Source organism: Candidatus Alcyoniella australis (assembly GCA_030765605.1).
Taxonomy (GTDB): domain Bacteria; phylum Lernaellota; class Lernaellaia; order JAVCCG01; family Alcyoniellaceae; genus Alcyoniella; species Alcyoniella australis.
The window spans coordinates 1-48232 of sequence record JAVCCG010000064.1; the positions used below are offsets into that span (position 1 = coordinate 1).

Below are 48232 nucleotides of genomic sequence, written 5' to 3' on the forward strand. Positions count from 1 at the left end.
AGAGGATGTCAAACCCAGGTAAGGTTCTTCGCGTTGCGTCGAATTAAACCACATGCTCCACCGCTTGTGCGGGCCCCCGTCAATTCCTTTGAGTTTTAGCCTTGCGGCCGTACTCCCCAGGCGAACCACTTAACGCGTTAGCTACGACACTAACCCTGTCAAACAGGGCTAACGTCTAGTGGTTATCGTTTACAGCGTGGACTACCAGGGTATCTAATCCTGTTTGCTCCCCACGCTTTCGCGTCTCAGCGTCAGTATTGGTCCAGAGAGTCGCCTTCGCCACCGGTGTTCCTCCCAATATCTACGAATTTCACCTCTACACTGGGAATTCCACTCTCCTCTCCCATACTCAAGAAAGGCAGTTTCAAATGCACTTCCCGGGTTAAGCCCAGGGCTTTCACATCTGACTTACCAAACCGCCTGCACGCCCTTTACGCCCAGTAAATCCGAACAACGCTTGCACCCTCCGTATTACCGCGGCTGCTGGCACGGAGTTGGCCGGTGCTTCCTATTGGAGGTACCGTCAACAGATGAGGGTATTGACCTCGTCTGCTTTCTTCCCTCCCGACAGAGCTTTACGACCCGAAGGCCTTCCTCGCTCACGCGGCGTTGCTGCGTCAGGGTTTCCCCCATTGCGCAATATTCCCTACTGCTGCCTCCCGTAGGAGTCTGGGCCGTGTTCCAGTCCCAGTGTGGCTGATCATCCTCTCAGACCAGCTAACCATCTCGGCCTTGGTGGGCCATTACCCCGCCAACTAGCTAATGGTCCGCGGACTCGTCCCCAAGTGATAGCTTCCAAGGAGAGGCCACCTTTTACCTCAATGCCCAAAGGCATCGTGGTCTTATCCGGTATTAGCCACCGTTTCCAGTAGTTATCCCGATCACAGGGGTAGATTATCCACGTGTTACTCACCCGTGCGCCACTTTACTAACCCCCCGAAGGGAGTGTTCTCGTGCGACTTGCATGTATGAGGCACGCCGCCAGCGTTCGTTCTGAGCCAGGATCAAACTCTCAAGTTTAATCTGATAAACGGTATTAGCTACCGTTAAGCTCCATGTTTACATGGTTGGGCACCACACGTTTGCGCGCTCCTATTCAGTTTTCAAAGACCAAGGCGTATTGTCCCTACGAGGCGAGTTTCGCTCCGCCCGTAAAAGATCGTGTAACGACCATCCGTAGGGACCTTCTATATTACGAATCTCGCAGCATTTGTCAAGCGCGAAATCCTTAACAGCGTTTTTTCTACCAAAGAACTAGATCCAAACGAGGCGCAATTATACGTATCGAAATTTTGGTGTCAAGTTAAAAAAGGGAAACCCCTCATTTTTCTCAAAACCGCCCTTTTTATAGGGGCTTTGTCACTGCTTGTGACGCACCGCGTCATGGTCCGGGCAAGAAAAAAGGGGGAGCAAAACACTCCCCCTGGTAAATCCGTATCACGTTAAAACGTTTAGGGCAGAACGATCGCGCGGATCATGAAGCAGCCCGGGTAGCCGATGGCGGTCGTCGGATCGAACGGCACGCTGCCGTCGACCGAGACGAAGCCCGGCGTACTCGAGGCGGTGTCCATGCCGATCGACTGGAAGCCAACGGTCTCCTGGATGCCGACGGCAAAGGGGCCGGCCACTGCCAGCGGCGCGGTCAGCACGAACTCGTCCCAGGCGTCCCAGACGGTCGGGGTGATCGGCTGGCTGTAGATCGGCGTTCCGGCAGTCGGACCGGCGGCCACTGTCGCGTCGTAGACCACCAGCGTGCAGGCGTACGGTGCGGGCGGCAGGGTCCCGCCCTCGAAGCCGGCGCTGTTGAACATCATCTTGACGCGCAGCAGGTTGGTGCCCGCATCGATGGCCGGATCAAAAGCGTTGACGAAGAAACCACACGGATCGGGGCCGCAGCCCAGCTGGGCGTCCTGTGTGCCGTCGTCGTAGAACAGCTCTCGCTCTGTTTCGTCATCGTCGTCATCATCGTCGTCGATGTCGTCGTCATCGTCGTCGTCGTCAACCAGATCGTCGTCATCGTCGTCGACCAGGTCGTCGTCGTCGTCGTCATCATCGTCGCCGCTGGAGCAGGCAACGATCGCCATCGAACTGAACGCAAACACGACGAGCAGGACGATGAACCAACGCAGTCCCATATTCCACCTTGTCATCACAATCCTCCCCTCTCCAATTGCAACTCGTTGTTGAGCGCCGGAGATTCTATTTATTTTTTACATTTGGTAGCATGAAAGGCCGCTGTTCCGCAAGCGCTATGTGCGCCTCACTCTGCCTTGGCAACCAGCGCAACCTTGCAGAATTTTCGCTTGCCGACCTGCAGCAGATACTCGCCGCCGAGCTCCAAGGTGGCGTCGATATCGCTGATCTTGGCCTGGTCGACGCGCACGCCTCCGCCCTTAATCAGTCGCTTGGCCTCGGAGTTGCTCGCGGTCAATCCCGCGTCGCACAACACTTTAATCAGCCGCACCGCGCCCTGGGCCTGGTCGTAGGTGAGCTGTCGAAGTTCGATCTCGTCGGGCAGTTTGCCCTGGGAGAACACGCGCTGGAACTCCTCGCGGGCCGCGATCCCCTGCTGTTGGCCGTGATAGCGCGCTGTCAGCTCGACGGCCAGCCGTTTTTTGGCCTCCATCGGGTTGAGCTCGCCTGATTTCATCTGCGCCTTGAGCAACGCTAGATCCTCGGCCGACACGTCGCTGAGCAGCTCGTAGTAGCGCAGCATCAGCTCGTCGGAGATGCGCATCAGCTTGCCGAAGATCTCGGTCGGCGCCTCGTTGATGCCGATGTAGTTGCCCAGGCTCTTGCTCATCTTCTCCACGCCGTCCGTGCCCTCGAGCAGCGGCATCATCATCACGACCTGCGGCCGCTGGCCGTAGTCGCGCTGGATCTCGCGTCCCAGCAGCAGGTTGAAGCGCTGGTCGGTTCCGCCCAGCTCGACGTCGGCCCGCAGCGCCACGGAGTCGTAGGCCTGGATCAACGGATAGAGGAACTCGTGGACCGCGATCGGCCGGCCCTCGCGAAAGCGCTTTTTGTAGTCGTCGCGTTCGAGCATCCGCGCCACGGTATAGCGGCCGGCCAGCCGGATCAGATCCTGGCTGGTCATCGGGTCCATCCAGCGCGAATTGAACTCGACCGTGGTACGCTTTGGATCGAGCACCTTGAACACCTGCTCGGTGTATGTCTCTGCGTTGCGCTCGATCTCCTCGCGCGAAAGCGCCGGGCGGGTGACGTTGCGACCGGTGGGGTCGCCGATCATCGCGGTGAAGTCGCCGATCAGAAACACCACCTTGTGCCCCAGCTGCTGGAACTGTCGTATCTTGTGCAGCAGCACGGTATGTCCCAGGTGCAGGTCCGGCGCCGTGGGATCGAAGCCTGTCTTAATTGTCAGCGGACGATCCTCGCTGATCGCGCGATTCAGGAGCTGCTCGAGCTCGTCGCGCTCGATCACCTCCGCTACCCCGCGCAATAAAATTTCCAGTTGTTCTTCCGTGGATCGCATTGTCTATATCCGTCCCAAAGGAAAAAAAGGGAGCGCCCTCTAGCCCTGACTATTCATGAAGCTTCTACTACAGCGAACAATCTACTCGCAACAACTGTGTCTTCCTCGCCGATCCGTCCTCGACGTACCACAGCGGATACGCCTGCGGAGTCTCGACTCGGCTTCCTTGTTCTTGCGGCATCTTGTTCGCCTCGCAGACGAACCCTCACGAATAGTCCGGGCTTGTTGGACGCTCCCGTCGTGTTCAGCTCCGGGCGCGCCTCAGCGCGCGTATTCCACGGAGCGGGTCTCCCTGATCACCGTGACCTTGATCTGACCCGGATAGGTCATCTCCTCCTCGATGCGGCGTGCGATGTCGCGCGACATCACCACCGTATCGTCGTCGGACACGTCCTTGTCGCAGACGATGATGCGGATTTCGCGTCCGGCCTGGATCGCGTAGATCTTGTCAACGCCGTCGAACTTCTTGGCAATGCGCTCCAGGTCGGCCAGTCGCTTGACGTAGGTCTCGAGCATCTCGCGGCGTGCTCCGGGGCGCGCGCCTGACAGCGCGTCCGCCGCCTGAACGAGCACGGCCAGGACCGTATCGGGCTTGATGTCCTCGTGGTGCGCCTCAATGGCGTGCACGATCTTGGGACTCTCGCCGTACTTGCGAGCCAGGTCGCAGCCCAACTGGGCGTGCGTGCCCTCGACCTCGTGATCCACGGCCTTGCCGATGTCGTGCAGCAGTCCGGCGCGTTTGGCCTGCTTGACGTTCTGCCCCAACTCCGCAGCCATAATCCCTGCAAGAAACGCCACCTCCAGGCTGTGCTGCAGCACGTTCTGCGCATAGCTGGTGCGGAATTTCAACTTGCCCAGAAGCTTGATCAGCTCGGGATGGATCCCGTGCACGCCCAGATCGAACGTCGCCTGCTCCCCGGCCTGCTGGACCTCTTTCTCGACCTCCAGACCGGCCTTGGACACGATCTCCTCGATCCGGCCCGGATGAATCCGGCCGTCGGAGATCAGCCGTTCCAGTGAGATGCGCGCGATCTCGCGGCGGATCGGATTATGCGCCGAGAGGATCACCGCCTCGGGAGTGTCGTCGACGATGAAGTCCACGCCCGTGGCCGCCTCCAGCGCGCGGATGTTGCGCCCCTCGCGGCCGATGATCCGGCCCTTCATATCGTCGTTGGGCAGGGCGACGACCGAGACCGTGCGCTCGGCCACATAGTCGCCGGCGTAGCGCTGGATCGCCAGGGCGATGATGTTCTTGGCCTTCTTCTCGGCCGTCTCCATCGCCTCGTCCTCGATCTGCTTGATGCGCTTGGCCGCCTCGTGCTTGGCCTCGGACTCGATGTCCGCGACCACCTTGCGCTTGGCCTCCTCACGGGACATGCCCGCCAACTTCTCGAGCTTGACGTTGCACTGCTCGACCAGTTCGCCGAACTTCTTTTCCTGGGCTTGGGCCGACTTCTCGCGCACGACAACTGATCGCTCGCGCTGGTTGGTGTCTATCTCTTTTTGGTCTAGCAAACCGACTTTCTTCTCTAGGTTCTCCTCCTTCTGCATTAAGCGCTTTTCAAGAACGCCCAGATCTTGGCGACGGTCGCGGGTATCCCGCTCGAAATCCGCCTTGGCCGCGATCTGTTGTTCTTTTATCCTGAGTTCCGCTTCCTTTTCCAAGTTCTGGGAGTTCTGGCGCGCCTCCTCGACCATCTTGTTGTAGAAGGTCTCGGCATCCTGCTTCTTGCTTCGCGTGTAGTTGCGATAAAGCAGGTAGCCGACGATAGCGCCCGCCAGAACACCCAGCACTCCCGCACTTACGGCGATGAGAATAGTACTAAGTGGTGACACGGTTGGCTCCTTAGCCTCTATGGAAACGAGCAGTGCTCGCCTCCTATTATCGTCAACAGAAGATGCTCGCCCAGGTGGGGTACGGGCGATCAGAGGCCGGGTATAGCCTGAAGGGGCGTCAGTCTGAGCAGGTCAGTGGTAGAAGGTCTTCCTCGCATCCACTCATAAGCCGTGAGCGTTGACTTTGCAATCGCATTTGAAGCACAGCTTTAATCTCGATTCCCCCTGCCGCAACTATCAACCGTTGATTATCGGAGCTTTTCGGCTCACCTGATAACAACGGTACTAATTATACCCATACTCCCTTGATCTTCCGGACCTCATATCGGGCTTGCTCCTCCCGACCGGTTCCCGGATCATCTATTGTCAACCCGGCTGCGCCGGGATTCATAGGGCCATCAACGCTCGTTCAGACTTTGCTATCGATGAAACCTATTAGTTCATCGCACTTTTTTTCGATCTTGTCGAACAGCGTCTTCTGATGGCCCACGCTTTTAAAATAATCGTCCGCAATGTTCAACGCGGCCATGATAGCGACGTTCAGCGAAGCGCTCTGTGAGCCGTTCTTCTGAACTTCGTCCATTTTTTCGACCACGTATTGCGCGACTTCGCGCACGTACTCGTCGTTCCCCTCTGAGTTAACCTTCAGACGTTTACCGAGAATGCTGAGTTCTATCAAGTCCGCCATCGGGTTCCTAGGGTTGAATTTCCCTTGGAACCTAGCCCGGTTGGGCAAGATTTGTCAAGTAGATTATTAGGGATTGGCCCGAGGCTACTCTGCGAACAGCGCCTCGACGAACTGTTGCGGATCGAACGCCCGCAGGTCGTACATCTGCTCGCCGATGCCGATGTATCGAATCGGTATCTGCAATTCATTGGAAATACCGACGATCACCCCGCCCTTGGCCGTGCCGTCGAGCTTGGTCAGGACCAGGCCGCTGAGATCGAGCATCTCGTTGAACATTTTGGCCTGGTTGATCGCGTTCTGGCCGGTATTGGCGTCGAGCACCAGCCAGACCTCGTGGGGCGCCCCGGGCAGCGCCTTGTCCACTACGCGCCGAATTTTCTTGAGCTCTTCCATCAGGTTCGTTTTGGTATGCAGCCTACCGGCGGTATCGACAATCACTACGTCGGCGTTGCGCGCCTGAGCCGCGGCCACCGCGTCAAAGGCCACTGCCCCCGGATCAGCTCCGTGGGCCTGCTTGATCAGATCGCAGTTCGCGCGCTGGGCCCAGATCTCGAGCTGTTCGATGGCCGCGGCGCGGAACGTATCGGCCGCCGCCAGCAGCACATGCTTGCCCTGCCCTGTAAGCTGGGCCGCGATCTTGCCGATGGTGGTGGTCTTGCCCACGCCGTTGACGCCCACGATCATCAACACCAGTGGATGTTGGCTGTCCCAGGCAACCGGCTGCACGCTAAACGAGACGATGCGCGCGATCTCGTCCTTGAGCGCCTGACGTAGCGCGTCAACGTCGGCCAACTCGCCGCTGTCCACCTGCGCCTGCACGTGCTCGAGCAGCCGATAGGCCGTCTGTACGCCGATATCGGCCGTTATCAGCACCTCCTCGAGCTCGTCGAACAGCTCGGCGTCGATCTTGCCGCGCCGCAGCAGGCGATCGATGCGGCCGACCAGGCCACCGCGCGTCTTGGACAGCCCGCTCTTGAGCCTGGTGAACAGACCCTCGCGAGTGAGCATCGGCTCTGGTTCGGGCTCGGGCTCGGGCTCGGTCTCCCACTCGGCCTCAGGCTCGAACTCGGGCTCGGGCAGAACATCGTCAGCCGCTTGCTCGAACTCATCGGCCTCTTCCAGCGATTCCGATACCTGAGCGCTTGGTTTTTTCGCTTTGCCCTTGGCGCGATCGGGTTTTACCTGCGCGAGCTTTTCCGGCTTGGCCTTGCCGCGGTGCATCAGCTTGAGCACCAGCGCCATGAGCACGATCATCACCACCAGCGCGCCGGGCACGATCAGCTGCGCCCACCACGGGGCCTCCATCGGCGCGGCCGCCGGCGCAGGGATCGGCGTCTGCTCGACCAGCACCTGCTCGGCGACTTCCTGCTGCGGGCTTACGGCCAACGCGGGCAGCTCTATGCTCGGATCAAGCATCTTGCCAAACGCGGCAGAGCCGTAACGGCTGAAGAACAGCAGGTCGGTGGCGTGCTCAATTCCGAGGGCCACCTCGGCTGTGGATTGCCCCAGCGGCAGAGCATCCATCGCGGCCGCATCCGGCGGCGTTGGCTGCTCCAGGGCAACCGCGGACTCGCCGTGTTCGACAATATTTTGTGCTTGCGCTTGCTGCTGGGCCGCCGCCTGATCCGTGGCGCTCATCTGGTTCCCCTGTGGCCGTTTCGGGCGCACATTTCTAACCGCAGCCAGGCGGCCTGTCAACTAGCCCGTGGGTGTTACTCGGATTGAGATGAAGCGGCTGTTAGAGCCTTTTTCACACGGGCGATCAGGTCGTTGATCTCGAAGGGCTTGCTGATGTAGTCGCTGGCCCCGCAGGCATAGCCGAACTCGACATCCTCGGGCAGGTTGCGATGGGAGATGAAAATCACCGGGATGTGTTGAAACTCGCTGACGCCTTTAACAATTTTGCACAGCTCGAAGCCGTCGATCCAGCTCATCATAATATCGAGCAGGATCAGGTCGGGCTTGTTGACCTTGAGCACCGATACCAACTTGAGGCCGTTGGCCACGGTGAACACGTCCAAGCCGTGCTTGGCCAGCTCGCGCTGCAGCAGATCGCGCACAGTGCGGTCGTCGTCCACGACCATGATCTTGGGCCGTGCGGCGCTGGGTTGTTCGGTTTTATGCTCGGTATCGGTCATGGCTATTAAATCACACCCCGTGGATGGTAACGAGATATACATCAAGCCCCAGTGCCTGACAACCCGTATCGCGCCCTCATCCAAGCCTGTCGAATTGGGTGCGACTGATGATCTCGTCCTGGATCGCCTTGCCCAGATCGACGAACAGCGCGGAATAGCCCGAAACGCGCACAACCAGGTCGATATACTTCTCCGGGTGGGCCTGGGCGTCGAGCAAAGTGGCGTTGTCCACCACGTTGAACTGGGCCTCCATTCCGCCCTGGGAGAAGTAACCGCGAATCAGCGCGCCGAACTTCAGACGCCGCTCGGGCGTGGAGAGCATCGCGGGCAGCAGCTTGATATTCAGCGCGCAGCCGTTGCCGATCAGCGTCTGGTCGAACTTGGCCAACGAGTTCATCACGCCGGTGGGCCCGTTGCTCTCCGAGCCGTTGGTGGGCGAGAGACTGTTGGAGATCGGCGTGCCCGCAAGACGGCCGTTGGCCGTGGCCCCGAGCATCGCGCCCTCGAGCACGTGCATGCCGTAAGAGAAGAACCCCGGCCGAAAATGACCGCCGCGCGAACCCTCGCGCGCGGAGACCTCGCGGCAGAAGTTCTCTACAATCTGTTTGGCGATCAGGTCCGCGCCGTCCTCGTCGCGGCCGTAGCGCGGCACGCGGTGTTGCAGATACTGCCGCATCACCTCGTTGTCGCGGAAGTTGTTGCGCAGCGCCCGCAGCAACTGGGGCATGGTGAACTTGCGCTGCTCGAACACCGCGTACTTGATCGCGGCCAGCGAGTCCGCGACCGTGCCCAGTCCGCGGGCCGAGATCGAGCTGAAGTTGTAGCGCGCACCACCCTGGGTCAGATCGCGGGCGTTTTCCAGGCAGCCCTCGATGCTCAGCGAGACAAAGGGGCTGTGCAGGGTCTGTGCATAGGCCTGGTCCTTGAGGTTCGTGGCCCGGGCCACCACGTCGATCATGAACCGCACCTGGCTTTGGAAAGCCTCGAACAGCTGCTCGTAACTCTCGAACCGCGCCGGGTCGCCGGTATCGGGCCCTAGTCGGCGGCCGAGGATAAACAGCCGACCGCGGTTGAGCGTCATCTCCAGCGCGCCGACCAGCGAGATATCGTTGCCCGAGGTGCAGCCAAAGGTATCGCCCTCGCCCGTGGGCTCGACGCAGCCGATCACCGCGTAGTCGCGCGCCGCGGCCGCGCTGTAGCCGTCGCGGGTCAGCGCCTCGACCACCACCTCGTCGTTGAACACCGCCGGGCCGGAGGTCACGCTGAACAGCTCCGCGGTCTTGTCCAACCAGCTCTGCGGCGATTTGGAATCAATGCGGATCGAGAAGCTGTTGCCCAGGGCCCGCACGTCGGCCACCGCGTCGAGGAACACCTCGGAGAGCTCGTTGGTCGCGTCATTGCCATCGGGCCCCAGCCCGCCGACCGTGACCGCGTTGGAATCGGCCCCCAGTTCGCTGCCCGTATTCTTGCCGCCAAAGGGGATCGTCAGCAGGTTCGACGAGAGTTTGATCAACAACTCCTCGACGATGTCCAGGGCCCCACGGCGCGTCAGCGCGCCGCGTTGGATATCGCGTTGATAGTACGGATAGAGGTACTGATCCGAACGCCCGACAGCGAAAATCCCGACCATGCCGTGGGCCACGATCGCGCCGACCTGGGTCAGCCACAACGACTGCACGGCCTCGGCAAAATCGCGCGGCGGATCATAGGGCACGCGCTCACAGCGCTGCGCGATCGCAAGCAATTCGGCCTTACGCTGCGGATCGCCCTGCCCCTTTGCCTGCTCGCGGGCCAGGACTGCGAAGCGTCCGGCAAAGTTCTTGATCGCATCGCAGCAAATCAGCGCGGCCTCGCAAAAGGCCACACCGTCCGTATCGTTGTCCGCCCTGCACTGTTCCAGCCGCTGCTGTGCACGTCGAGCCACTTCGCGGAACCCGATCGGCAGCAGATTGCGATGGCCCACAACCATGTGCCCCTGCACGTCGAACACGTTCATCACCATGCCCGGATTGTTGTAGCTCAGCTCCTCCACTGCCTTGGGCGCCTGGCTAAGCTTGAACTGCGGCGAGCGCACCATCTGGAACAGCGTGTGCATATCCAGACTGCGGTAGCGCCGGTAGATGCTCAGCGGGTCCAGGCGCACTCCGAAGTGCAAACCGTTTTCCTTCCACAGCCGACGCTTGAGCGCGCGCAGGCTGCGCTTGCGCCAGTACGGCAGGATCTGGTCGAACAGCTCGCTGCGGTCCTGCGGATCGATGCGGTAGGGCTGCCGTTCGCGCGCCAGCAACGAGTCCAGGTCCATCTCGAGCACCGCGTTGATGTCGCCGCGCTCCACCGGGATCGGCGTGCCCACGATCTTGCTGGTGCGGTTGCCCACGATCCCCTCGCAATCGAGGATCTCGATGCTCATCTTCTCCAGGCAATTTTGCAGGGCCAGCGCCGCGCGCAACGAAGGATGGCGGCCCACGGTGGCCCGATACGACTCGGTGACATAACGCGCGCGCTCGATGCAGATCTCGTAAGGCGCGTGCAGCACCAGATTTTTATAGCACGCGTTTCGTTCTGAGATGCCAGGAGGAAAATCAATCATCCATTCACTCCGATACCCTTACCAACACGGCCTTTTTTGCCCGGTCCATCTTACACTCGTCATTATCGAATTCAATCGACGCAGCCCACACGGTTTAAGTTGACACCACATTCTCCGGATGTTAACCTTTTTTATGAATGAGGGCTCATTCAATGGGTCCCACTCCCCGCTTACTAACCACTTGACTTCGGCAGGCCGAGGCTCTGTGCCGCCGATGGTGAGGAGACGCCCTATGAGTCACTACAAAGTTGACGAACGCGATGTGAAATTCGTCCTGTTCGAGCAGCTCGGTATCGACAAGCTGTGCGATCTGCCGGCATTTGCCGAGCACGACCCGGACATGCTGAAAATGGTTCTCGATGAGGCATTGAAGCTGGCGACCAACGAGGTCGCGGTGATCAACGAGGACAGCGATAAGATCGGCGCCAAGATCGAGGACGGCCAGGTTACCTCACCCCCGGGCACTAAGCAGGCCTTCAAAACTTTCGCCGAAAACGGCTGGGTCGCGCTGGACTGCGATCCGGAATTCGGCGGCCAGGGCATGCCCTACGCGCTGAAGATGGCGACAATGGAGTTCTTCTGCGGCTCGTGCATGGCGTTCACGATGTACGCCGACCTGACCCACGGCGCGGCGCATCTGATCGAGGCCTTCGGCACCGACGAGCTCAAGCAAACCTACGTCGAGAAGATGTACACCGGCCAGTGGGCGGGCACGATGTGCCTCACCGAGCCTCAGGCCGGATCGGACTTGGCCGCGATCAAGACCACGGCCAAACGCGAGGGCGACCACTTCAAAATCGTCGGCACCAAGAACTTCATCTCCTGCGGCGACCACGACGTCACCGACAACATCGTCCACCTGCTGCTGGCTCACATTGAGGGCGCACCCCAGGGGACCAAGGGCATCAGCCTGTTCGTGGTGCCCAAATACCGCCTCAACGACGACGGCTCGCTGGGCGACTCCAACGACGTGACCACGGTGAGCATCGAGCACAAGATGGGCATCAAGGGCTCCCCGACCTGCGTGCTGAACTTCGGCGACGAGGGCAGCACCGTGGGTTACCTGCTGGGCGAGGAGAACCGTGGCCTGAAGTACATGTTCCAAATGATGAACGAGGCCCGGCTCTACGTCGGACTACAGGCCGCCAGCCAGGCCGGCACCGCCTATTGCAACGCGCTGGAATACGCTCGCGAGCGCATCCAGTTCGTGCACGTCTCGCAGATGAGAAACCCCGAGGCCAAGCCCGTGCCGATCATCGAGCACCCCGACGTGCGCCAGATGCTGATGTTCCAAAAATCGATGAGCGAGGGCCTGCGTGCGCTGCTGTTGACCGTGGCCTACTACATCGACATGTCCCGGCACGCTGCGACCGAGGAAGAGCGCGCCAAGCACAAAGACTTGGTCGACCTGATGATCCCGATCTGCAAGGCCTACAGCTCCGATCAGGCTTTCCGCGTAACCGAGTCCGCGATCCAGACCTACGGCGGCTACGGCTATTGCTCGGAATACCCGGTCGAGCAGTACGCCCGCGACACCAAGATCTGCTCGATCTACGAGGGGACCAACGGCATTCAGGCCCTGGACTTGGTCGGCCGCAAGCTGGCCCTCAAGGGCGGCGCGCTGTTCATGACCTACATGGCGCAGCTGGCCGAGAACATTGACAAGCACAAAGACCATCCACTGCTGTCCGACGCGGTCGCCAGACTCGACGCGGCACGCAACACCCTATCCGAGTGCGTGATGCTCTTTGGCTCCAAGGGCAAGGGCAAATCCGCTATCTACCCGGTGCTGTGCGCCACATCGTTCCTCGAGATGTTCGGCCACCTGATGGTCAGCCACCTGCTGCTGTGGCAGGCATCGATCGCCTTTGAGAAACTCCAGGCGATCTACGCTGACAAGGGCATCGGCGAGGACGCCGGCGAGCGTGCGGCATTCTTGGCCGATCACGACGACGCGCGTTACTACGACGGCAAGGTCAAGAGCGCCCTGTGGTTCTCGACCAACATCCTGCCCCGCGTGGGAGCGATCGCCGAAACGATCAAGAGCGACAACACCTCGGCCCTGGACATCGTGTTCTAAGACCGTTCAACCGCTTCAATGCACAAGCCCCGGCCAATCGGCCGGGGCTTTTTTTGTTATTTAAAAAACGGAGTGAGGGCGAAGGAGGTAAAGATCAAGGCACCTTTGAGGTGCCCGCAAAACTCGCGCAGCACAATCATCATTGCTCAACGACCAGCCCCGCGTCGCGGCGATCATCGTTGGTCAACGACTAGTGTAATACGCGAGGCATGCTCCGGCTCAAAGCCGGCCCTGCTCGCGCCTACCCAATATTGTTGAACAATAATATTACCCACCCACTTTTATCCGATGTGGAGTGGGCAGGCAGCAGGTCTAAAATTTATCGTTGTGAATGATATCGCCCAGGGGCTTGCGCGGTGTGGTGTTGGGCATCTGCGCGGGCACGCCCAGCGGCACCAGCTCGACCACCTGGTATTCATCGGGCACTCCGAGCACTTGCGCGGCCTTGGCGTGATCGATCATGCCGATGTGCACTGTGCCGTACCCCAGGGCCTGGGCCGCCAACGTCAGGTTGGCCATGCCCAACGCCACGTCGAACATGTACCAGTCGCCCAGCTCCGTGACCGCCCCGCCTTTCTTGAACCCGGACAGGTTGCGCCGGCCGATGCCGGCGATTACCAGCGGCGCCTCGAACAGCGCCGGACGCCCCGGATTGCGTTCGCCCACCGCCTCGGCCAGGGCCGCCTTGACCTCGGGGTCGCTGATCACGATGTACTCGGCGCACTGGGTGTTGGCCCAGGACGGAGCCCAACGCGCCGCGTCGAGAATCTCGTTGAGGTGTTCTGCGGTTACGGGGTCTGATTTATAGCTGCGCACGCTGCGACGCGAGTGAATTGCCTCGAAAAGATCCATCTGTTCAATCCTCCCCAATCAGCTTGAGACGGTCGGCGACCGCGGCCAAGGTTTCGGACGACGAGCCTTGTACGAACAGGTCGGCCAGCGAGTCGGTCAGCGCGGTGCGCGTGGTGTTGAACTCGACGATCGCCGCTCCGGCACGCTTGGCGATAAACGGGATGTGCGACGCCGGGGCGACCGTGGCGCTGGTGCCGATGACCATGATGCAATCGCAGTTCTGCGCCTCGTGCTGGCTGAGCATGCTGGCCTCGACCGGAATCGGCTCGCCGAAGAACACCACGTCGGGCTTGAGCACCGCACCGCAACTGCACATCGGCAGCTCGTCGGATTCAAGGCTCTCCTCGTAATCCTCGCGGCCGTAGGTTTTCTGGCAGTTCAGGCAGATCAGCCTGCTGCCGTTTCCGTGGAACTCGATTACCTTTTTATTGCCCGCGTCCTGGTGCAGGTTGTCGATGTTCTGGGTGATCACCGCCTTGAGCATGCCCATCTGCTCCAGCCGGGCCAACGCGAGGTGCCCCGGATTGGGCCGCGCGCGCTCGACGATCAGGTGTAGTTCCTTGATCATTTGGTAGACCTTGGCCGGGTTGTTGGAAAAGGCCTCGATGGTGGCGTACTCCATCGGGTTGAAGCGATCCCAAAGTCCTCCGGGACTGCGGAAATCGGGGATGCCCGAGTCCGTGCTGATCCCGGCACCGGTGAGGGCGATCACGTGATGCGATCCCGATAAGAGCCTCGCCGCCCGCTTTACGGATTCGACGTCCATTATCAGCTAAGCTCCTTGATTCGAGCCCGGGCTCGATCCAGCATGTCTTCGCGCTCGCCGGTGACTTCTCCGATGCTTACGTAGCGCCGCCAGCATTCGAGGGCATCGCGGTTGCGGCTCATCTGTTCGTAGACCAACGCCAGGTTGAAGTGGGCGCTGGCGTAGTCGTAGTCGATGTTCACAGCCTTCTGGTAGGCTTCCGCCGATTCCTCGTAGCGCTGCAGGCGGCCCATGGCGATGCCCATGTAGTTGTAGGCCTTGGAATGCTCCGGCTCGATCTCGATCGCTGTTTCCAAAATATCGACCGCGTCCTTGTAGCGCTCGCTGCGGATCAGATTGCGCGCCATGGATAGGTGGTCCTCGAACAACCTCGCCCTACCCTGCGGCGTATCGTCCAACGGCGCGGGGGTCATCTCGAACTCGATCCGCGGATCCATCCGGCTGCCGCGCGGCTTGGCGCGCAGCGGCTGCGTGGGCTGCTGCTCGGGCGTACGCTGGGCCGCCATGTAGACCATGGTCACGGCAATGATCGCACCGATGCCGATCATGCTCGCCGACGTCGGACCGAAAAGGCCGAACACGAGGTAGCCCGCCAGCGTCAGCACGCAAATCGCCACCAGCGACGTTATGTAGAGCGCTATCCGCACCCTGCCTCCGCCGGTTTTCAGATTAAGACCACATAAATGATTTTCTTAACACATTTGCCACGGCCGTGAAAGCGCGCCGCCCGTTGATAGGCGGCCTACTGTCCGCCGAAAGCCGGGAAGTTGTTCAGCGGCGAGGGTTGCTGCACCTCACCCTCGAGCTGCTCGATCAGCGCCTTAACCATCACGTTGTCCGGATCGATGGTCCGCGCCTTGCTCAACCATCCAAGCGCCGCCGCGCGATCGCCGGACTTATTCTCCAGGCCGGCCAGCCCGATCAGCAGCTTTACGCTTTGCGGCTCGCGCTCCAGCGCTCCTTGCAACAGCTCCCGCGCCCGGTCGCTCTGCTCGAGCTCGATCAGCGAGACGGCAGCCTGGTTGAGCAAATCAGCGTCGTCCGGATCGCGCGCCAGCGCCTCGCTGCACAGCTCCCAGGCGCGCTGATGTTCTCCCTTGCGGGCATAGAGCGCGGCGAGCTGCCTGCTCAGCGCCGGATGAACCGGCCAGAGTTCCAGCGCGCGCTGCAGGTCGTCTTGGGCGCCCTGCTCGTCGCCCTGGGAGATGCGAACCCGCGAGCGCAGGCTCAGCGCCTGGGGCAGGTTCGGCCGCAGCTCCAGACAGCGATCAAGATGCTCCAACGCGCCGCCCGCGCTGTTGCGTACTTTCAGCGCGAGCAGGGCCTGGACGAAATCGAGCTTGGCCAGTTGCGGACAGTCCTCGATCGCACGCTGAGCGGCCCGCTCCGAGTTTTCGAACTGACCGCGGGCCAACTGCGCGCTGCTGAGATTGAGCAGCGCGTCGCAGAGCACCGGCGTGGCGGACTCGCCCTGCCCTGCGGCCTCAATCGCCCGCTGAAACTGGGCCGCGGCCTCTCGATGTTGCCCGCGCCGCATCTGTTCCAATCCCAGCTCGTTGAGCGCAACAGCGTCATCTCCGCAACACTGGTAGGCGCTGGGCGCGTCGGCCCAGATGCGCGACTGATGGAACGCCTGGGCACAGAACGCGGCCAGCAACAGACAGCCGATTGTGGCCCCGGCCCTGCGCGGCAACCACGAGATCAGAGCCGCAAGCACAATCGTTGCTCCGCCCGTTGCGAGGTACAGCGCGGGGTAGTCGATGGGCCAGCCGCGACCGGGCCAGGCGTAGACAACACTCAGATTTGACACCGGCAGCATGGCCGCCGCAAACCACAGCGCTCCCAGGGCCAACCCCGGAACCTTCTTGCCTGCGCGGCGCAGGCCGATCGCCAGAACCACCAACAGTGCCAGACTCAGCCAAAGACGATAATCGGCAAATGGATTCGCGTGCCAGGCCAAGCCCGCGTAGCTGCACAGCCACACTGGAACCAAAGCCTTGGCCGCAATAACGACCATCCCCGCGGGCCATGCCGCCAGCCGCGCCGTAAGTCCGGGGTCAGCCAAATCAGCGGGCCAGACCCCGGTCGCAGATCGCAGTACCCAGTACGGAACCTGTGAGAGCAGCAGAATTGCCGCCGCGCTATACAGCCGTTGCCTGTTTCCCATGCCGCTGTGCGCCACGAGCGCCAAGAGCAGCAGCGGTGCGGCCAGCGCCGCGCTGTGGGCCAACGCTGCCAGGGCTGCCAAGCCTGCCGCTGCGATCAGCCAACCTGTCGATCGAGGGCGGCGCGGTGCGTTGATAAAACGCAGAGCGCAGTGCAGGGCCCAGATCGTCAACGCGCCGGCAAGCAGCGCCGGTCGGCCCGGCGCCCAAGCCACACTGTGTGCGAGCAACGGATGGACGCCAAACAGCGCCGCGGCCCAGAACGCTAGTTCGGAGCGCGGAAAACGCAGGCGCAACAACGAGTAAAGGCCGAAGACCGTTGCGAGATGCAACAGCAGATTAACCAGATGACGGCCCCAGGTCCGCTGGCCGAACAGTAGGTTGTCCAGCAGCACGCTCGAGCCGGAAAGCGGTTGATAGCGGCCATGCGAATACACATCGTCGGCCTCGGCCGCGTAGTCGCCGAGCCAGACCTGCCCAAGCTCGGAGACCGACAAATAGCGGTAGTCCTCGGAGTACAGCGGCTGCTCGATCCCGACCTGGCCGTGCCCCAGGCTCGAGACGTAGGGCGCAACGGCCAACAAGGCCAGTATCAACAACGTCAACCGGACTCGCTTCATCGCATTAAAGCCGCCTGTATTAATGATCTATCCCTCGAGCGAGGGCTGAAGATAGCCCAAGCCCGGGCGATCGGTCAAACGATTGACACACCGCGGCATGTCTGATAAATCGCATCTATCACAACCAAGGAGAACGTAATGAAACGTGTAAGTTTCCTTACATCGACGATAGTGCTCTGCGCTCTGGCGATCTGCTCGCCGGCCGCGGCAGCCACAGTGACGGCGCAACTGGACATGGACCTGTCCAAGGGCGATCTAAGCCTGAGCCAGATCGTGTTCGACACCCCGACCAGCCTGGCCCCGAGCACGGCCTACGATTTCGAGCTGACGGTCAATTTCTGGAGCGACAATCAGTACGAGTGGCTCTACTCCACGAGCCTGACGCTGCCCGCGGGCTACACTGTGAACAGCGCGCAGGATCCGTCCTACGTCAACGAGCAGGGCTGGTGGAACAACACGATCACCGGGACCAAAATCGACTGGGTCTTCGACCACTATGAGCATCCCGGTGCGGGCGACGTGCACCGCGGCTACTCGGTCACCTACTCCTTTAACGCCACCACCGACGGATCGGCCACCAACGACTTCGACTGCGTGCTCACCGGCGATGAAGAGGGCGTGCTCTCGCGCGCGGTCTACATCGGTGCGCCGGTGGTCGACTCCATCGCCCCGGCGACCTACAGCGTGGTCGAGCTCGACCAGCAGATCGTGGTGACCTTCTCCACGGCGATGGACACCGGGACCGTGGCCTACACCTGCACACCCGATCCTGGCAACTGGACCGAGGTCTGGAGCGAATCGGACACCGTGCTGACCCTGACCCACGACGACTTCGAGCTGGCGCGCAACTACCTGTTCCGCGTCACTGCGGGCGATTCCACGACCGGGCTGCCGATCTCGCCGATGCAGGTGACCTATTACACCCACGGCGACGCGGTGAACTCGCCGTTCACCAAGACCCCGCCGACCTTCGACGGGCTGCTGCTCGCCGACGAGTGGGCCGACGCCGAGGTGATCGACATCTCGGCCACGGGTTCGGGCAACATCTTCCTCTACATCATGAACGACCTGGAATACATCTACATCGGCCTGGACATCCCCGGCGACACCCAGCTGGACTACAACCAGTTCACCGGCGCCACGGACCAGTACGGCATCTACTTTGACGAGAACAACGACGACGCGTTCCCGGCCACCGAAGCCGACCCGGTCAAAGAGGGGCTAGCGTGGCTGATCTACCTGCCGGACGACCCGCCCTACGTGCAGAGCTTCCGGCAGTACTTCGGCGACTACGCCGCCGGAACCCTGGACTACGTCCCCTCGTTCGAGAGCAGCCTGGGGCTGCAGGCGATGCTGGGCACGACCATGGGCCACGTGCAGATCGAGGCCGCGTACAACGCCGAGGAGGGGTTCATCAACCCGGAGCTCCCCGGCACCTTCGGCATGCGGATGTTCTACTTCGAGGCCGGCTCCGAGACCTACATGGGAACCTGGCCGCGCTATTCCAACGGCTATCTGCCGGCGACCTACATGGACATCAACCTGGCCGAGGCCGAGGCGCCCGAGGTGCTGAGCATCGAGCCCGCCTTTGGCTATCCCAACCTGACGACCGAGGTCACGGTCACCGCCGAGGGCATCAGCAACGACGCCACGCTGCACATCGGCGAGACCGAGTGCATCAACGTGCAGGTGCTCTCCAGCTCGTTGCTGACCGCCCTGGTCCCCTCGGGCGTACCGATCGGCCTGCACGACGTAATCATCACCAACCGCGATCAGCAGCAGGGAGTGCTCGCCGACGGCTTTGAGAGCAAAGACCCCAATGCCGACGACGATGACGACGCCGGTGACGACGACGCTGCCGGCGACGATGACGACGACGACGACCAGTGCTGTAAATAGCGCACAACGCCACTTTGAATAATCGACAAGCCCCCGGCATATAATTGCCGGGGGCTTTTTATTGAAGATCGAGGCCAAGCAAAACCCGATGCGCAGCAACACTGCTTTGTTGACGAACCCCGCCCAATCCTCCAGGCTTATGGGCAACCAACGATGCAGATAGCCTGTACCCAATGCGGCGGCCAGGTGCCGATCGAGCCGGACAGCGATTTTCTAAGCTGTCCGTATTGCAATACCAGCCTGTTCGTCGACCTGCGCGGAAGCGTGCACCACCTGGCGATCGAGCCGCTGGTGCCGCCGGACCAAGCGCTCCAGACCCTGATGGATTTCCTGCGCGACCACGAATTACCGCGACCCAAGAGCATCGATTCCAAATTGATCTACCTGCCGTTCTGGCAGATCCAGTGGCCGCACCATCTAGCTTCGATGGTGGCCGGGCACTTGCCGCAGACCGGCCTGCTCGAGCCCGCGCTGCCTCCGGGCACTCAGTTGGGCCTCGATCGCTGCCGGATCGACCCCGGCGATCTCACGCTCCCCGGCGTCCAGTTGGACGCGGCGCTGGAGGCGTTCAGCGAATCGCAGCCGGACTATCAGAACTTCAAGTCCGCGCGCCTAGTGCATGCGCCGTTTCATCTGCTGGCCTTCAGCCTGTCGGGCAACGAGCACCACGCGCTGGTCGACGCGGTGACCGGCGCGATCTACATCGAGGGACTGCCCAGCGCCGCCTCCACCGGCCGAACCGTGCGCTCAATGCTGATGGTCTCCTCGATCATCGTGCTGGCCACGCTGGTGGTGGCCCTGGCGCCGCGCACGATCTTCGGCATCGCGGCCCTGGTTGTGCTCGGTTATCCGCTGACCATGTTGTTCCGTTATGGATTGAGACGATGAGCGAACGCCCCGTCGAGACCCCGGACCGGCCGCATAACGGCGAAGAGGGCGTGTACCACGTCTCGTGCCCCGGTTGCGGCGGCACTCTGGCCAGACCGCAGGGCGCACAGATAATCCAGTGCGACTATTGCAAGGCGCGCTGCCTGGTCCGCTGCGAGAGCATCGTCCCGCGAGTGGCGGTCATGCCGCGGTTAACCCATGCAGACATCCGCGCGGTGGTCACGCCGCTGCTGACCAACTACAACACCCCCGAGGACATGATCGACCGCGCGGTGCCCAAGCAGTCCCGGCTGTTCTTCGTGCCCTACTTCGAGATCGCGGGCAAGAAAGGCTCGGTGCGCCGCTCGATGCGCGATGCGCGCTGGACCGACAAGGACTCGGAAATCACCCTGCGCACCATCGACCTGGTCAGCGACAATTTCTCAGACCGCCAACGCCGCATACGGCGCGGCAGCGTACACGATATGGTGGTCTCGCTCTCCGACTTCTACGACTTCTTGCCCGCCAGCTCGATGCCCGGGTTCGGCGTCGAACATGCACGGGTGGGCGACGTGCGCGGCAAGGCCTCGGACATCGATTGCCAGGTGGTGCCCTTCGATCCTGTCGAACTTGCGAGCAAGGGAATCGTCGTGGGCGTTACTCGCTCGATCAGCAGTTTTCAGCAGGCCTTTGACGCACGCATCAAGGCCAGCTCGGGCAGCGGCGAAGTCCAGGTGGTCGAAAGCCGCTCCGGGGTCGTCTATTACCCGCTATATCGCGTGATCCTCAGCTACGCGGGCCGCGACTATCCGCTGACCATCGACGCGGTCACCGGCGATGTAATATCGGCCCGGCTGCCCGAGTCGGGCAAGGTGCGCGCGCCGATGGCCGTTGGTTTCAGCCTGTGGGTCGGGATGTCGTTCGGGCTTCTGTTGCGCCTGGGGCTCAAGGCTTTTGAGAACCCGCGGCAATTCTTCGAGTACCTGTTCTACGCCGACAGCGGCACGGGCAACGTCTTAATTTTCGGCATCCTCGGCTCGATCCTGATCCTGGCGCTGACGCTGCTCTTCCTCTCGATCGCCTGGGACCACGTGCGCTACGAGGGCGAATACGTAGTGCGCGGATCCAGCGCATCCTTCGAGCGCATCGGTCGACCCGAGAAGACCCTGCTGGACAAGCTGAGCATGGGACTCTCAAAGGCCCTCGACCCTTGGTTCTATCGCGAGCCCTACACCCGGATCGATAAAAAATGACGGACGACGCCGTAGTCAAAGTCGTTACGTTGAGCTGCCCCGACTGCGGCGCGGCGCTGGACGGACTGGGCACGGACGTGCTGTTCGGCTGCTCGACCTGCGGCCGGGCACTCGATCCGTTGCGCCCCGACCAACCAGCAACGCCCATCGTCTACGCCCGAGCACAGGAGCCGGTTCCGCGATTGCCGATCGTCCGCCTGCCGTTCTGGGTGATCGACGTTGAAGCGCGGGCGGTCGATTCCAACGGCAACCCCGTGGTGCTCGACGGCTGGCTGGAGCAAATCTGGGTAAGCGCCTTCTGGACCCGCGCCACGATGCGCTACGGCGACCCGGCCCAACTTCTCACCCAGCGCCAGGCCTTTCTAGAACCCGGCGGGGAGCGCGGCAGGTTGGCCGGGATCGCTCGGCGGCCCGAACATGCATCGGCCATTGCCCGCTACTTCCAGCTCGCCCAGCTGGACAAGCATCAGGATCTGGGTGAAAACGTCGTCGATCCGCTGCTATCCGCGGCGCAGCTTGTCGCGGTCCCCTTTGCCTTGGAGGGTGGATCGATGACCGACCTATTGCTCGGAAACACGGTCTCAACTCGCATCGTACAAGACCTGAGTCAGCTGCAAAGTCCGGTCGACTCGCCCGCTTGACGCTCCCTTGGCGCTGTGACAACATTCGCAGGCGTTTTTCTCCAGTTTTTCTATCGTCCGGGGTACTTTCCATGTCAGACGCTGATCGACCGCAGCTCTCGGTGGTCATTCCGGCCTATAACGAGGCCCGGCGTCTGCCCGACACCCTCAATCAGATCCTGAATTTCCTCGAGGGCCGCGAGGACTCGTGGGAGCTGGTGGTGGTCGACGACGGCAGCTCCGACGACACGCGCTTAGTCGCGGCCAAGATCCTCGAGGGCCGTGAAAACGCGCGGGTGATCAACAACGGCCGCAACCTGGGCAAGGGCTATAGCGTGCGTCACGGCATGGTCCAAAGCAACGGCGCGCTGGTACTGTTCACCGACGCGGACAACTCGACCCCGATCCAGGAACTGGACAAGCTGCGCTCCGCCATCGACCAGGGCAACCAGCTGGCAATCGGCTCGCGCGCACTGGGCCAGAGCAGCGTGCAGGTCCACCAGCCGTGGTACCGCGAGATGATGGGCAAGGTTTTCAATCTGATCGTGCGCCTGCTGGCGGTGCGCGGATTTCGCGACACCCAATGCGGGTTCAAGCTCTTCACGCGCCGCGCCGTGGACCTGCTGGTTCCACGCCAGACGCTGGGCGGCTTCGGCTTCGACGTCGAGCTGATCTTCATCGCACTGCGACACGGACTGCGCGTGGCCGAAGTGCCGGTCACCTGGATCAACTCGCCACAGACCACGGTGCACCCGATCAAGGCGCCGATTAAAATGATCGGCGACCTGCTCAATATCCGCCTGAACTCCCTGCGCGGGCTCTATGACTGAGGCCGCTGCGCTGCGGGCCTTTTACCTGGGCAGGGTCTCCTACGGCCGGGCCTTTGAGCTGCAGAACAAGCTGCGCCAACAGATCATCGCGGGCGGCCCGGAGACGATCCTGCTGCTCGAGCACGACCCGGTAATCACCCTGGGTTACTCCCAGCAGTGCGATGAGAGCCTGCTGCGCACGCCCCAACAACTTACCGAACGCGGCATCGAGCTGGTCCAAAGCGACCGCGGCGGCAAAACGACCTACCACGGCCCGGGCCAGCTGGTGGGCTATCTGCTGCTCGACCTGGGACGTCGCAGGCTCGCGTTGAAAAACCTCGTCGGATTCATCGAGAGCTCGCTGATCGACCTGCTGCTCTCCTACTCGATCCGCTCCGGCATTCGCGAGGGCATGCACGGCGTGTGGATCGGCGACGAGAAGATCGGTTTCATCGGTCTCAACGTCCAACACGGCGTAACGACCCACGGCTTCGCGCTGAACCTCAACAACGAACTGCGGCCCTTTGACTACTTCGCGCCCTGCGGGATCGAGGATGCCAAGGTCACATCGCTCAAACGCATTACGGGCGAGGAGCTGTGCCTGCCCGAGGTCTCGCGCCGCTTTATCGATTACTTCGGCGAGACCAGCGGGATCAGCGCGCAGATCGAGTCGGCCGATGCTTTGGAGCTGCCATGAGTTTCTTGAACTACTTTAAATCGATCGGCTTCGACGCGCGGCTGGCGATCGCGGTCTACGCCAAGCTGATCGTAATCTGCATACTGTGCTCCTACGTTCTGGGATTGCTCTGGAGCTTGATCAAACCGCGCGTCGATCTGAAAACCGCGGGACGGATCGGCATCGGTTTCTGGCTGGCGTTCGAGATCGGCGTCTCGATCCAAAAGGCATCGCCGCTAATTGGCAACATCGTGTTCCACATGGTCATGCCCTACTCCGTGCCGGTGATCGGGCCGCTGCTGGGCCTGGTCTTTCTCGCGCTGTGTCTGTGGATCTCCCGCTCGCTGACTCGCAGCGGCGCGGTATTGGGCAAGCGCATCCGCAGAGTGAAACTCGACCAACCGCCGCACAAGTCCGGGCCGTCGACAAAGCAAAGTAAAAAACCTGCGGCTCGCGGCCGCAAGTCCAAGGGGGCCCGAACTTGAGCCGCTACTTCCTCGGGATCAACGTCAGCCACGACCGCGCAGCGACGCTGGTGCGCGACGGAGAGCCGGTCTGCGCCGTGGCCGAGGAGCGCCTGGACCGCCGCAAGCACTCGATCGAGCCCGACGCCGAGGGCAACTACCTCAACGTGTTGCCGCAAAAGGCGATCAAATATTGCCTCGAGTTCGGCGGTGTCGAGCCCATGGAGCTCGAGGGCGTGTACATCAGCGGCGCAGTCGTTTACCACCCACAACGCGCGGTGCGCAACCCGACGATGGACGACTTCGTCCCGCAGTATCCCGAGCTGTTCTTCGGCGACAACGCCGTGCTGGTCAACCACCACGAGGCGCACGCGGCCGGCGCGTTCTTCGCAAGCCCCTTTGACGAGGCGGCCATAATGGTGGTCGACGGCGGCGGCAACATCATCGGCGAGCGGCCCAAGACCCTGACCACCATGCCCGACGTCGAGCACACCACGTTCTACCACGGCAACGGCAGCGAGCTGCAAATGCTGCACAAGGTCGTCTCCGGCCCCCACGGCATGCACAGCCTGGGCGCGCTGTACAACCTTGTGACCCAATTCATCGGGTTCGGCCAGTTTAACGAGGGCAAGACCATGGGGTTGGCGCCCTACGGCGAGTCGCGGCTCTATAAGCAGTTCAAGGCGGCAATCAAAATCGGAACGGAGCTGGACTACAGCATCGACCCGGTGTTCCAACCCTTTGACCGCAAAGGCAACTTCATCCGCCCCGAATTCATCAAGCTCTTCGGCCAACCGCGTAACCCCCTCAAAGAGGAGCTGCGCGAGAGCGACCGCGATATGGCCTACGCGGTGCAGTGCGTGCTCGAGGAAACGCTGATCGAGCTGGCGCGCAACCTGCAGCGCATGACCGGCAGTAAAAACCTGGTAATCGGCGGCGGGGTCGGCCTGAACTCCGTGGCCAACAAGAAAATCCTGGACAACACCGACTTCGATCAGATCTTCATCATCCCCTGCGCTGCCGACGACGGCTGCGCCGTGGGCAACGCGCTGCTGGCCTGGCACCAGGCCGGCGGCGACAAGCGCTGGACCATGCGCAACGCGGCCCTGGGACGCCCCTACTCCGACTCCGAGGTCGAGCAGGCGATCGAGGAACACTCGACCTGGTACAACGTGGAGCGCCCCGAAGATCCGGCGCTGGCCACGGCGCAGGAGCTGGCCGACGGTCAGATCGTCGGCTGGTTCGAGGGCGGCTCGGAGATCGGACCGCGAGCCCTGGGCCACCGCAGCATCCTGTGCGATCCGCGCCAAGCCGAAATGAAGGACGTGCTCAACGCCCGGGTCAAATACCGCGAGGGGTTCCGGCCCTTTGCCCCGGCGGTCCCGCTGGATCGCGCCGCGCAGTACTTCGATATCCAAGGGGCGTCGCCGTTCATGCTGCTGATCGCCCGCGTCAAGCAGCCCGACCTGATTCCCGCCGTGACCCACGTCGACCAGACCAGCCGCGTGCAGACCACGACCCTCGAGGACAACGGCGAATACCACCGCGTGATCGAGGCTTTCGGCGAGTTGACCGGCGTGCCGGTGATTCTCAACACCAGCTTCAACGTAGCCGGCCAACCGATCGTCGAGACGCCGAGCGACGCCATCGAGTGTTTCCTGGGAACCCAGATCGACACCCTGGTGCTCGAGGGCCGCGTGCTGCGCAAACAACATCCGCCCAGCGCCACGCGCATCGCCGAGCTCAACCGCGATCTGGAGCTCACCCGGCAGCGGCTGATCCAGCGCGAACGCGAGCTGTACATGATCAGCCAAAGCCGCGGCTGGAAGTTGATCCAGAGGCTCAACCGCCTGCGCAAATCCGACAAGCCCAAGGGGATCGACTTTCTCTAGCCGCCGGCACTAGGGCAAATATTGCCGGCCAGCCAAAATTTAGAAATTGCGTTGATGATCGCCGAAGCGGCGTTGTTGGTTAGGCTTGTTGGAAGGCGTCGGTCAGATCGTCGAGGTTCTCGAGCCGCTCGCACTCGCGCTCTTTGGCCACAAGCAGCTCCTCGAAGCGCGCGAGCATCTGCCGAATCTCGTCGTTGTCCGGATCGTCCTGGATCAACTTGCGCGAGGTGATGATCGCCTCGTCGAGCAGCGAGAGCTCCATGTGGATCTGGGCCAAGTGCGCCGCGGCCTTGATCTCGACCTGATTGGCGCGCGCCTCCGCGGCGGTCTCAATGCGGCGCTCGATCTTCTCAAGCTTCAGTCGCGGATCTAAAACCTCGTCTTGGGCCATGCGCTGGGCGATCTGATCCAGATGCCCCTCGACGTGATCCAGGTCGCCCAGGGCCTGGTCCGTGGCTTTGACGTATTCCTGGTGCTCGAAAACGTCCACCTGATCAAGGTCGACCACGGGCAGCTCGGGCTCGCCCGAGGGTTCCGCGACGGACGCGCTTTGCTCGTCGATCTCGACCAACTGCTCCTCGCCCGCGATCCGCTGCCGAAGCGAGATCAGCAATGAGCGCGCCTCGAAGTCGATGGTGTCCCTGGCGCTGACCATCTCGAGCTGGTGCCGGGCATCTTCCAGCTGCTCCTGGGCGATGTAGATCTTGCCCAGCAACTTCTTAACTACCAGGTTGTCCTTGACGATCCGCGCCACCGGCTCGAGCTGCTCGGCCGCCTGCTCAATGTCGCCGCGCTTGTACAGGGCCTTGCCCAGCGCCTCGCGGCAGGCCAGATAGGACGGGAAAATCTCGAGCCCCCGTTGTCCGATGCGGATTGCGTCGTCCACCAGCCCGACCTTGCGGTAGGCCTCGCTGAGCTGGGCGTAGACGCGCCTGTGCTCGTCGAGTTTCAGTTCCTTGTTATACTTGGCGATAGATGTGAAAATCGCCTTGTCCATTGTGCAACTCCCGCCGGGACACTCTCCGAGGTACGAGGCAATATCTTACATACGGCGTGAGCACTCATCAATATCGCTCGCAATAGGTTTGCATTATTATTGCCCAAGGCCAGCACATCATGTAGGGTGACGCAGAGCGTCATAAGGAGAGAATTGATGCAAAGAGATCTGCAAAAAATGTCTGGCGATAAATTCGACCTGCTAATTATCGGCGGCGGCATCTCCGGCTGCGCAGTGGCGCACGACGCCGCGTCGCGCGGACTAAAGGTCGCGCTGGTAGAGAAAACCGACTACGGCTGCGCCACCAGCGCCGCCACCAGCAAGCTGGCCCACGGCGGACTGCGTTACCTGAAGAATTTGGAATTCGGCCTGGTGCGCGAGAGTCTGCGCGAGCGCCGGACCCTGGAATACATCGCACCGCATCTGGTCTACCCCGTTCCGTTCATGATCCCCAACTACCGCGGCACCGGCACTCGGCGATCGATGATCTGGGCGGCGATGCTGCTCTACGACCTGCTCAGCTGGGATAAGGGCAATCTGGAGGACCCGGATCGCCGCAGCCCCGGCCGCGGATTCTTCAACCGCCAAAGCTCGATCGACCTCGAGCCGGGGATGTCCAGCGAGCGGCTCAGCGGGTCTTCGCTCTACTACGACTGCCAGATGTACAGCCCGGACCGCGTAACCCTCGAGTTCCTGCTCAGCGCAGAGCAAAACGGCGCGCAGGCCGCCAACTACGCCAAGGTTGTCGGATTTATCAAACAGGGCAATCGCGTACAAGGCGCGGTGGTCCAGGACTCCCTCAGCGATCAGACCTACGAGATCCGCGCCGAGGTCACTGCCAACACCTGCGGCCCGTGGGCCGACATCGTGCTCGGGCTGGCCACCGACGGCAAGAACAGCCACGGCCTGCTGCGCTCCCAGGGGATCCACATCATCACGCGTTCGATTTCCAACAAATATGCGATGGTGCTGGCGACCAGGTCCGGCCGCCACTTCTTCATTATCCCCTGGCGCGGCCACAGCCTGATCGGCACCACCGACACCAAGTACGAGGACGCTCCGGATGAGTACTCGGTCAGCGAGTCGGCGGTGGCAGAGTTCATCGACGAGATCAACGACGCCTACCCCGGCGGCAAACTGACCCGCGAGGACGTGCTGTGGTCCTACGGCGGCCTGCGCCCGATCGTGGACAAGCAGACCGAGGTCGAGGGGACCTACTCCGCCAGCCGCAAGTACGAGATCTATGACGACGCCAAGGAGAACGGTATCGAGGGACACGTCACGGTGATCGGCGGCAAGTACACCACCAGCCGCAACCTGGCGCGCAGCATGGTCGACATGGTCGGCAACAAACTGGGCCGTGAGCTGCCGCCGTGCCGTACCGACCAGACCCGACTGTTCGGCGGCGATATCCCGACCTGGGCCGGATTCCTGGCCGACCTTAAGCGCGAGCATCCCCACGGACTTTCCGGCGAACAACTCGAGCACCTGGCCCGGCTCCACGGCTCGGCACTGGGCCGCGTGCTGGCGCACGCCGACGCCGACCCCTCGCTGCTCGAGCCGATCGGGCCCGGACGGTTGGACCTCAAATGCGAGGTGGTGCACGCGGTGCGCGAGGAGATGGCTCAAACTTTAGCCGATGTGCTGATGCGCCGCACCGAGATCGGAACTGCCGGTGATCCGGGCGCTCAGGCGCTGGAGACCTGCGCCGAGCTGACCGCAGCGGAACTGGGTTGGGACGAGCAACGCAAGGCCGAGGAGCTGGCAGCGGCGCGCGACGAGTTCAGCCACCAGGGAATCAAACCCGACTGAGTTTCAAAACAAACCGCATAAACAACGGGGCCCCGGAAAACCGGGACCCCGTTTTCTTATCGACGTTTTAACTTGAGATCAGACGCGCTCGACATACTCGCGCTTTTCAGTGTCCACGCGGATCATCGTTCCGACCGCGATGAATGAGGGCACCGTGACCACCAGGCCGGTCTCGAGCTTGGCCGGTTTTGGCGAGTTGGCGGCGGTCGCGCCCTTGAGCGGCGGATCGGTCTCGATCACCTCTAGCTCGACCTTGGCCGGCGGATCGATGCCGATGATCCGCTCGGCGTAGAGCTGGGCCTGGATCATCGCGTCGGGCTTGATGAACAGCACCGCGTCGCCCATCGCCTCCTCGTCCAGCTCGGTCATCTCGTAGGTCGAGGTGTCCATCAACACGTAGCGGTCGCCCTGCTTGTAGAGGTACTGCAGTTCCTTGGTCTCGAGCATCGCCCGCTCCACCGTATCGGTCGAGCGAAAGCGCTCCTCGGTCTGCACACCGGAAATCAGGTTGCGCATTTTAACCTGGACCACGGCGTTGCCCTTGCCCGGCGTGATGTGCGTCATCTGCAGGATGCGATAGGGCTCGCCTTTGTAGTCGATTACGTTCCCGGCCCTGATCCTGGTGGCGGTCATCTTCATTGCGTTGCCTTCTCCTTGAACGAACTATCCCAGCAATGGGAGCTTAAAGGGAGAGGTATCTTACCCGCAGCGGCCCGCGCGCTCAAGCCCGGGTCACTCCTCGGACGCTTGTTGCGGGGTCTGCACCAGGTAGTAGGCGTCTTTGAGCCGGTCGCGGGTGCGGTCGATCAGCTTGGCCCGTCCGAGCTGTTCGATAAAGCGCTTCTCTCCCCAGCGCACCCACTGCTGCTCCTCGGGACTCAGCGGCGGCAGCTCGCCTTGCGGGTTGCGCCACTTCATTACGCACAGACTGTGCGCGAAACCGATCCCCTCGAACACGCGCCGTTGTTTTTCGCGCTGGTAGCCGCGCGCCAATTCGAAGTGCCCCTGGGCGTCAAAGCCGGTAAGCGCGCCCACGCCGATGGCCACGCCCTCGAGAAACGCCTTCTGCCCCGAGAAGAATCCTCCGACGTTGAGGTCGGAGAACAACGCCTGATCGATCGGCATCTCGTAGTGCGCCAGCAGGTTGCCGGTGAAGTAGAAGTAGGAGTATCCGGGCACCAGCATGTCCTCGGACGTGTCCTGGTCGAAGTGCACCTCGGGGATCGCGTTGTACATCAGTAGCGCCATCACGCCGGCCAGAATCATGCCCGAGCGCGAGACCCAGCGCAGCCGGTGGCGGATCAGCAACAACAGCCCCTGGGTCTGGCAGACGATCATCGTGGTGTACAGCGCTGTCCAATAGCGGATCAGGTCCGGGTTCCCGGCCTGGCCGCGGGTAAAGATCAGGAAGCTCAGCGCAAAGCTTATTACCGAGGCCGCGAACGCCAGCTCGCGCCAGTCCAGCGGCTCGGCCAGTTTATGGCGCGGCAACGGCGAGAGCGCTTTGATTGCGTCCGCGACCCGAAACCGATTGAACCAGATCACCAGCGCGCACGATGCGCCGAGCCACAACAGGAACAGCGCGTTGGCCGTTCCCGACGAGGAAAAGCGCGTGACCTCGCCAAGGCTGGCCAGCGTCCATTGCGCTTGCGGATTGTCCTCAACGCCCCAAGGGACCCCTTGGGACATGAAGGTCCGCAGGTAATGGATAAAGTTGTGGCTGGTGTGCGAGGCGTACCACAGATGGAATCCCACTCGCCAGGCCACGATCATCGCCAGGTACGAGATCAGCCTGATCCGTCGCAGGCCCACGGTCCAGAACATCACCGCGAACAGCGGCAAAAACGGCAGCACCGAGAGGTCGATGTACAGCGCGTAGCCCAGACTTAGGCCGAACAGCGCCGCGAACAACGGCTGTCTGAGTCTGCCCGGCCCGCTGGAGACCATGGCAAAAAACGAGAGGTACATCAGGCCGATCAGCAGGTTCAGGTCGTGGTGGTTGCCAAAGGCGAACAGCCCGCGGCGCAGCAGGTAGTCCGGCAGCACCGCGAGCAACACGCCGAAGATCAGCGCTCCGATGCGGCCCCAGGCCAGACGCGCCAGCAGCATCCAGGCCAGCAGGATCAGTACGCCCACGCCCAGCGGCACCAGCTTAAGCGTGACGTATGTCGGGTCGAGAAACGAGAACGGGATGTACGAAAGCAGCCCGGTGTGCAGGGTGCCGCCGGCGTCTTGGGAATGCTGGTAGACGATGAACGGCGCCAGCCGACCGTGGATCAGGTGATGCCCGAGCAGGCCCTGAAACAGCTCCTCCTCGCCGTGCAACAGCAGATCGCTGCGGTAAATCACATCGAGCCGCACCTTGATGAACAGCAGCAACGGAAACAACCAAGTCAGCGCCTCGCGCACCCAGTTCGGCGCACTGCGCAGACGCTCTGCGATCCGTGCCGGCATACTGCCGTCATGCATTTTCATCGTTATTTTGGAACCAAGCCGACGTTACTCTTGCTTATCCGCGGCCGCGTCCTTTTCCTTGTCCGCGCGTTTGATCCGGCTCAGCTTCTCGATCAGATCCGGCACCTGCTCCAGCACGCGGTCCAAAGTTCCCGTGGGATTTTTAAAGCTCATCAGCGAGACCGCGCCGTCGATCACGGTCAGAAATCCCACCGGGTCGACCGAGCCCGCACCGCCGAACCCGGAACCGGATTTGCCCGAGCCCTTGTCGCCGCCGCCGGAGCCGAAGCCGAAACGAATCTTGCACACCGGGATGATCATTATGTCCTCGCCCATGCGCAACGGCTCGCCAAGAATCGTGTCCGACTTGACCATCGAACGCATCTGCTCCATGGCGCTTTCGATTATCTTGTCCATCTCCACATCTCCCTGCGTAGGTAATCGAATCCGGTTGAGATCAGCGAACCGACCGTGCCGATCAGCACAGCCGGCACGAACACCGCAAGTTTGTAGGGCCGCACCACAATTCCCAGTTCCGCGTCGCCCTCGAACACCGCCTCGCCGAAGTCCACACGCAGCCCGTCAAGCTGCGGCAGATACGGCAGCAGCACGCCGCGAACAGCGCAAAGATAGCCGTTGAACTCCGGGTCGTCCAGCCCGACGTCCAGATCGAGCCGGGCCTGTCCAATCCCCACGATTGAGAACAGACGATTGATCCGCGAGAGAATTTGGGGCAGCACGTGTCGCCGCGCAAAACGCAGGTAGGGCCCGGAACGGCTCCAACTTTCGCGGGCCGAGCTGAGCCGTTGCGCCAGTCCCTGTGACGGGCTGGGCTTGGCAGCCTTGGGCGCCCGTTGTTTTTTTGGCGGCCGCTCCTGCGCGGGATAAAGCACACGGCTGATTTTGAGCAACGGCATCAGCCGCGAACGCAAACGCACGCGCAGCAGCAGCTCGTCTTGCGCGTCCAACCGCAACCTGACGATCCACGGCGCGAGCAGCAGCGCCAGCGCGATGCAGATCGCGGTCGCCAAAATTATCAACAGTGTCCAGATTATCGTCCACACAGTGATCGAGAATATGCAGGCGATTTCAGGGGTGTCAAGCTACTGGTCCAGCAGCCGCTGAACCAGGGCGACGAACTCCGGGCCGTTCCAATCGTAGGGGCCGATGAAGCGCCGGGCGATGTTCCCCTGCTTGTCGATCAGGTAGGTCTCGGGAAAGCCCGAGATACGGTAGCTGCCCGTGATTTGGTTGTTCGCATCCTGCGCAAAGAGCGGCGGGCTGCGGAACTGCGAGCTGAACTGGGGCAAAACGCGGCGCAATCCGCTCTCCGAGGAGATCGCCAGCATCACGAAGTTCGCGTCGGCAAAGCGCGCATTGAGCGCGTCGAGCTGCGGCACTTCCATGCGACACGGCGCGCACCAGGTGGCGAAGAAGTTGAGCAGCACCACCTTGCCCCGTTGTTCAAAGAGCGCGAAGCGCCCGCCCTCCATGGTCTGCACTGTGAAATCAGGGGCCAGGTGTCCGGGAATCGGCTTGGGGTTCGAGCTTACCCGACGCTGGGCGTTGAGCTCGGCGATCACCGATCCAGCGCCGCGGCCGGACGCAGAATCGCCGCCGAGCCTAAAAATTATTGTGTACAGGCCGGCGGCGATTAATACGAACAGTCCGACTAGGACCAGATTGATTTTCGTCTCTTTACGCATCCCCCGCAATTACAGACTGATCAGCCCTTGTCGGGCTCCCCGCCTTCGGACTCGGCCGCGGGCTGCGGCGCTTGCTCCTCGGTCTTTTCCTCGGCCTTGGCCTTGGCCTGGGCCGCCTTGTCGACCTTGGCCTTAGCCGCGGTCGACTTGGCCTTGGACTTGCCGCTCGAGCGCTTGCGCTTGGACCCGGACTTGCGCTTGCTGTCGGGCATCTGCTCCTCGACCAGCTCGATGATCGCCATCTCGGCGTTGTCGCCCACGCGCCTGCCGAGCTTGATCACGCGCGTGTAACCGCCAGGGCGGTTGACGAAGCGCGGAGCGATCTCGTCGAACAGCTTGTAGACGACAGCCTTCTCGCGGATCACGCGCATTGCGCGACGGAGATAGTGCAACCGCTTGGCAACCGATTCCTGGTCCTCGGCGTCCCGGAGCACATTGGCTTTCTTGCTCAAGGTGATCATGTTGTCCGCCACGGCGCGCAAGGCCTTGGCCTTGACCGTGGTGGTGCGGATCTTCTCGTGTTTAAACAAGGATGTAACCATGTTGCGGAACATCGCTTCCCGATGGGAGCTGTTACGTCCCAGTATTACACCCGTCTTGCGGTGACGCATCTCGTTCTCCGTTGCCTGAGGATCAGTCCTCGGTCTTTTCCTCTTCCGGGACCAGTGGCTTGAAATTATCGATCTTCATGCCCAGCGACAGCCCCATCTCGACGAGGATTTCCTTGATCTCGTTCAGGCTTTTGCGGCCAAAGTTCTTGGTCTTGAGCATCTCCTGCTCGCTTCTTTGCACCAGCTCGCCGATGTACTTGAGGTTGGCGTTCTTCAAGCAGTTCTGGCTGCGCACGCTCAGCTCGAGTTCGTCCACCGAGCGGTAGAGGTTCTCGTTGAACGGGGTCTCCTCGGACAGCTGATCGTCAAAGGCTTCGTCGTCCTCGGTCTCTTCGAAATTGATGAAGACTTGCAGCTGCTCCTTGAGGATCTTCGAGGCGTAGGCCAACGCATCCTCGGGATGCGTCGAGCCATCGGTCCAGACCTCGATGATCAGGCGGTCGAAGTCGGTGCGCTGCCCGACGCGGGCGTTGGTCACGTTGAAGTTGGCCTTGGTCACCGGCGAGAACGAGGCGTCCAATGCGATGGTGCCGATCGTATCGTCCTCTTCTTTATTGTTCTCGTAGGTAACGTAGCCGCGGCCCGAGCGCACGGTCAGCTCGGCGCTGAGCTTGGCGGCCTTGGTCAGCGTCGCGATGTGCTGCTCGGGGTTGAGCACCACGATCGACTCGTCGACCTTGATGTCCGCGGCGCTGATTGCGCCCTCGCCCTTGTTCTCGAGCTGCAGCACACGCGTGGCCGCGTTGTTGGCCTTAAAGCGGACCTTCTTCAGGTTGAGCACGATGTCGGTCACGTCCTCCTTGATCCCGGGGATCGTGGTGAACTCGTGCTGCACGCCGTTGAAGCGAACCTTGGTAATCGCCATCCCCTGCAGCGTGGACATCAGGACACGACGCAGGGCGTTGCCCAGCGTAATGCCGAATCCGCGCTCGAGTGGCTCGGCGTAGAACTTGCCGTAGTAGTGGCTGAGCGATTCGCGCTCGACCTCGAGCTGCTTGGGCCTAATCAAATCCTTCCAGACACTATACATCTAGCAGCCTCCCGGCTATTTGGAATAGAGCTCGACGATCAGGTGGTCCTGGATCATGCCGCCCAGATCCTCACGGGTGGGGATCGCCTTGATCGTACCGTTGAAATGATCCGTGTCGAGTTCGAGCCATGTCGGTACTCCCGAGCGCACGATCGTCTCGACCGAATCTTTGATCGCCTGAAGCTTTTGGCTCGAGGACTTGATCGCAACCACGTCCCCCTCCCGAACCTGATAGCTGGGGATGTTGACCTTGCGGTCGTTGACGCGGACGTGGCCGTGCAGCACGAGCTGACGGGCTTGCTTGCGACTGGCGGAGAAGCCGAGCCTGAATACGATGTTGTCCAGCCGTCCCTCGAGAAAGCGCAGCAGGTTCTCGCCGGTTACGCCCTTGGCCTTGTCGGCCTTTTCGAAGTACTGACGGAACTGCTTCTCGAGCACGCCGTAGATGCGCTTGGCCTTCTGCTTTTCGCGCAACTGAATGCCGTAGTCCGAATGCTTCATCCGGCGACGCTGTCCGTGCTGTCCGGGAGGATATTCGCGCCGATTGACCGCACACTTGTCAGAGTGGCAACGATCTCCCTTAAGGTAGAGCTTCATCCGCTCCCTGCGACAGAGGCGGCAGACCGATCCTCGATATCTCGCCATGTGCTGCTCCTAAACCCTGCGCCGCTTGGGTGGGCGGCAGCCGTTGTGTGGGATCGGGGTTACGTCCCTGATCAGGTTCACTTTCAAGCCGCAGCCCAGTAGGCTGCGCAAGGCTGCCTCGCGCCCTGCTCCCGGTCCTTTGACCAGGACGGCGACGGTCTGCATCCCCTGATCCTGGGCCTTCTTTGCCGCGTCCTCGGCGGCGAGCTGAGCGGCGAAGGGAGTCGATTTACGCGATCCCTTGAAGCCCACAACGCCGGCCGAAGACCAGGCAACAGTGTTGCCCGACAGGTCGGAGAAAGTGATGATCGTATTGTTGAAGGTGCTGCGGATGTGCGCCACCCCTTGCGGGATGTTCTTGCGCACCTTCTTCTTGGTGGTCCGTTTCTTGGGGGTCTTGGCCATCGATACTCCCGCCTACTTCTTGCGACCGAGAACGCGACGCGGACCCTTGCGCGTACGCGCGTTGGTGTGGGTCCGCTGTCCCCTGACCGGCAGACCGCGCCGATGGCGCAGCCCACGATAGGTCCCGAGGTCCATCATCCGTTTGATGTTCATCGAGATCTGTTTGCGCAGATCGCCCTCGACCTTGAACTTGGCGTCGATGATCGTCGAGATCCGGGCCACGTCCTGGTCGGCGATTCTGTCTGTGCGTAGCGAGGGGTCGATGCCGGCCTCCTCCAGAATCTTGTTGCTACTGGTCGGACCTATACCGTAGATATAGGTCAGCGCCACATCTATCCGCTTATTGCGCGGAAGGTTGACTCCTGCGATTCGTGCCATCGCTCCTCCGCTCGGCTATCCCTGTCGCTGCTTGTGCCTGGGATTCTCGCAAATCACGCGCACCACACCTTTGCGGCGAACGATCTTGCACTTGTCACAGCGTTTTTTAACCGAAGCCTGAACTTTCATTTCGATACTCCCAACCCTGTCGGCGACTGCCGATCGACCCGCTCGCAACGGGTCGCAACGGGTGACTTCACTTTGCCCGATAGGTAATGCGTCCCCTGGTCAAATCGTACGGGGACAGCTCCACCGTAACCCGATCTCCCGGCAAAATCTTGATGAAGTGCATCCTCATCTTGCCCGAGATATGGGCCAATACCTTATGACCGTTGTCGAGGGACACGCGAAACATCGCGTTGGGCAGAGGCTCGAGCACTGTGCCCTCGACTTCTATCGCGTCTTCCTTCGCCATGTAACTCCCTACCCCGTCAATCTACGAGGCTTAATACGTCCGGACCTTGATCTGTGATCGCGAACGTATGTTCAAAGTGCGCCGACAAACTGCCGTCGCGCGTAACCGCCGTCCAACCGTCTCCCAGGACTTCGATCTCCCAGGATCCGATGTTGACCATCGGCTCTACAGCCAGGACCATTCCCGGCCGCAGCCGCACGCCCCGCCCCGGATCGCCGAAATTCGGAATCTGCGGCGGCTCGTGCATTGCCTGGCCGATGCCGTGTCCCACAAAGTCGCGCACTACCGAAAAGCCCGCGGCCTCGACGTGAGACTGGACAGCATGTGAAATATCAAAGAGTCGATTCCCGACCAAGGCCTGCTCGATCCCTTTCCACAACGCCTCGCGCGTGGTTCGGATCAGGCGCAGCGCCTCGGGGCTCACTTCGCCAATCGGAATCGTGATCGCCGAATCGCCGTAGAATCCGTCAATCACCACACCGAAGTCAATGCTCAACAGGTCGCCATCGCGTAAAACACGATCTGCGCTCGGTATTCCGTGCACCACCTCGGAGTTGATCGAGGTGCACACCGAGCGCGGGTAGCCCTGGTAGCCCAGAAAGGCCGGCTTGGCCCCCGCGTCCTCGAGCATTCGCACCGCCTCGTCGTCCAGCTGCTGAGTGCTCATGCCAGGTTCGGCATACTCTCTCATCCGCTTGAGCACCCGACCGACGATCTGATTGGCGACCCGCATCTTCTCGATCTGCTCGCGGGTCTTCAACACGATCGTGGATGGACGCCCCATTACGAGGCCTCTAAATTTTCAAAGCAGCGTCGATCCGACCGGCGATGTCCTCGATGCCGCCCGCGCCCTCGATCGGACGCAGCTTGCTGCGCTCGCCGTAAAAGGCGATCAGCGGGCTGGTCTGTTCGTGGTACACGTTGAGCCTGGAGCGAATCGTCGTTTCCTGATCGTCGTCGCGCTGATACAGCTCGCCCTCACATTTGTCGCAGACACCCTGCTGCTTGGGCGGGCTGAAGGTCGCATGGTACATCGCGCCGCAACCGCGGCACGTCCAGCGGCCCGTAAGTCTGGTCATCAGGTCCTGGTCCGGAACCTCGATCGACACCACGTGGTCCAGGGCGATGCCCTTGTCGGCCAGCATCTGCTCCAGCGCCTCGGCCTGGGCCACTGTGCGCGGGAACCCGTCGAGAATAAAGCCCGGCTTGCAATCATCGGCATCGAGCCGCTCGTTGATCAGCCCGATCACAACCTGATCGGGAACCAGCTTGCCAGCGTCCATGTAGGACTTGGCCTCGCGACCCAGCTCGGTGCCCTCGCGCACCGCGGCGCGTAGCAGGTCTCCGGTGGAAATCTGCGGAATCCCCTGTTTTTTGACAATGAACTCGGCCTGAGTTCCCTTGCCTGCGCCCGGAGGTCCTAGAAGTATCAGTCTCATTGTTTCACCAATCCTATCTGCGGCCCTTGAACTTGCCCTTGCCACCGAGGAACCCGTCGTAGTGCCTGGTGAGCATGTGGCTCTCGATCTGCGAAATGGTGTCCAGGCCCACGCCGACCACGATCAACAGCGCGGTGCCGCCGAAGTAGAACGGCACTTGGAAACGCTGGATCAGAATCGTCGGCAGTACACAGATCGCAGAAACGTAGATCGATCCGCCGAGGGTGATCCTGGTCAGAATACGGTCGATGTAGTCCGCCGTGCGTTTACCCGGCCGGATACCTGGAATATATGCGCCCGACTTCTTGAGATTGTCCGCCACGTCCACCGGGTTGAAGGTCACCGCGGTGTAGAAGTAGCAGAAGAAGATAATCAGCGCAATATAGATTATCGAGTAGAGCATATTGCCCGGATTGAGCTGGTCCGAGATCGCCGCCACCACCGCGTTATCCTGGAAATATTGGGCGATGGTCGCCGGGAAGAGCAGGATAGAGCTGGCGAAGATCGGCGGGATAACGCCCGCGGTATTGACCTTCAACGGCAGGCTCGTCGAGCTTCCGCCGTAGATCCGGCGGCCGACAACGCGCTTGGCGTGTTGGATCGGAATCTTGCGCTGTCCGCGCTCCATAAAGATGATGAAGCCGACAACGAACCCCATTACCAGCAGGACCGCGATGCTCTGCAGCAGAAAGTCCTCGTGCACGATCTTCTGGTAGAGCATTTTAATTGCCGCGGGCACACGGGCCACGATGCCGCCGAAGATGATCAGGCTGATGCCGTTGCCCACGCCGCGCTCGGAGATCTGCTCGCCCAGCCACATGATAAACGCGGTTCCGGCGGTCATCGAGACCATCGCCATCAGGCGGAAATCCCAGCCGGGGTTGGTGACGATCTTGTAGCGCACCTCGGAACCGAGACTCTGCTCGAGGCTGTAGGCGATCATCAGCCCCTGGAACACCGAGAGCACCACAGTGCCGTAGCGCGTGTACTGGGTGATCTTGCGGCGTCCGGCCTCGCCCTCTTTGCTCAGCCGCTCCAGGTAGGGAATGACCACCGTGAGCAGCTGCAGGATAATCGAGGCCGAAATGTAGGGCATGATGCCCAGTGCGAAGATCGAGCCGTTGGACAGCGCGCCGCCGGAGAACATCGAGAACATGCCGACAACGCCCTGGCCCACGGTCTTAAACCATTCCTGCAGCTCGGCCAGGTCGATTCCCGGAACCGGCACATGACAGCCGATCCGATAGACCAGCAGCATCAGGAAGGTAAAGATAATCCGGCGCTTGAGCTCCGGAATCTTGAAGATATTGCCTAAGGCGCCGAACACCTCAGATCTCCTCGACCTTTCCTCCGGCCGCGGTCAGTTTTTCCTTGGCCGAATTTGTGAACTTATTGGCCTTGACGGTCAGCGCGACCTTGATCTCGCCGTTGCCCAACACCTTGAGTCCGTGTTTGGGCAGTTTGCGGATCAGTCCTTGATCGAGCAGCAGCTGGGCGTCGATCACCGAGCCGTCCTCGAAACGCGACAGCTCGCAGACTTTGACCAGCGCGTACTCTTTGCGAAACGGGTTTTTGAACCCGCGCTTGGGGATACGCCTGATCAGCGGCATCTGCCCGCCCTCGAAGCCGGCGGGAACTCCACCGCCCGAGCGCGAATTCTGGCCCTTGTGGCCGCGGCCGCAGGTTTTTCCCTTGCCCGCTGCAATTCCACGCCCGCGGCGCATACGCTTGCGGCGCGCACCATCCGGCGGACTGAGGTTGCTCAGGTCGTACATCTCAGATCTCCTCCACGGCCAACAGATGGATCACTTTTTTGACCATGCCGCGGATGATCGGCGTATTGGAGTGAATCACACTCTGGTTCAGCCGGCGCAGGCCCAGGGCGACCAGAATATCTTTCTGCTTCTGCTGGCGTCCGATGCCGGACTTGAGCAGCGTAATTTTGAGCTTATCAGCCATCAGCGACCTCCGGTTGCCCCGCCCTGACCGGCCAAGTCTTCTACAGTCTTGCCCAGCCGTTCGGCGTACTCCTCGGGGGTGACCAACTGCTTGAGCCCGGCGACCGTGGCCTTGATCACGTTGTGCGGATTGCGCGATCCCAGGCACTTGGTCAGTACGTTCTGGATGCCGGCCGACTCGCACACGGCGCGCACGGCGCCGCCGGCGATCACACCGGTTCCCTCGATGGCCGGCTTGAGCAGCACGCGCCCCGAGCCCGAACGCCCGATCACCCCGTGGATGATCGTGCCCCTGCTCATCGGGACCTCGAACAGGCTCTTCTTGGCCTTCTCGATCCCTTTGCGGATCGCCTCGGGGACCTCGTTGGCCTTGCCCATTCCGGCGCCCACGCGCCCCTTGCCGTCACCGACCACAACCAGCGCCGAGAAGGAGAAGCGACGGCCGCCCTTGACGACCTTGGCCACGCGGTTGATATTCACCACGCGATCGACCAGTTCGCTTTCCTCTTGGACTGTGCTCATTCTATTTCTTGAATTGCCGGTTTCCATCAGAACTCCAGTCCTTTGCCGCGGGCCGCCTCGGCCAGGGCCTTGATGCGGCCGTGGTAGAGGAATCCGTTGCGGTCGAAGACCACGCTCTTGATTCCCTTGTTCAGCAGCTGCTGCGCAATCATCTCGCCGATGATCTTGGCGTTGCCTACCTTGCCTCCTTCTTCACCGGCACTGTAACTCTTGCCGGTGGTCGAGGCTGCGGAAAGCGTAACCATATTCACATCGTCGATCACCTGGGCATAGATGTGACGAGCGCTTTTGAACACGCACAAACGCGGCCGCTCGGGACTACCGCGCACCTTGCGGCGCACTCTCGCCCGACGAATCTTCCTGGCCGCGTGTCTTGATTTGTTAACTGACACCTCGAATCCTCCTCGGGATCAGGCTCCGGCCTTGCCAACCTTGCGGCGGATCTGTTCATTCGCGTACTTGACGCCTTTGACCTTGTAAGGGTCGGGGATCTTGACGCGTCTTATATCCGCGGCCACCTGGCCCACCTTCTGCTTGTCGATCCCCACGACCTTAATCCGGACGTTTTTCTCAACGCTGACCTGTACATCGTCGGGGATCGGAACGTGTACCGGGTGGCTGTACCCTACGTTCATTACAATCTCTTTACCCACGACCTCGGCGCGGTAACCCACGCCCATAACCTCGAGGTCGCAGTTGAATCCCGTGGATACTCCCAAAATCATGTTCGCGACGAGGCTGCGGTTGAGTCCCCACAGCGCGCGTTGCACGCGGTCGTTCTCTTTTTTGCAAGAGACAACCACGCCCTCGTCGACGATCGTGATCGAGATTCCCGGGTTGACCTGATGCGACAGGTTACCCTTGGGGCCCGTAACGTCGACATTGTTGCCGTCGAGCTTGACCTGAACCCCGTCCGGGATTTTGATCGGCAGTTTTCCGATGCGGCTCATCGTTGTCTCCAAATCGCTTTACGCGCCTCTAGTAAACGGTGCAAAGCACCTCGCCGCCGACGCCTTGGGCACGCGCACTTTTATCCGACATCAAGCCCTGGGGCGTAGAGATCACCGCTACTCCCAGGCCGTCGAGGACCTTGGGAATCGTATCCTTGGACACGTAGCGCCTCAGCCCGGGCTTGCTCGCCCGCTTAATGCACTTGATAACGTGCTCGCCTTCCTCGTCATAGCGCAGCACCACCTTGAGAATCCCCTGGCGGCTGTCCTCCAGAAAACGGAAACTCTTGATGTAGCCCTCCTGCTTGAGAATCTCGGCGATGCGGATCTTGAGTTTGCTGGACGGGATCTCGCACGCTTCGTGCCGCGCCTTTCCCGCATTGCGAATGCGGGTCAGCATGTCGGCTACTGGATCGGTCATCACCATTACTTACAGACCTCCGGTTACCAGCTGGACTTGGTCACGCCGGGCAGTTCGCCCTGCAAAGCCAGCGTACGCAGGCAGATACGACACATATCGAAACGCCGATAGTAGGCTCGCGGACGCCCGCACAACGGACAGCGGTTGTACTCGCGGACCTTGAACTTGTTCGCCTTCGCAGCCTTAATCCTCAGAGCCTTGCGTGCCACGTTTCCCTCGCGTTCAGTTGGACTTGTTACGGAAAGGCATGCCCATCGCGGCCAACAGGGCATGGCCCTCTTCGTCGTTTTTGGCCGAGGTGCAGATCGTGATGTTCATCCCGCGAATCTTGTCGATCTTGTCGTAGACGATCTCGGGGAAGATGATCTGCTCCTGGATGCCCAATGTATAGTTGCCGCGACCGTCGAACGCCTTGTCCGGGACTCCCTTGAAGTCGCGAACGCGCGGCAGTGCGACCGCAAACAGCCGGTCGAGGAACTCGAACATCCGGGCGCCGCGCAACGTCACCATGCAGCCGATCGGCATTCCCTCGCGCAGCTTGAACTGAGCCACCGACTTCTTGGCTTTGGTGATCACCGGCCGCTGGCCCGTAATCTGCTTGAGCTCGTCGGCCGCGCTATCGAGAACCTTGATGTTCTCGATAGCCTCTCCCAGGCCCATGTTGAGAACTACCTTCTCGAGCCTGGGAGCCTGCTCGAAGTTGGTGAAGTTGAAGCGCTTTACCAGCGTATCAACAGCCTTTTCCTTGTACATCGTCTTCAGACGCGGTTCCATTTTCGGCCTCGCCTTACTTGTCAATCTTTTCGTTACAACGTTTACAAATCCGCACCTTGCGACCGTCGTTGAGGAACGTGTAACCGACGCGGGTCGGCTGATCGCACGCCGGGCAGACCAACATCACATTGCTGATGTGGACCGCGCCCTCGCGCTCGATGATTCCCCCCTGGCGGTTGGTACGGCTGGGACGCGAATGACGCTTGATGAAGTTCAAACGCTCCACCAGCACTCGTTCCTTATCGGGCATCACCCGCAGCACCTTGCCGCGCTTGGTCTTGGCGGCGCGGCTGCCGCGCTCTTTGCCCGCAACGATCATCACAACGTCTTTGTTTCTGATCTTGAACGATTTACGTTCGGCTATTGTTTTCTTGGCCATCGGTGTTTCTCCAGCCCTACAGCACTTCGGGCGCCAGGGAGATGATCTTCATAAAGCGCTTGGCCCGCAGTTCCCTGGCGACCGGGCCGAAAATGCGCGTGCCGATCGGCTCTTTGACGTTGTTGATCAGCACCGCGCTGTTCTCGTCGAAACGAATGTAGGAGCCGTCGGGGCGGCCGACGTTCTTGGCCACGCGTACGATCACGGCTCTAACCACGTCGCCCTTCTTGACCTTAGCGCCGGGGATCGCCTCTTTAACCGAGACGACGATGATATCGCCCAGCGTGGCGTAACGGCGCTTGGAGCCGCCGAGCACCTTGATGCACTGGACTTTCTTCGCCCCCGAATTGTCGGCCACACTGAGCCTGGTCTGCATTTGGATCATTGCGGTCTCCGATTACTGAGCGCGTTCAATGACGCTCGATACGCGCCAGCGTTTGTCCTTGCTCAACGGCCGGGACTCGATCAGGCTCACGCGGTCTCCCACGCGGCATGTGTTCGTCTCGTCGTGCGCTTTGACTTTTTTCCGGCGGCGGACGTACTTGCCGTAGAGGGCGTGCTTGGTCAACCTCGAGGTCTGGACCACCACGGTCTTGTCCATCTTGTCCGACGTGACGACGCCGACGATCGTCTTGCGTTTCCCGCGTTGGCTATTCATCCCTGTTCTCCGTAGGCTCCAGCTCGCCCAATAGGCACTTGACCCGAGCGATGTCCTTGCGTACGCCCTTCATCCGCGCTGTATTCTCCAGCTGTCCGGTGAAATACTGGAAGCGCAGGTTGAAGTACTCGCTCTTGAGGTCCTCTTCCTTCTGCCGCAGTTCGTCATCGGACAGCGCACGCAGCTCACTGGGCTTCATAGAACCCCTCCCGCGTAACGAATCGAGTCTTCAGGGGCAGCTTGTGGGCGGCCAGGCGGAAGGCCTCGCGCGCCGTCTCCTCGTTGACCCCTTCCATCTCGTATAAAATCTTGCCGGGTCGGATGACCGCCACCCAGTACTCGGGCGAGCCCTTGCCCTTGCCCATCCGGGTCTCGGCCGGTTTTTTGGTCAGCGGCTTGTCCGGGAAAATGCGGATCCAGATCCGTCCGCCGCGCTTGATGAAACGAGTCATCGCCACGCGCGCGGCCTCGATCTGACGCGCGGACAGAAAACCGCAATCAATCGCCTTGAGACCGTAGGCGCCGAAGTTCAGATCCGTGCCGCCCTTGGCCTGACCGGGCATCCGGCCTTTCTGCACCTTGCGATGTTTTACTTTCTTCGGACTAAGCATGGGGCAGCGCCCCCCCCTTGGTGGCTACGTCGCCGTTGTAGATCCAGACCTTGATGCCGATCACACCGTAGGTCGTCTTGGCGCGGAAAAAGCCGTAGTCGATGTCGGCGCGCAGGGTATGCAGCGGAACGCGTCCCTCGCGGTACCACTCGCGGCGGGACATCTCGGTCCCACCCAGGCGGCCGGCGCAGGCAACGCGCACGCCCTTGGCGCCCATCTTCATCGCCTGGGTCACCGCGCGCTTCATCGCCCTACGGAAGGCGATGCGCCGCACCAGCTGGCTGCCGACGTTCTCGGCCACAAGCTGCGCGTCGGTCTCTGCCCGCCGCACCTCGCGAATCTTGACGTTCAACGGCAGGTCGGTCATCGCCTGTAGGCGCTTGCCCAGCAGGTCGACTTCGGACCCCTTCTTGCCGATGATGATGCCGGGACGCGCCGTGTAAATGATCACGTCGATCTTGCCCGAGTGGCGTTCGATCTCGATCCTGCTGACCGCCGCGTTCTCCAGCTTCTGCTTTAAATAGCGCCGAAGCTTGAGATCCTCGTGCAGGAACTTACGGTACTGGTCCCTCTCGGCGAACCAGCGCGAGTTCCAGTCCTTGATCACTCCCAAGCGGAAGCCGGTCGGATGTGTCTTCTGGCCCAAGGTTACCCTCCAGCGCTACGCCGTGCGTTCATCGAGAACCACGGTGATGTGACAGGTACGCTTGTTAATCCGATTGCCGCGCCCCATTGCCCGCGCGCGAAAGCGCTTGAGCGTCGGGCCCTCGTCGACCATTACGGTCTTGACGAAGAGGTTGTCCACGTCGACTCCCTCGCGCTGCCTTGCGTTGGACAGCGCCGAGTTGAGCACCTTATTCAACGCCCGGGCAGCGGACTTGTTGGTGAACGACAACGTGTTGCGCGCCTGTTCCACGTCCTTGCCCCGTATCAGCCGCGCTACGTCTCGGCCCTTGCGGGCTGAGAAACGGATGAAGCGGCCTCTGGACCTGATATCCACGTCTTCGCTCCTACTTGCTCTTACGGTCGCCGGCGTGACCGTGGAACATCCGAGTAGGCGAGAATTCGCCCAGCTTGTGACCGACCATGTTCTCGGTCACGAATACCGGCACGAATTTCTTGCCGTTGTGCACTGCAAAGGTGAAACCGACAAACTCCGGCAAGATCGTGCTGCGGCGCGACCAAGTACGGATCACCCTGCGTTCGCCGCTGTCGCCCATCCGCTGGACCTTCTCCAGCAGATGATTGTCAACGAAAGGTCCCTTCTTTACCGATCGGGGCATCTGTGCTCCCCCTTAGGCCTTGCGCCGTCTAACGATGTATTTGTCCGACGCGTGATTCTTGCGCGTACGGTGACCCTTGGTCGGGACGCCCCACGGTGTGACCGGATGGCGTCCGCCCTTGGTACGCCCCTCGCCGCCGCCGTGAGGATGATCGACCGGGTTGCGCGCTGTTCCGCGGGTCAGCGGCCTGACCCCCAGCCAGCGCGAGCGTCCGGCCTTGCCCCAGGTGATGTTCTCGTGGTCAGTGTTGCCGACCTGGCCGATCGTGGCGCAGCAGCTCTCGGGGAAGCGTCGTTGCTCACCCGATGGCAGCTTGAGCAGCACCATGCCGCCCTCCTTGGCCACGATCTGCGCATAGTTGCCAGCCGAGCGCGCGATCTGTCCGCCCTTGCCCGGTTTCATCTCGACGTTGTGCACCCAAGTGCCAGCCGGGATGTCGGCCATCGGCAGGGCGTTGCCCGGCTTGATGTCCGATTCGGGTCCCGCGGTTACCACGTCGCCGACGTTGAGTTTGTTCGGCGCCAGGATGTAGCGCTTCTCGCCGTCGACGTAGTGCAGCAGCGCGATGCGGCACGAACGATTCGGGTCGTACTCGATCGTCGCGACCTTGGCCGGCACGTTGAGCTTGTTTCGTTTGAAGTCGATCACGCGATACTGCCGCTTGTGACCTCCACCGCGGTGACGCGAGGTGATCCGGCCGTGGCAGTTGCGGCCGCCGGACTTGGTCAGCGGTGTGCACAGCGGCGCGTGCGGAGTAGTGCTGGTGATCTCCTCGAAGGTCGAGCAGGTTTGGAAGCGTCGTCCCGGACTGGTCGGCTTGTATTTCTTGATGGCCATCCTACGCTCCCTCGAAGAAATCGATGGTCTCGCCCGCGGCGAGCTTGACCAGCGCCTTCTTCCACGTCTTGCGCTTGCCCATATTCCGGCCGACTCGCTTGGTCTTGCCGTTGATCACCATCGTCTGGACATCGACGACCGTGACGTTGAACAACTCCTCGACCGCTTTGCGGATCTCGACCTTGTTCGCGTCGCGCATGACCTCGAAGACGAACTGATTGGCGCTGTCCTTGGCCAAATTGGTCTTCTCGGTGATCACCGGACGCCGGATTACCTGGTATCCCTCTCTCATTTCCGGCACCTCCCCGAAATAACTTCGGCCGCGGCCGAAGTCATCACCAGGGTCGAATGGTCCAGCAGATCGTAGACGTTCAGCGCGTCGACGTGCATCACCTTGAACCCGCGCAGATTACGTGCGCCCAGCTCGAGGTTGTCCTCGCGTTGATCGAGCACCAACAGCCCCTCGCTTACTCCCAGGCCTTTCATCAGCTCGATAAAGCCCTTGGTCTTGGGCTCGTCGAGCTTAAGCTGATCGACCAGCAGCAGCTTATCCTCGGCCGCCTTCATCGACAGCGCCGAGCGCAGTGCGGCGACGCGGACCTTCTTATTGACCTTGCGTTCGAAGGAACGCGGCTTGGGTCCGAACTGAGCCGGGCCGCCGCGACGTACGTTGGTGCGCAATGCGCCCATCCGCGCGCGGCCGGTGCCCTTCTGGCGGTAGATCTTGCTCTTGGCGCCGTTGACTTCCGAGCGGTTCTTGGTGCAGGCGGTCCCGGCCCTCACGGCCGCGAGCTGCGCCACAACCACCTCGTGCAACAGATGCTGTTTGACCTCCGCGCCGAACACCGTGTCGTCGAGCTCTATTTTCTCGACCGGTTTGCGGCTCGAGTCGACAACATCGACTTTCATGTCGCATCTCCCTTGTGATCCTTGACCGCCGACTGGATCGAGACCAGACCGTTGCGGCCACCCGGAGCCGGGCCGTTGATGAACAGCAGGTTCTTTTCGGCGTCGATGGAAAACACGCGGACCATCGGCACCGTGGAGCGCTTGTTGCCCAGCTGACCGGGCATCTTGCGTCCCTTGACCACGCGGCTGGGCCACGCTGAGTTGCCGATCGATCCCGGCGGACGCTTGTTGTGCGAGCCGTGAGTCATCGGTCCACGGTGGAAGTGATGCCGCTTGATCGTTCCAGCGAATCCCTTGCCCTTGCTCGTGCCGATGATGTCCAGCAGCTGGCCGGGCTTGAACTGCTCGACCGTGAGCTCCTGACCGGACGTAAAGGCGCTGGGATCGTCCACGCGGAACTCGCGCAGCACGCGATAGGCCGTTTTCGACCCGTTGCCCTTGAAGTGTCCGGACAGCGGCTTATTGGTCTTCTTCAGATCGAGCGGCTCGAATCCGACCTGGATCGCATCGTAGCCGTCCTTGTCAGCGACCTTGACCTGGATCACGACGCAGGGACCGGCCTCGATTACGGTCAGGCCGTGGCACTGCCCCTTGTCGTCGTAGCTCTGGGTCATGCCCAGTTTTCGTCCTAGGATTCCAACCATTGCCGCGCTCCTCAGATCAGCTTGATATCGACGCTCACGCCGGCGGCGAGCTCGAGCTTACCCATGGCGTCCATTGTCGCCTGGTTGGTCTCGAAGATCTCGATCAGCCTTTTGTGAGTCCGAATTTCAAACTGTTCACGGCTCTTCTTGTCAATGTGGGGTGAGCGCAGTACGCAGAACTTCTCGATCCGCGTGGGCAGGGGAATCGGTCCCGAAACCCTGGCGCCCGTACGCTTGGCAGCCTCGGCTATCTCTTGAGCCGACTTGTCAAGCAACTTGTGATCGTAAGCCTTGAGGCGAATGCGAATTCGCTGATTCTCCATCTGCCCTGACGCTCCTGTCTGTTAATTAGGCCTTGATCTTGGTGATGACGCCGGCGCCCACTGTGCGGCCGCCCTCGCGGATCGCGAAACGCAGGCCTTCTTCCATCGCAATCGGCGTGATCAACTTGACGTCGACCTCTGTATTCTCGCCCGGCATTACCATCTCGACGCCTTCCTTCAGCGTCACCACGCCCGTAACGTCGGTGGTGCGGAAGTAAAACTGCGGACGGTAACCATTGAAAAACGGAGTGTGACGACCACCCTCCTCTTTGCTCAATACGTAAACCTCGGAGCTGAACTCCGTATGCGGCGTGATCGAACCGGGCTTGGCCAATACCTGGCCGCGCTCGATATCGTCGCGCT

Annotated in this window: 58 protein-coding genes, 1 rRNA gene and 1 pseudogene; 10 read left to right on the top strand and 50 right to left on the bottom strand. The window is 61.4% G+C overall.

Going from position 1 to position 48232, the window contains the following annotated elements:
* From P9M14_07050 to P9M14_07085, 8 genes are all read right to left on the bottom strand, one after another.
* A 16S ribosomal RNA gene (locus P9M14_07050) occupies positions 1-1020 on the bottom strand; the annotation flags it as partial.
* A 431-nt stretch (positions 1021-1451) separates the two neighbouring features.
* On the bottom strand, positions 1452-2150 hold the full coding sequence (locus P9M14_07055) for a hypothetical protein (protein ID MDP8255487.1): 699 nt from the start codon (positions 2148-2150) through the stop codon (positions 1452-1454).
* A gap of 110 nt (positions 2151-2260) precedes the next feature.
* A complete protein-coding gene (gene tyrS / locus P9M14_07060) occupies positions 2261-3493 on the bottom strand; it encodes a tyrosine--tRNA ligase (protein ID MDP8255488.1) in 1233 nt (410 codons plus the stop codon).
* A 261-nt stretch (positions 3494-3754) separates the two neighbouring features.
* A complete protein-coding gene (gene rny, locus P9M14_07065) occupies positions 3755-5329 on the bottom strand; it encodes a ribonuclease Y (GenBank protein ID MDP8255489.1) in 1575 nt (524 codons plus the stop codon).
* Between the two features lie 409 nt (positions 5330-5738).
* Positions 5739-6017 (bottom strand): cell division protein ZapA, encoded by a 279-nt coding sequence (locus P9M14_07070; protein ID MDP8255490.1) that lies wholly within the window; start codon positions 6015-6017, stop codon positions 5739-5741.
* Between the two features lie 84 nt (positions 6018-6101).
* A complete protein-coding gene (gene ftsY / locus P9M14_07075) occupies positions 6102-7655 on the bottom strand; it encodes a signal recognition particle-docking protein FtsY (GenBank protein MDP8255491.1) in 1554 nt (517 codons plus the stop codon).
* Between the two features lie 74 nt (positions 7656-7729).
* Positions 7730-8155 (bottom strand): response regulator, encoded by a 426-nt coding sequence (locus P9M14_07080; protein ID MDP8255492.1) that lies wholly within the window; start codon positions 8153-8155, stop codon positions 7730-7732.
* 76 nt (positions 8156-8231) lie between these two features.
* Positions 8232-10745: a pyruvate formate lyase family protein gene (locus P9M14_07085; protein ID MDP8255493.1), complete on the bottom strand. Its 2514-nt coding sequence runs from the start codon at positions 10743-10745 to the stop codon at positions 8232-8234.
* A gap of 232 nt (positions 10746-10977) precedes the next feature.
* Between P9M14_07085 and P9M14_07090 the strand changes: the two genes are divergently transcribed.
* Positions 10978-12825 carry an acyl-CoA dehydrogenase gene (locus P9M14_07090; protein ID MDP8255494.1) on the top strand — a complete coding sequence of 616 codons (1848 nt, stop codon included), beginning with the start codon at positions 10978-10980 and terminating at the stop codon, positions 12823-12825.
* A gap of 312 nt (positions 12826-13137) precedes the next feature.
* Here P9M14_07090 and P9M14_07095 read toward each other — a convergent pair whose 3' ends face one another.
* From P9M14_07095 to P9M14_07110, 4 genes are all read right to left on the bottom strand, one after another.
* The gene (locus P9M14_07095) at positions 13138-13677 is read right to left on the bottom strand and encodes a nitroreductase family protein (protein MDP8255495.1); all 540 of its coding nucleotides are present in this window, start codon (positions 13675-13677) and stop codon (positions 13138-13140) included.
* Between the two features lie 4 nt (positions 13678-13681).
* Positions 13682-14443, bottom strand: coding sequence for an NAD-dependent deacylase (locus P9M14_07100; protein ID MDP8255496.1), 762 nt, complete (start codon positions 14441-14443; stop codon positions 13682-13684).
* A 2-nt stretch (positions 14444-14445) separates the two neighbouring features.
* Complete coding sequence (locus P9M14_07105) at positions 14446-15090, bottom strand: tetratricopeptide repeat protein (GenBank protein ID MDP8255497.1); 645 nt, start codon at positions 15088-15090, stop codon at positions 14446-14448.
* Positions 15091-15185: 95 nt separating this feature from the next.
* Positions 15186-17228, bottom strand: a complete 2043-nt coding sequence (locus P9M14_07110) for a tetratricopeptide repeat protein (protein ID MDP8255498.1) — start codon at positions 17226-17228, stop codon at positions 15186-15188.
* Positions 17229-17366: 138 nt separating this feature from the next.
* On the opposite strand from P9M14_07110, the gene P9M14_07115 reads away from it, so the two are divergent.
* From P9M14_07115 to P9M14_07150, 8 genes are all read left to right on the top strand, one after another.
* Positions 17367-19127 carry an IPT/TIG domain-containing protein gene (locus tag P9M14_07115; protein ID MDP8255499.1) on the top strand — a complete coding sequence of 587 codons (1761 nt, stop codon included), beginning with the start codon at positions 17367-17369 and terminating at the stop codon, positions 19125-19127.
* A 153-nt stretch (positions 19128-19280) separates the two neighbouring features.
* The gene (locus P9M14_07120; protein ID MDP8255500.1) at positions 19281-20015 is read left to right on the top strand and encodes a hypothetical protein; all 735 of its coding nucleotides are present in this window, start codon (positions 19281-19283) and stop codon (positions 20013-20015) included.
* Positions 20012-21247, top strand: coding sequence for a hypothetical protein (locus tag P9M14_07125; protein MDP8255501.1), 1236 nt, complete (start codon positions 20012-20014; stop codon positions 21245-21247). The genes P9M14_07120 and P9M14_07125 overlap by 4 nt, the downstream gene beginning before the upstream one ends.
* Positions 21244-21888 carry a hypothetical protein gene (locus P9M14_07130; protein MDP8255502.1) on the top strand — a complete coding sequence of 215 codons (645 nt, stop codon included), beginning with the start codon at positions 21244-21246 and terminating at the stop codon, positions 21886-21888. The genes P9M14_07125 and P9M14_07130 overlap by 4 nt, the downstream gene beginning before the upstream one ends.
* A gap of 71 nt (positions 21889-21959) precedes the next feature.
* On the top strand, positions 21960-22697 hold the full coding sequence (locus tag P9M14_07135) for a glycosyltransferase family 2 protein (protein ID MDP8255503.1): 738 nt from the start codon (positions 21960-21962) through the stop codon (positions 22695-22697).
* Positions 22690-23373: a lipoyl(octanoyl) transferase LipB gene (lipB, locus tag P9M14_07140; GenBank protein MDP8255504.1), complete on the top strand. Its 684-nt coding sequence runs from the start codon at positions 22690-22692 to the stop codon at positions 23371-23373. Before P9M14_07135 ends, lipB begins: the two co-directional genes overlap by 8 nt.
* Complete coding sequence (locus P9M14_07145) at positions 23370-23837, top strand: hypothetical protein (GenBank protein ID MDP8255505.1); 468 nt, start codon at positions 23370-23372, stop codon at positions 23835-23837. The genes lipB and P9M14_07145 overlap by 4 nt, the downstream gene beginning before the upstream one ends.
* Positions 23834-25708, top strand: a complete 1875-nt coding sequence (locus tag P9M14_07150; GenBank protein MDP8255506.1) for a carbamoyltransferase C-terminal domain-containing protein — start codon at positions 23834-23836, stop codon at positions 25706-25708. The genes P9M14_07145 and P9M14_07150 overlap by 4 nt, the downstream gene beginning before the upstream one ends.
* Positions 25709-25787: 79 nt before the next feature.
* On the opposite strand, the gene P9M14_07155 is transcribed toward P9M14_07150, so the two are convergent.
* Positions 25788-26705, bottom strand: coding sequence for a tetratricopeptide repeat protein (locus tag P9M14_07155; protein ID MDP8255507.1), 918 nt, complete (start codon positions 26703-26705; stop codon positions 25788-25790).
* Between the two features lie 177 nt (positions 26706-26882).
* On the opposite strand from P9M14_07155, the gene P9M14_07160 reads away from it, so the two are divergent.
* Positions 26883-28517 (top strand): glycerol-3-phosphate dehydrogenase/oxidase, encoded by a 1635-nt coding sequence (locus P9M14_07160; GenBank protein MDP8255508.1) that lies wholly within the window; start codon positions 26883-26885, stop codon positions 28515-28517.
* Between the two features lie 78 nt (positions 28518-28595).
* On the opposite strand, the gene efp is transcribed toward P9M14_07160, so the two are convergent.
* The 37 genes and pseudogenes from efp to tuf form a co-directional block, all read right to left on the bottom strand.
* Positions 28596-29156, bottom strand: coding sequence for an elongation factor P (gene efp / locus P9M14_07165; GenBank protein MDP8255509.1), 561 nt, complete (start codon positions 29154-29156; stop codon positions 28596-28598).
* A gap of 93 nt (positions 29157-29249) precedes the next feature.
* Positions 29250-30971, bottom strand: coding sequence for a hypothetical protein (locus P9M14_07170; protein ID MDP8255510.1), 1722 nt, complete (start codon positions 30969-30971; stop codon positions 29250-29252).
* Between the two features lie 45 nt (positions 30972-31016).
* Positions 31017-31388 (bottom strand): spore germination protein GerW family protein, encoded by a 372-nt coding sequence (locus P9M14_07175; GenBank protein MDP8255511.1) that lies wholly within the window; start codon positions 31386-31388, stop codon positions 31017-31019.
* Entirely contained in the window at positions 31376-32011 is a 636-nt protein-coding gene (locus P9M14_07180; GenBank protein MDP8255512.1) for a hypothetical protein, read from the bottom strand. The genes P9M14_07175 and P9M14_07180 overlap by 13 nt, the downstream gene beginning before the upstream one ends.
* 63 nt (positions 32012-32074) lie before the next feature.
* The gene (locus tag P9M14_07185; protein MDP8255513.1) at positions 32075-32677 is read right to left on the bottom strand and encodes a TlpA disulfide reductase family protein; all 603 of its coding nucleotides are present in this window, start codon (positions 32675-32677) and stop codon (positions 32075-32077) included.
* 218 nt (positions 32678-32895) lie between these two features.
* Positions 32896-33288, bottom strand: a pseudogene (gene rplQ, locus P9M14_07190) (50S ribosomal protein L17).
* A 22-nt stretch (positions 33289-33310) separates the two neighbouring features.
* Positions 33311-34318 carry a DNA-directed RNA polymerase subunit alpha gene (locus P9M14_07195; GenBank protein MDP8255514.1) on the bottom strand — a complete coding sequence of 336 codons (1008 nt, stop codon included), beginning with the start codon at positions 34316-34318 and terminating at the stop codon, positions 33311-33313.
* A 15-nt stretch (positions 34319-34333) separates the two neighbouring features.
* Positions 34334-34963, bottom strand: coding sequence for a 30S ribosomal protein S4 (rpsD, locus tag P9M14_07200; protein MDP8255515.1), 630 nt, complete (start codon positions 34961-34963; stop codon positions 34334-34336).
* Positions 34964-34972: 9 nt separating this feature from the next.
* Positions 34973-35368, bottom strand: a complete 396-nt coding sequence (rpsK, locus tag P9M14_07205) for a 30S ribosomal protein S11 (GenBank protein MDP8255516.1) — start codon at positions 35366-35368, stop codon at positions 34973-34975.
* A 12-nt stretch (positions 35369-35380) separates the two neighbouring features.
* The gene (gene rpsM, locus P9M14_07210) at positions 35381-35746 is read right to left on the bottom strand and encodes a 30S ribosomal protein S13 (GenBank protein ID MDP8255517.1); all 366 of its coding nucleotides are present in this window, start codon (positions 35744-35746) and stop codon (positions 35381-35383) included.
* Positions 35747-35761: 15 nt separating this feature from the next.
* Positions 35762-35875, bottom strand: a complete 114-nt coding sequence (rpmJ, locus tag P9M14_07215) for a 50S ribosomal protein L36 (protein ID MDP8255518.1) — start codon at positions 35873-35875, stop codon at positions 35762-35764.
* 67 nt (positions 35876-35942) lie between these two features.
* Entirely contained in the window at positions 35943-36161 is a 219-nt protein-coding gene (gene infA / locus P9M14_07220) for a translation initiation factor IF-1 (GenBank protein ID MDP8255519.1), read from the bottom strand.
* A gap of 16 nt (positions 36162-36177) precedes the next feature.
* Positions 36178-36945: a type I methionyl aminopeptidase gene (map, locus tag P9M14_07225; GenBank protein ID MDP8255520.1), complete on the bottom strand. Its 768-nt coding sequence runs from the start codon at positions 36943-36945 to the stop codon at positions 36178-36180.
* Between the two features lie 10 nt (positions 36946-36955).
* Positions 36956-37600 (bottom strand): adenylate kinase, encoded by a 645-nt coding sequence (locus P9M14_07230; protein MDP8255521.1) that lies wholly within the window; start codon positions 37598-37600, stop codon positions 36956-36958.
* Positions 37601-37613: 13 nt separating this feature from the next.
* A complete protein-coding gene (gene secY / locus P9M14_07235) occupies positions 37614-38927 on the bottom strand; it encodes a preprotein translocase subunit SecY (GenBank protein ID MDP8255522.1) in 1314 nt (437 codons plus the stop codon).
* 1 nt (position 38928) lies between these two features.
* On the bottom strand, positions 38929-39375 hold the full coding sequence (gene rplO / locus P9M14_07240; protein ID MDP8255523.1) for a 50S ribosomal protein L15: 447 nt from the start codon (positions 39373-39375) through the stop codon (positions 38929-38931).
* Position 39376: 1 nt separating this feature from the next.
* Positions 39377-39559, bottom strand: a complete 183-nt coding sequence (gene rpmD / locus P9M14_07245) for a 50S ribosomal protein L30 (protein MDP8255524.1) — start codon at positions 39557-39559, stop codon at positions 39377-39379.
* Complete coding sequence (gene rpsE / locus P9M14_07250) at positions 39559-40080, bottom strand: 30S ribosomal protein S5 (GenBank protein ID MDP8255525.1); 522 nt, start codon at positions 40078-40080, stop codon at positions 39559-39561. Before rpsE ends, rpmD begins: the two co-directional genes overlap by 1 nt.
* Before the next feature lie 26 nt (positions 40081-40106).
* Entirely contained in the window at positions 40107-40472 is a 366-nt protein-coding gene (gene rplR / locus P9M14_07255; protein MDP8255526.1) for a 50S ribosomal protein L18, read from the bottom strand.
* Positions 40473-40490: 18 nt separating this feature from the next.
* Positions 40491-41030, bottom strand: coding sequence for a 50S ribosomal protein L6 (gene rplF, locus P9M14_07260; GenBank protein ID MDP8255527.1), 540 nt, complete (start codon positions 41028-41030; stop codon positions 40491-40493).
* A 28-nt stretch (positions 41031-41058) separates the two neighbouring features.
* Positions 41059-41457 (bottom strand): 30S ribosomal protein S8, encoded by a 399-nt coding sequence (gene rpsH, locus P9M14_07265; GenBank protein ID MDP8255528.1) that lies wholly within the window; start codon positions 41455-41457, stop codon positions 41059-41061.
* Between the two features lie 17 nt (positions 41458-41474).
* The gene (locus tag P9M14_07270) at positions 41475-41660 is read right to left on the bottom strand and encodes a type Z 30S ribosomal protein S14 (protein MDP8255529.1); all 186 of its coding nucleotides are present in this window, start codon (positions 41658-41660) and stop codon (positions 41475-41477) included.
* A gap of 13 nt (positions 41661-41673) precedes the next feature.
* Positions 41674-42225, bottom strand: coding sequence for a 50S ribosomal protein L5 (gene rplE / locus P9M14_07275; GenBank protein ID MDP8255530.1), 552 nt, complete (start codon positions 42223-42225; stop codon positions 41674-41676).
* A gap of 13 nt (positions 42226-42238) precedes the next feature.
* The gene (gene rplX / locus P9M14_07280; GenBank protein MDP8255531.1) at positions 42239-42604 is read right to left on the bottom strand and encodes a 50S ribosomal protein L24; all 366 of its coding nucleotides are present in this window, start codon (positions 42602-42604) and stop codon (positions 42239-42241) included.
* A 16-nt stretch (positions 42605-42620) separates the two neighbouring features.
* A complete protein-coding gene (gene rplN, locus P9M14_07285; GenBank protein ID MDP8255532.1) occupies positions 42621-42989 on the bottom strand; it encodes a 50S ribosomal protein L14 in 369 nt (122 codons plus the stop codon).
* A 12-nt stretch (positions 42990-43001) separates the two neighbouring features.
* Positions 43002-43262 carry a 30S ribosomal protein S17 gene (gene rpsQ, locus P9M14_07290; protein MDP8255533.1) on the bottom strand — a complete coding sequence of 87 codons (261 nt, stop codon included), beginning with the start codon at positions 43260-43262 and terminating at the stop codon, positions 43002-43004.
* Positions 43255-43461: a 50S ribosomal protein L29 gene (gene rpmC, locus P9M14_07295; protein MDP8255534.1), complete on the bottom strand. Its 207-nt coding sequence runs from the start codon at positions 43459-43461 to the stop codon at positions 43255-43257. Before rpmC ends, rpsQ begins: the two co-directional genes overlap by 8 nt.
* Complete coding sequence (gene rplP, locus P9M14_07300) at positions 43448-43873, bottom strand: 50S ribosomal protein L16 (protein ID MDP8255535.1); 426 nt, start codon at positions 43871-43873, stop codon at positions 43448-43450. Before rplP ends, rpmC begins: the two co-directional genes overlap by 14 nt.
* Entirely contained in the window at positions 43866-44519 is a 654-nt protein-coding gene (rpsC, locus tag P9M14_07305) for a 30S ribosomal protein S3 (GenBank protein ID MDP8255536.1), read from the bottom strand. The genes rplP and rpsC overlap by 8 nt, the downstream gene beginning before the upstream one ends.
* A 15-nt stretch (positions 44520-44534) precedes the next feature.
* Positions 44535-44873: a 50S ribosomal protein L22 gene (gene rplV, locus P9M14_07310; protein ID MDP8255537.1), complete on the bottom strand. Its 339-nt coding sequence runs from the start codon at positions 44871-44873 to the stop codon at positions 44535-44537.
* 10 nt (positions 44874-44883) lie between these two features.
* A complete protein-coding gene (gene rpsS, locus P9M14_07315) occupies positions 44884-45156 on the bottom strand; it encodes a 30S ribosomal protein S19 (protein ID MDP8255538.1) in 273 nt (90 codons plus the stop codon).
* A gap of 12 nt (positions 45157-45168) precedes the next feature.
* On the bottom strand, positions 45169-45993 hold the full coding sequence (gene rplB / locus P9M14_07320; GenBank protein ID MDP8255539.1) for a 50S ribosomal protein L2: 825 nt from the start codon (positions 45991-45993) through the stop codon (positions 45169-45171).
* 1 nt (position 45994) lies between these two features.
* Positions 45995-46285, bottom strand: coding sequence for a 50S ribosomal protein L23 (locus P9M14_07325; GenBank protein ID MDP8255540.1), 291 nt, complete (start codon positions 46283-46285; stop codon positions 45995-45997).
* Complete coding sequence (gene rplD / locus P9M14_07330) at positions 46282-46902, bottom strand: 50S ribosomal protein L4 (protein ID MDP8255541.1); 621 nt, start codon at positions 46900-46902, stop codon at positions 46282-46284. The genes P9M14_07325 and rplD overlap by 4 nt, the downstream gene beginning before the upstream one ends.
* Positions 46899-47546: a 50S ribosomal protein L3 gene (gene rplC / locus P9M14_07335; protein MDP8255542.1), complete on the bottom strand. Its 648-nt coding sequence runs from the start codon at positions 47544-47546 to the stop codon at positions 46899-46901. The genes rplD and rplC overlap by 4 nt, the downstream gene beginning before the upstream one ends.
* An 11-nt stretch (positions 47547-47557) precedes the next feature.
* On the bottom strand, positions 47558-47869 hold the full coding sequence (gene rpsJ / locus P9M14_07340) for a 30S ribosomal protein S10 (protein ID MDP8255543.1): 312 nt from the start codon (positions 47867-47869) through the stop codon (positions 47558-47560).
* A 25-nt stretch (positions 47870-47894) separates the two neighbouring features.
* Positions 47895-48232: elongation factor Tu (tuf, locus tag P9M14_07345; GenBank protein MDP8255544.1), on the bottom strand; the 338-nt coding region annotated here is incomplete at its 5' end.

Coding starts and splice junctions, on each gene's coding strand:
- P9M14_07055 (MDP8255487.1), bottom strand. CDS start 2,150: ATGACAAGGTGGAATATGGGACTGCGTTGGTTCATCGTCCTGCTCGTC.
- tyrS (MDP8255488.1), bottom strand. CDS start 3,493: ATGCGATCCACGGAAGAACAACTGGAAATTTTATTGCGCGGGGTAGCG.
- P9M14_07070 (MDP8255490.1), bottom strand. CDS start 6,017: ATGGCGGACTTGATAGAACTCAGCATTCTCGGTAAACGTCTGAAGGTT.
- ftsY (MDP8255491.1), bottom strand. CDS start 7,655: ATGAGCGCCACGGATCAGGCGGCGGCCCAGCAGCAAGCGCAAGCACAA.
- P9M14_07080 (MDP8255492.1), bottom strand. CDS start 8,155: ATGACCGATACCGAGCATAAAACCGAACAACCCAGCGCCGCACGGCCC.
- P9M14_07085 (MDP8255493.1), bottom strand. CDS start 10,745: ATGATTGATTTTCCTCCTGGCATCTCAGAACGAAACGCGTGCTATAAA.
- P9M14_07090 (MDP8255494.1), top strand. CDS start 10,978: ATGAGTCACTACAAAGTTGACGAACGCGATGTGAAATTCGTCCTGTTC.
- P9M14_07095 (MDP8255495.1), bottom strand. CDS start 13,677: ATGGATCTTTTCGAGGCAATTCACTCGCGTCGCAGCGTGCGCAGCTAT.
- P9M14_07100 (MDP8255496.1), bottom strand. CDS start 14,443: ATGGACGTCGAATCCGTAAAGCGGGCGGCGAGGCTCTTATCGGGATCG.
- P9M14_07110 (MDP8255498.1), bottom strand. CDS start 17,228: ATGAAGCGAGTCCGGTTGACGTTGTTGATACTGGCCTTGTTGGCCGTT.
- P9M14_07115 (MDP8255499.1), top strand. CDS start 17,367: ATGAAACGTGTAAGTTTCCTTACATCGACGATAGTGCTCTGCGCTCTG.
- P9M14_07120 (MDP8255500.1), top strand. CDS start 19,281: ATGCAGATAGCCTGTACCCAATGCGGCGGCCAGGTGCCGATCGAGCCG.
- P9M14_07125 (MDP8255501.1), top strand. CDS start 20,012: ATGAGCGAACGCCCCGTCGAGACCCCGGACCGGCCGCATAACGGCGAA.
- P9M14_07130 (MDP8255502.1), top strand. CDS start 21,244: ATGACGGACGACGCCGTAGTCAAAGTCGTTACGTTGAGCTGCCCCGAC.
- P9M14_07135 (MDP8255503.1), top strand. CDS start 21,960: ATGTCAGACGCTGATCGACCGCAGCTCTCGGTGGTCATTCCGGCCTAT.
- lipB (MDP8255504.1), top strand. CDS start 22,690: ATGACTGAGGCCGCTGCGCTGCGGGCCTTTTACCTGGGCAGGGTCTCC.
- P9M14_07145 (MDP8255505.1), top strand. CDS start 23,370: ATGAGTTTCTTGAACTACTTTAAATCGATCGGCTTCGACGCGCGGCTG.
- P9M14_07155 (MDP8255507.1), bottom strand. CDS start 26,705: ATGGACAAGGCGATTTTCACATCTATCGCCAAGTATAACAAGGAACTG.
- P9M14_07160 (MDP8255508.1), top strand. CDS start 26,883: ATGTCTGGCGATAAATTCGACCTGCTAATTATCGGCGGCGGCATCTCC.
- efp (MDP8255509.1), bottom strand. CDS start 29,156: ATGAAGATGACCGCCACCAGGATCAGGGCCGGGAACGTAATCGACTAC.
- P9M14_07170 (MDP8255510.1), bottom strand. CDS start 30,971: ATGCCGGCACGGATCGCAGAGCGTCTGCGCAGTGCGCCGAACTGGGTG.
- P9M14_07175 (MDP8255511.1), bottom strand. CDS start 31,388: ATGGACAAGATAATCGAAAGCGCCATGGAGCAGATGCGTTCGATGGTC.
- P9M14_07185 (MDP8255513.1), bottom strand. CDS start 32,677: ATGCGTAAAGAGACGAAAATCAATCTGGTCCTAGTCGGACTGTTCGTA.
- P9M14_07195 (MDP8255514.1), bottom strand. CDS start 34,318: ATGTATAGTGTCTGGAAGGATTTGATTAGGCCCAAGCAGCTCGAGGTC.
- rpsD (MDP8255515.1), bottom strand. CDS start 34,963: ATGGCGAGATATCGAGGATCGGTCTGCCGCCTCTGTCGCAGGGAGCGG.
- rpsK (MDP8255516.1), bottom strand. CDS start 35,368: ATGGCCAAGACCCCCAAGAAACGGACCACCAAGAAGAAGGTGCGCAAG.
- rpsM (MDP8255517.1), bottom strand. CDS start 35,746: ATGGCACGAATCGCAGGAGTCAACCTTCCGCGCAATAAGCGGATAGAT.
- rpmJ (MDP8255518.1), bottom strand. CDS start 35,875: ATGAAAGTTCAGGCTTCGGTTAAAAAACGCTGTGACAAGTGCAAGATC.
- infA (MDP8255519.1), bottom strand. CDS start 36,161: ATGGCGAAGGAAGACGCGATAGAAGTCGAGGGCACAGTGCTCGAGCCT.
- map (MDP8255520.1), bottom strand. CDS start 36,945: ATGGGGCGTCCATCCACGATCGTGTTGAAGACCCGCGAGCAGATCGAG.
- P9M14_07230 (MDP8255521.1), bottom strand. CDS start 37,600: ATGAGACTGATACTTCTAGGACCTCCGGGCGCAGGCAAGGGAACTCAG.
- rplO (MDP8255523.1), bottom strand. CDS start 39,375: ATGTACGACCTGAGCAACCTCAGTCCGCCGGATGGTGCGCGCCGCAAG.
- rpmD (MDP8255524.1), bottom strand. CDS start 39,559: ATGGCTGATAAGCTCAAAATTACGCTGCTCAAGTCCGGCATCGGACGC.
- rpsE (MDP8255525.1), bottom strand. CDS start 40,080: ATGAGCACAGTCCAAGAGGAAAGCGAACTGGTCGATCGCGTGGTGAAT.
- rplF (MDP8255527.1), bottom strand. CDS start 41,030: ATGAGCCGCATCGGAAAACTGCCGATCAAAATCCCGGACGGGGTTCAG.
- rpsH (MDP8255528.1), bottom strand. CDS start 41,457: ATGGTGATGACCGATCCAGTAGCCGACATGCTGACCCGCATTCGCAAT.
- rplE (MDP8255530.1), bottom strand. CDS start 42,225: ATGGAACCGCGTCTGAAGACGATGTACAAGGAAAAGGCTGTTGATACG.
- rplX (MDP8255531.1), bottom strand. CDS start 42,604: ATGGCCAAGAAAACAATAGCCGAACGTAAATCGTTCAAGATCAGAAAC.
- rplN (MDP8255532.1), bottom strand. CDS start 42,989: ATGATCCAAATGCAGACCAGGCTCAGTGTGGCCGACAATTCGGGGGCG.
- rpsQ (MDP8255533.1), bottom strand. CDS start 43,262: ATGAATAGCCAACGCGGGAAACGCAAGACGATCGTCGGCGTCGTCACG.
- rpmC (MDP8255534.1), bottom strand. CDS start 43,461: ATGAAGCCCAGTGAGCTGCGTGCGCTGTCCGATGACGAACTGCGGCAG.
- rplP (MDP8255535.1), bottom strand. CDS start 43,873: ATGCTTAGTCCGAAGAAAGTAAAACATCGCAAGGTGCAGAAAGGCCGG.
- rpsS (MDP8255538.1), bottom strand. CDS start 45,156: ATGCCCCGATCGGTAAAGAAGGGACCTTTCGTTGACAATCATCTGCTG.
- rplB (MDP8255539.1), bottom strand. CDS start 45,993: ATGGCCATCAAGAAATACAAGCCGACCAGTCCGGGACGACGCTTCCAA.
- P9M14_07325 (MDP8255540.1), bottom strand. CDS start 46,285: ATGAGAGAGGGATACCAGGTAATCCGGCGTCCGGTGATCACCGAGAAG.
- rplD (MDP8255541.1), bottom strand. CDS start 46,902: ATGAAAGTCGATGTTGTCGACTCGAGCCGCAAACCGGTCGAGAAAATA.
- rplC (MDP8255542.1), bottom strand. CDS start 47,546: ATGGTTGGAATCCTAGGACGAAAACTGGGCATGACCCAGAGCTACGAC.
- rpsJ (MDP8255543.1), bottom strand. CDS start 47,869: ATGGAGAATCAGCGAATTCGCATTCGCCTCAAGGCTTACGATCACAAG.